At 69.5% G+C, this 43,735-nt stretch carries 42 protein-coding genes and 1 tRNA gene (1 of these 43 cut by a window edge); 16 read left to right on the forward strand and 27 right to left on the reverse strand.

The window, feature by feature from the left end; translation table 11 throughout:
• From pgm to ABZV44_RS24950, 3 genes are all read left to right on the forward strand, one after another.
• On the forward strand, positions 1 to 1,170 hold the 3' portion of the coding sequence (gene pgm, locus ABZV44_RS24940) for a phosphoglucomutase (alpha-D-glucose-1,6-bisphosphate-dependent) (RefSeq protein WP_354840684.1). It extends 471 nt beyond the left edge of the window; only the last 1,170 of its 1,641 coding nucleotides appear in the window; the start codon falls outside the window, past its left edge; its stop codon occupies positions 1,168 to 1,170.
• Between the two features lie 77 nt (positions 1,171 to 1,247).
• Positions 1,248 to 2,474, forward strand: a complete 1,227-nt coding sequence (locus ABZV44_RS24945; protein ID WP_354840687.1) for an MFS transporter — start codon at positions 1,248 to 1,250, stop codon at positions 2,472 to 2,474.
• Positions 2,475 to 2,546: 72 nt separating this feature from the next.
• Positions 2,547 to 3,284 (forward strand): thioredoxin domain-containing protein, encoded by a 738-nt coding sequence (locus ABZV44_RS24950; protein WP_354840690.1) that lies wholly within the window; start codon positions 2,547 to 2,549, stop codon positions 3,282 to 3,284.
• Positions 3,285 to 3,300: 16 nt separating this feature from the next.
• On the opposite strand, the gene ABZV44_RS24955 is transcribed toward ABZV44_RS24950, so the two are convergent.
• Both ABZV44_RS24955 and ABZV44_RS24960 read right to left on the reverse strand, forming a co-directional pair.
• Positions 3,301 to 3,621, reverse strand: coding sequence for a hypothetical protein (locus ABZV44_RS24955; RefSeq protein ID WP_354840693.1), 321 nt, complete (start codon positions 3,619 to 3,621; stop codon positions 3,301 to 3,303).
• A gap of 190 nt (positions 3,622 to 3,811) precedes the next feature.
• Positions 3,812 to 5,404 carry a DUF222 domain-containing protein gene (locus ABZV44_RS24960; protein ID WP_354840696.1) on the reverse strand — a complete coding sequence of 531 codons (1,593 nt, stop codon included), beginning with the start codon at positions 5,402 to 5,404 and terminating at the stop codon, positions 3,812 to 3,814.
• Positions 5,405 to 5,533: 129 nt separating this feature from the next.
• On the opposite strand from ABZV44_RS24960, the gene ABZV44_RS24965 reads away from it, so the two are divergent.
• Positions 5,534 to 5,606, forward strand: a tRNA-Ala gene (locus ABZV44_RS24965).
• 95 nt (positions 5,607 to 5,701) lie between these two features.
• On the opposite strand, the gene ABZV44_RS24970 is transcribed toward ABZV44_RS24965, so the two are convergent.
• The gene (locus ABZV44_RS24970) at positions 5,702 to 6,157 is read right to left on the reverse strand and encodes a nitroreductase/quinone reductase family protein (RefSeq protein WP_354840699.1); all 456 of its coding nucleotides are present in this window, start codon (positions 6,155 to 6,157) and stop codon (positions 5,702 to 5,704) included.
• 73 nt (positions 6,158 to 6,230) lie between these two features.
• Positions 6,231 to 9,524 carry a BTAD domain-containing putative transcriptional regulator gene (locus ABZV44_RS24975; RefSeq protein ID WP_354840702.1) on the reverse strand — a complete coding sequence of 1,098 codons (3,294 nt, stop codon included), beginning with the start codon at positions 9,522 to 9,524 and terminating at the stop codon, positions 6,231 to 6,233.
• Between the two features lie 127 nt (positions 9,525 to 9,651).
• On the opposite strand from ABZV44_RS24975, the gene ABZV44_RS24980 reads away from it, so the two are divergent.
• Complete coding sequence (locus ABZV44_RS24980) at positions 9,652 to 10,329, forward strand: hemerythrin domain-containing protein (RefSeq protein WP_354840705.1); 678 nt, start codon at positions 9,652 to 9,654, stop codon at positions 10,327 to 10,329.
• A gap of 92 nt (positions 10,330 to 10,421) precedes the next feature.
• Here the strand turns inward: ABZV44_RS24980 and ABZV44_RS24985 are convergent, their stop codons facing one another.
• The 20 genes from ABZV44_RS24985 to ABZV44_RS25080 form a co-directional block, all read right to left on the reverse strand.
• Positions 10,422 to 12,602, reverse strand: a complete 2,181-nt coding sequence (locus ABZV44_RS24985) for an MMPL family transporter (RefSeq protein ID WP_354840707.1) — start codon at positions 12,600 to 12,602, stop codon at positions 10,422 to 10,424.
• A 5-nt stretch (positions 12,603 to 12,607) separates the two neighbouring features.
• The gene (locus tag ABZV44_RS24990) at positions 12,608 to 13,540 is read right to left on the reverse strand and encodes an SDR family NAD(P)-dependent oxidoreductase (protein ID WP_354840710.1); all 933 of its coding nucleotides are present in this window, start codon (positions 13,538 to 13,540) and stop codon (positions 12,608 to 12,610) included.
• The gene (locus ABZV44_RS24995) at positions 13,537 to 14,040 is read right to left on the reverse strand and encodes a DUF2505 domain-containing protein (RefSeq protein ID WP_354840713.1); all 504 of its coding nucleotides are present in this window, start codon (positions 14,038 to 14,040) and stop codon (positions 13,537 to 13,539) included. The genes ABZV44_RS24990 and ABZV44_RS24995 overlap by 4 nt, the downstream gene beginning before the upstream one ends.
• Before the next feature lie 2 nt (positions 14,041 to 14,042).
• Complete coding sequence (locus tag ABZV44_RS25000; protein ID WP_354840716.1) at positions 14,043 to 15,851, reverse strand: BTAD domain-containing putative transcriptional regulator; 1,809 nt, start codon at positions 15,849 to 15,851, stop codon at positions 14,043 to 14,045.
• Positions 15,852 to 15,917: 66 nt separating this feature from the next.
• Positions 15,918 to 16,352 carry a DUF1772 domain-containing protein gene (locus ABZV44_RS25005; RefSeq protein ID WP_354840718.1) on the reverse strand — a complete coding sequence of 145 codons (435 nt, stop codon included), beginning with the start codon at positions 16,350 to 16,352 and terminating at the stop codon, positions 15,918 to 15,920.
• Positions 16,353 to 16,545: 193 nt separating this feature from the next.
• A complete protein-coding gene (locus ABZV44_RS25010) occupies positions 16,546 to 16,953 on the reverse strand; it encodes a hypothetical protein (RefSeq protein ID WP_354840720.1) in 408 nt (135 codons plus the stop codon).
• On the reverse strand, positions 16,943 to 17,908 hold the full coding sequence (locus ABZV44_RS25015; RefSeq protein ID WP_354840722.1) for an NADP-dependent oxidoreductase: 966 nt from the start codon (positions 17,906 to 17,908) through the stop codon (positions 16,943 to 16,945). The genes ABZV44_RS25010 and ABZV44_RS25015 overlap by 11 nt, the downstream gene beginning before the upstream one ends.
• Positions 17,905 to 18,612: a bifunctional 2-polyprenyl-6-hydroxyphenol methylase/3-demethylubiquinol 3-O-methyltransferase UbiG gene (gene ubiG / locus ABZV44_RS25020; protein ID WP_354840724.1), complete on the reverse strand. Its 708-nt coding sequence runs from the start codon at positions 18,610 to 18,612 to the stop codon at positions 17,905 to 17,907. Before ubiG ends, ABZV44_RS25015 begins: the two co-directional genes overlap by 4 nt.
• A gap of 1 nt (position 18,613) precedes the next feature.
• Entirely contained in the window at positions 18,614 to 19,837 is a 1,224-nt protein-coding gene (locus ABZV44_RS25025; RefSeq protein WP_354840727.1) for an FAD-dependent monooxygenase, read from the reverse strand.
• Positions 19,834 to 20,373: an ester cyclase gene (locus ABZV44_RS25030; protein WP_354840730.1), complete on the reverse strand. Its 540-nt coding sequence runs from the start codon at positions 20,371 to 20,373 to the stop codon at positions 19,834 to 19,836. The genes ABZV44_RS25025 and ABZV44_RS25030 overlap by 4 nt, the downstream gene beginning before the upstream one ends.
• Positions 20,360 to 21,490, reverse strand: a complete 1,131-nt coding sequence (locus ABZV44_RS25035) for a 3-oxoacyl-[acyl-carrier-protein] synthase III C-terminal domain-containing protein (RefSeq protein WP_354840733.1) — start codon at positions 21,488 to 21,490, stop codon at positions 20,360 to 20,362. Before ABZV44_RS25035 ends, ABZV44_RS25030 begins: the two co-directional genes overlap by 14 nt.
• Before the next feature lie 13 nt (positions 21,491 to 21,503).
• The gene (locus ABZV44_RS25040; RefSeq protein WP_354840736.1) at positions 21,504 to 23,906 is read right to left on the reverse strand and encodes a beta-ketoacyl-[acyl-carrier-protein] synthase family protein; all 2,403 of its coding nucleotides are present in this window, start codon (positions 23,904 to 23,906) and stop codon (positions 21,504 to 21,506) included.
• 18 nt (positions 23,907 to 23,924) lie between these two features.
• Positions 23,925 to 25,199 (reverse strand): beta-ketoacyl-[acyl-carrier-protein] synthase family protein, encoded by a 1,275-nt coding sequence (locus ABZV44_RS25045; protein WP_354840739.1) that lies wholly within the window; start codon positions 25,197 to 25,199, stop codon positions 23,925 to 23,927.
• On the reverse strand, positions 25,196 to 25,714 hold the full coding sequence (locus ABZV44_RS25050) for a hypothetical protein (RefSeq protein WP_354840742.1): 519 nt from the start codon (positions 25,712 to 25,714) through the stop codon (positions 25,196 to 25,198). The genes ABZV44_RS25045 and ABZV44_RS25050 overlap by 4 nt, the downstream gene beginning before the upstream one ends.
• Complete coding sequence (locus ABZV44_RS25055; protein WP_354840745.1) at positions 25,711 to 27,015, reverse strand: beta-ketoacyl-[acyl-carrier-protein] synthase family protein; 1,305 nt, start codon at positions 27,013 to 27,015, stop codon at positions 25,711 to 25,713. Before ABZV44_RS25055 ends, ABZV44_RS25050 begins: the two co-directional genes overlap by 4 nt.
• Positions 27,015 to 27,464, reverse strand: coding sequence for a hypothetical protein (locus ABZV44_RS25060; RefSeq protein ID WP_354840748.1), 450 nt, complete (start codon positions 27,462 to 27,464; stop codon positions 27,015 to 27,017). The genes ABZV44_RS25055 and ABZV44_RS25060 overlap by 1 nt, the downstream gene beginning before the upstream one ends.
• A 21-nt stretch (positions 27,465 to 27,485) precedes the next feature.
• Positions 27,486 to 28,265 carry a 3-oxoacyl-ACP reductase family protein gene (locus tag ABZV44_RS25065; RefSeq protein WP_354840751.1) on the reverse strand — a complete coding sequence of 260 codons (780 nt, stop codon included), beginning with the start codon at positions 28,263 to 28,265 and terminating at the stop codon, positions 27,486 to 27,488.
• Positions 28,265 to 28,690, reverse strand: a complete 426-nt coding sequence (locus ABZV44_RS25070; RefSeq protein WP_354840754.1) for an acyl carrier protein — start codon at positions 28,688 to 28,690, stop codon at positions 28,265 to 28,267. The genes ABZV44_RS25065 and ABZV44_RS25070 overlap by 1 nt, the downstream gene beginning before the upstream one ends.
• Before the next feature lie 88 nt (positions 28,691 to 28,778).
• Positions 28,779 to 29,711, reverse strand: a complete 933-nt coding sequence (fabD, locus tag ABZV44_RS25075; protein WP_354840756.1) for an ACP S-malonyltransferase — start codon at positions 29,709 to 29,711, stop codon at positions 28,779 to 28,781.
• Positions 29,712 to 29,953: 242 nt separating this feature from the next.
• Positions 29,954 to 30,550 carry a helix-turn-helix domain-containing protein gene (locus ABZV44_RS25080; protein ID WP_354840759.1) on the reverse strand — a complete coding sequence of 199 codons (597 nt, stop codon included), beginning with the start codon at positions 30,548 to 30,550 and terminating at the stop codon, positions 29,954 to 29,956.
• Between the two features lie 400 nt (positions 30,551 to 30,950).
• On the opposite strand from ABZV44_RS25080, the gene ABZV44_RS25085 reads away from it, so the two are divergent.
• Complete coding sequence (locus ABZV44_RS25085) at positions 30,951 to 31,676, forward strand: bacterial transcriptional activator domain-containing protein (protein WP_354840762.1); 726 nt, start codon at positions 30,951 to 30,953, stop codon at positions 31,674 to 31,676.
• Positions 31,677 to 31,683: 7 nt separating this feature from the next.
• Here ABZV44_RS25085 and ABZV44_RS25090 read toward each other — a convergent pair whose 3' ends face one another.
• Positions 31,684 to 32,484: an IclR family transcriptional regulator gene (locus ABZV44_RS25090; RefSeq protein WP_354840765.1), complete on the reverse strand. Its 801-nt coding sequence runs from the start codon at positions 32,482 to 32,484 to the stop codon at positions 31,684 to 31,686.
• A gap of 142 nt (positions 32,485 to 32,626) precedes the next feature.
• Between ABZV44_RS25090 and ABZV44_RS25095 the strand changes: the two genes are divergently transcribed.
• The 5 genes from ABZV44_RS25095 (at position 32,627) to ABZV44_RS25115 (ending at position 38,252) form a co-directional block, all read left to right on the forward strand.
• Positions 32,627 to 33,448, forward strand: a complete 822-nt coding sequence (locus ABZV44_RS25095) for a fumarylacetoacetate hydrolase family protein (RefSeq protein WP_354840767.1) — start codon at positions 32,627 to 32,629, stop codon at positions 33,446 to 33,448.
• Between the two features lie 5 nt (positions 33,449 to 33,453).
• A complete protein-coding gene (locus ABZV44_RS25100; RefSeq protein ID WP_354840769.1) occupies positions 33,454 to 34,437 on the forward strand; it encodes an acetaldehyde dehydrogenase (acetylating) in 984 nt (327 codons plus the stop codon).
• Positions 34,434 to 35,459 carry a 4-hydroxy-2-oxovalerate aldolase gene (gene dmpG / locus ABZV44_RS25105; RefSeq protein WP_354840772.1) on the forward strand — a complete coding sequence of 342 codons (1,026 nt, stop codon included), beginning with the start codon at positions 34,434 to 34,436 and terminating at the stop codon, positions 35,457 to 35,459. Before ABZV44_RS25100 ends, dmpG begins: the two co-directional genes overlap by 4 nt.
• 158 nt (positions 35,460 to 35,617) lie before the next feature.
• A complete protein-coding gene (locus ABZV44_RS25110; RefSeq protein WP_354840774.1) occupies positions 35,618 to 36,235 on the forward strand; it encodes a TetR family transcriptional regulator in 618 nt (205 codons plus the stop codon).
• A 259-nt stretch (positions 36,236 to 36,494) separates the two neighbouring features.
• Positions 36,495 to 38,252, forward strand: a complete 1,758-nt coding sequence (locus tag ABZV44_RS25115) for a CocE/NonD family hydrolase (RefSeq protein WP_354840776.1) — start codon at positions 36,495 to 36,497, stop codon at positions 38,250 to 38,252.
• 201 nt (positions 38,253 to 38,453) lie between these two features.
• Here ABZV44_RS25115 and ABZV44_RS25120 read toward each other — a convergent pair whose 3' ends face one another.
• A complete protein-coding gene (locus tag ABZV44_RS25120) occupies positions 38,454 to 38,849 on the reverse strand; it encodes a YciI family protein (protein ID WP_354840779.1) in 396 nt (131 codons plus the stop codon).
• 192 nt (positions 38,850 to 39,041) lie between these two features.
• Between ABZV44_RS25120 and ABZV44_RS25125 the strand changes: the two genes are divergently transcribed.
• Genes ABZV44_RS25125 through ABZV44_RS25135 form a run of 3 tightly spaced genes read left to right on the forward strand, consistent with a single transcriptional unit; the run spans position 39,042 to position 41,379 of the window.
• On the forward strand, positions 39,042 to 39,584 hold the full coding sequence (locus ABZV44_RS25125) for a VOC family protein (protein ID WP_354840782.1): 543 nt from the start codon (positions 39,042 to 39,044) through the stop codon (positions 39,582 to 39,584).
• 38 nt (positions 39,585 to 39,622) lie between these two features.
• Positions 39,623 to 40,537: a VOC family protein gene (locus ABZV44_RS25130; protein WP_354840785.1), complete on the forward strand. Its 915-nt coding sequence runs from the start codon at positions 39,623 to 39,625 to the stop codon at positions 40,535 to 40,537.
• Entirely contained in the window at positions 40,534 to 41,379 is an 846-nt protein-coding gene (locus ABZV44_RS25135) for an alpha/beta hydrolase (RefSeq protein WP_354840788.1), read from the forward strand. Before ABZV44_RS25130 ends, ABZV44_RS25135 begins: the two co-directional genes overlap by 4 nt.
• Before the next feature lie 49 nt (positions 41,380 to 41,428).
• Here the strand turns inward: ABZV44_RS25135 and ABZV44_RS25140 are convergent, their stop codons facing one another.
• Positions 41,429 to 42,172 carry a GntR family transcriptional regulator gene (locus tag ABZV44_RS25140; protein WP_354840791.1) on the reverse strand — a complete coding sequence of 248 codons (744 nt, stop codon included), beginning with the start codon at positions 42,170 to 42,172 and terminating at the stop codon, positions 41,429 to 41,431.
• 100 nt (positions 42,173 to 42,272) lie between these two features.
• Here ABZV44_RS25140 and ABZV44_RS25145 point away from each other — a divergent pair, with 100 nt between their 5' ends.
• Together ABZV44_RS25145 and ABZV44_RS25150 are read left to right on the forward strand one after the other, a co-directional pair.
• Positions 42,273 to 43,175, forward strand: a complete 903-nt coding sequence (locus ABZV44_RS25145; protein WP_354840794.1) for an NAD(P)-dependent oxidoreductase — start codon at positions 42,273 to 42,275, stop codon at positions 43,173 to 43,175.
• Complete coding sequence (locus tag ABZV44_RS25150; protein ID WP_354840797.1) at positions 43,172 to 43,651, forward strand: SRPBCC family protein; 480 nt, start codon at positions 43,172 to 43,174, stop codon at positions 43,649 to 43,651. Before ABZV44_RS25145 ends, ABZV44_RS25150 begins: the two co-directional genes overlap by 4 nt.
• The last annotated feature ends 84 nt before the right edge of the window (positions 43,652 to 43,735 follow it).

The raw sequence follows: 43,735 nt of genomic DNA on the forward strand, positions 1-43,735 counted from the left end.
AACCCGCCGCACGGCGGTCCCGCCGACACCATCGCCACCGATGCCATTGCCGCGCGCGCCAACGAGCTGCTGCGCACCGGGCTCGCCGACGTCAAGCGCACCTCGCTGGCGCAGGCGCTGGCCACCAACGTGGAGCGCTACGACTACCTGGACCGCTACATCTCGGACCTACCCAATGTGCTGAACCTGGACGCCATTCGGGGCGCCGGGATTCGGCTGGGCGCGGATCCCATGGGCGGAGCCTCGGTGGACTACTGGGAGGAGATCGGGCAGCGGTACGACCTCGAGCTCGAGGTGGTGAATCCGTTCGTCGATCCGACCTGGCGGTTCATGACGCTGGACTCCGACGGGCGGATCCGGATGGATCCCTCGTCGCGGTACGCCATGGCGTCGCTGGTGGCGATTCGCGACGATTACGACATTTCCACCGGCAACGACGCGGACGCGGATCGGCACGGGATCGTGACTCCCGATGCGGGACTGATGAATCCGAATCACTACCTGGCGGTGGCGATCGAGTACATGATCGCCAATCGGATGGGGTGGGACGCGCTCACCAAGATCGGCAAGACGGTGGTGACGTCCTCGATGATCGACCGGGTGGTCGGCGTGCTCGGCCGCGACGTCTACGAGGTGCCGGTCGGGTTCAAGTGGTTCGTGCCCGGATTGTTCAGCGGCAGCCTGGCTTTCGGCGGCGAGGAATCCGCGGGCGCGTCGTTCCTGCGCATGGACGGCACCGTGTGGACCACCGACAAGGACGGGATTCTGCTCGCGCTGCTGGCCGCGGAGATCACCGCCGTCACCGGGCAGAGTCCGTCCACCCGCTACACCGAACTCGAAAAACGCTACGGCTCACCCGCCTACGCCCGCGTGGACGCCACCGCCACCCCGGAACAGAAGACCCGCCTGGCGGCGTTGACGCCCGACATGATCACCGCGACCGAAATCGCCGGCGAACCCATCACCGGCATCCAGACCCGCGCCCGTGGCAATGGCGCGGCCCTCGGCGGCGTCAAGGTCACCACCGAGAACGCCTGGTTCGCCGCCCGCCCGTCGGGCACCGAGGACAAATACAAGATCTACGCCGAATCCTTCCAGGGGCCGGAGCACCTCGCGCAGGTCCAGGCCGCGGCCGAGGAGATCGTCGGACACGCCCTCACGGGTGAATAGCGCGGCCTTCGGTCAGGTGTGGCGAATGAATGGATTGGTGTGTGCGCCGGGCGGATCCGGGTGGGCGGTGTGTCGTGGTGAGTGAGGTCGAGGGGCCGGTCGGTGGGCGGCATCGGCTGCCGGTGGAGATCTGGGTACTGGTGGGGTCGGCGTTCACGATCGCCATCGGGTTCGGGTTGGTGGCGCCGGCGTTGCCGCAGTTCGCGCGGAGTTTCGATGTGGGGGTGGCCGCGGCCTCGTTCATCGTGAGCGCGTTCGCGTTGATGCGGTTGATCTTCGCGCCGCTGGCGGGTCGGTTGTTGCAGAAGCTGGGGGAGCGGCCGGTCTATCTGACCGGGCTGCTGATCGTGGCGGTGTCGACCGGTGCGTGTGCGCTGGCCCAGAGTTATTGGCAGCTGCTGGTATTGCGGTCGCTGGGTGGGATCGGGTCGACGATGTTCACGGTGTCCTCGCTGGGGCTGGTCATCCGGATGTCCCCGCCCGCCGAACGGGGGCGGGTGTCGGGGGTGTACTCGACGAGCTTCCTGATCGGCTCGATCAGCGGGCCGCTGGTCGGCGGTGCGCTGTCCTTCCTCGGCCTGCGCGCCCCGTTCCTCATCTACTGCGTGGCGCTGCTGATCGCCAGCCTCATCGTCTATGTGGCGCTGCGGGATTCCCCGCTGGCCCTGCCGGAGAAATCGAACGGTGCGCCCGTGATGACCTTCCGCGCGGGGCTGGCCCGGCCCGCCTACCGGGCCGCGCTGTGGGCCAACTTCGGCAATGGCGCAGCCGTTTTCGGTGTGCGCATGGCGCTGGTGCCGCTCATCGTGGTGGAGGTGCTGAAGCAGGACGCCGCCCTCGCAGGCGTGGCCCTGACCGCCTTCGCCCTCGGCAATGCCTCGGTGCTGTTCCTGTCCGGGCGGTGGTCGGACACGGTGGGCCGCAAGCCCTTCCTCATCGCAGGAACCCTGGTCTGCGCGGCCGGCACCGCGGGCATCGGCCTCGCCCCCACCCTCGTCTGGCTCCTGGTCGCCTCCTGCGTGGCGGGCATCGGCTCCGGCATGTTCACCCCCGCCCTGCAAGCGGCGGTCGCCGACATCATCGGACCCGGCACCCGGGGCGGCCCGGTCCTCGCGGGCTACCAGATGTCCGCCGACCTGGGCACCTTCCTGGGCCCCTACGCGATCGGCATGCTCGCCGACCGCGTCTCCTACGGCGTGGCCCTCGGTGTGACCGGCGCTCTGCTGGCCTCGGCGTCGGCGGTCTGGCTGCTGGTACCGGAAACCCTCCGCCGGAGAGAACCCGCCGCAGCCACCGCCGCCTAGCGGGCCGGCCGCAGATTTTGGTGGGGCGGGGTGGGTGTTGCTCGGGTGGGGGCGTCGGGCAGAGTGTTGCGGGTGAGCAAACCGACTTCGAAGCACACACCGCGGCCGGTCTCGAGCAAGACCACCTACGCGCTGGCCGGGCTGGCCGTTGTCGTGGTCGTGGCGATCGTGGCGGCCCTCTACCTGTGGAATCGCGGCGGCGGGGACGAGGTGCGCAACGACGGGTACGGTCCGGTGCACGATCCTGCGGTGTCGGTGGCGCTGGATTCCGACGGAGCCATTGTGCTGGGCAAGCCCAATGCGAAAACCATTGACATCTATGAGGATCCGCTGTGCCCGGCGTGTGGTCAGCTGGAGAAGATCTACGGGCAGGAGATCGCCCAGCAGGTCGACCTCGGCAAGGTCGCGGTGCGGTACCGCCTGGTGAACTTCCTCGACCCGCGATCGGGCAGCAAGGACTACTCCACCCGCGCGGTGGCCGCCAACGAGTGCGTCGCCCAGGCCGGTGACGGTCCGGTCTACTCGAAGTTCCACGCACTGCTGTTCACCACCAAGCAACCCGCCGAGGGCGGTTCCGACCACGACAACAAGGAACTGGCCGCCATCGCCAAGGAGGCGGGCGCGGGTGACGATGTCGCCAAGTGCATCACCTCCGGCGATCGCGCCGACACCGGCCGCGCCCACGCCGAAGCCGCGCTGAAGGCCCTCAACGACGCCCTCAACAATCGCGCCGCCACCCCGTCGGTCTTCATCGACGGCAAGAAGGTCGACGTGAACAACAAGAACTGGGTCCTCGACGCCGCGAAATAGGCTGGGCGGTAAGGCTTCAGGCGTCGAGGACGGGCCGGCGCAGGCGACCTGTGTAGGTGGCTGCCCGGCCCAGCGCGTCCTCGGCGGCATCGAGTTCGATGAGGGCCTCGTCGAACACCTCGGCGGCGCCGGCGACGCAGTAGGCCGGGGTGGTGAGGGCGCCGGTGCCCGGCGTATCGAGCAGCAGGCCGGAGTCGGGGAGATCGCGGTAGGCGGCGGTCAGGTCCGCCAGGTCCGCGCGAAGGGTCTGCAGCCGATCCCGCAGCAGCTGCCGCCGCTGTTCCAGCAGCAGTGGGTCCCGCAGGTCGGCTTCCGGGCTCGGTTCGTGGTCGCTCATGCGACCAGCATGCCGTGGTGGGCCAGAACATGCGGTGGTGCACAGGAATTCGGATGTTCTCGTGCATCACCGCATGCCGGGCGGAATGGGTGGGGTGCGGCCCTCGGGGGAACGGAGAAGTGAGCCGCACCCCGGGGAGGGAGCCGGGCTGGGGGCTCGGCTCCTTGGTCGGGGGAAGGGATCTTGCGGGTCAGCGCGATGCGGCGCGGGTGGGGGTTTCGGGGATGTCGTTGTCCGGGGTGGCGCGGGACAGCTGGGGGTGGATGAGGATGTGGGACTCCATCGGGTAGGCCAGGTCCTGGGTGAAAGGTGCTCCAGCCGTTGCGGTTTCGAGGGGGTCGGGAACGACGCGCAGGGGGTGTGGCCTCGCGGGTGCGTCGATATCGGTGTGGGGGAACAGGTAGCGCGCACCTTCGCGAACGGTTTCGTGCGACTCGCCACTGGGGTCGATCCAGCGCATGCGATCGGTGTCCGAGAGATAGACGCGCCAGGGGTGTTTTCCCCTGTCGGCCAGTAACTTCAGCCGATGGTGATGGGTGCACAGGACGGCGCGGTAGGCGGGATTCGGGCCCGTGGCGCCGCGGGAGGGGTGCGGCTCGAACTGGACCAGCGTGGTCTCCGCCGCGGGCATGGTGCAGCCGGGGAAGCGGCACAGGCCATCGACGGCGCGGACCTCGCGGGGTGGCGCGCTCGAAAAAGCGCGCACCGCCACGGGTTTCGACTCCAGAGTGGTCATGGCGCGTTCCCACGGAGCCGGCCGGACCGGGATGGTCCGTGACTCCGGCCTGCGCGAGGTGCGAGGACCCGGCGCGTCGGCCGGCGCGGGGCGCTGGGTGGCCGCTCCGTCCGTCGCGTTCGTCTCCTGGGCGGCCTCGTTCGGGAAGTACTCAGGAATCACCTGGAAACGTGCGTGTTCGGCAAGGGTGCGGGCGAGGGCGCCGTCGATGGGGCCGTAGCCGGCGAGGAAGGCCGGATCGTCGCGCAGGCCGAGCAGGGTTTCGGCGGAGACCCCGACCTGGATGAGCGGGCGGCGGGGTGTGGTGGGGGCATCGGCCTTGGGGCAGTCGAGTCCCCGGCCGCAGCCGCAGCGCAGGCGGCCGGAGCCGTCGGCGAGCGCGACCAGCGCGTCGGTGCGGCGCTGGGACATGGTGCGGGGATCGGCCTCGCAGACCTGGAGGCTCATTTCGCGTAGCCGCATGGCGAGCGCCTGGGCTCCGGCGGCGGGCAGCAGGCCGTCGAATACGGCCATGCCGTCCTGGACCGCGCGAATGCGGACGTCGCGATCCTGCTCGCGCTCCTCGCGGCGGCGGGTCTCACCCTCGGGGTTCAGGCGGGTGACCCAGCGCTGGGCGGTCTGGCGTAATCGGGCCGGATCCGAGCGCAGTGCCGCCTCGATCAGCTTGGGCTCCAGCACTTCTCGCACCTCGTGCGGCAGGCCGCGCAGACTGTCCGCGATCACCTGCACTCGCGGCAGGTCGATCCGCCCGGCCGCGAAGGCGTGCTTGGTCTGCGGTAGGGAATCCAGCGCCAACCCGATATCGATGAGGGCCGCCGCCACCGCCTCCGATACGTGCACCGCCACGGCGATCTCCGCCGCGGCGAACTCCCCGGCGCGCACCCCGCCCGCCCCCGGCGCGGCATTCCCGGCCCGATGCCGGCGATACACCTCCCGCACCGCTGTGATTTCCGCCGCCTGTGCGAACGCCGCCGCCCCGTGTGCCCGCCGCAGCGCGTCGATCAGCTCTTCCTCGCCCATCGCCTCCACCTCTCGGCTATCGAACATGCGTTCGAGACTACATCGAGAAGATCGCTGCCGCCAGCCTCTGTACAGGCGATTTGGTTTGTTCGACACCGGTCGTGTAACTTCGTTCAAGCAGGCAGGGCAACGCCCCGCCGGCAGAGAAGTGAACACGGGGCTATGGCGCAGCTGGTAGCGCACCACACTGGCAGTGTGGGGGTCAGGGGTTCGAGTCCCCTTAGCTCCACAGAACAACGAAGCCGCAGGTCATCGACCTGCGGCTTCGTTGCTTTTCTTTGCGATGCGCCAGTCCGCAGGGCCGGGCTCCTGCGGCGACGTCGTTCACTCGCGTGGGGAGAGCAGGACCAAGGGGATCTGTCGGGCGGTTCGCTTCTGGTAGGTCTGGTACCCCGGGTACGCCGCGACGACTTCTGGCCACCGCCGGTCGCGTTCCTGCGGGGTGAGCACGCGGGCGGTCATCGGTTGCCTCACGCCGTGCTGGAACGACACCTCGACCGCGGGATCGGCGCACAGGTTGTGGAACCAGTCCGGGGAGATGTCGTCTCCGCCCCGCGAAGCGACGATCAGATAGCTGTCGTCCGCCACGACGGGAACGGTGAGAATCACGGTGCGCGGCAACCTTGTTCGCCGTCCGGTGGTGGTGAGAGCCAGGGTGGGCATCTTCTTGAATCGGGTGCCGGCGCGGCCGCCGCTGAGGTCGAGCAGTTTGCGGTGCGCGGTGGTCACGGTCTTCAGGTACAGATCGGTGGCCGCGCGGAAGCGGCGGGTATGTGGCACGGGGTACTCCTCGGTCGGTCGGGATCGTCGGAAGTGATGGTCCGGGTCCGGCTTGTGAGCGACCAGTGAAGCGTCAGTGCTCGAGGCGTCCGGCCGCAGCCGTTATCCAAGTCGTGTTGCCACAGCGTAGGGCGACGCGGAGCGCGGCCCGGTAATGCTCGGTGGCGAGTCCGGCATCCCCGTGCCGGGCCGCCAGGTCACCGAGGACGGTGTCGACCGGACCGACCGAGTAGGAACCGGTGTCCGCGCCACCGAGCCGGTCGCGGAAGGGGAGCAGATCGCGGTAGAGCGTGGCGGCCTCGTCGGCCGTGCCCAGCGTCGCGACCGCCATGCCGCGCAGTGAGAGGAACAGCGATCGGAACAGATTGTCGCGGATCGGCCGGGCCCGCCGCCGGACCCGGGCCGCTTCCATCCGGTCGCCGGCCGCGAGCAGGGCCAGCACCAGAAAATCCACCATGGCGTCGACGCTCGCGGGGACGGCGCTGTCGGCGAACTCTCTGATCATCTCGACCAGTTCGCCGGCGCGGCCCTGGTGCAGCCGCACCACGAACAGCGCCATGCCCAGGATTCCGCCCGCGTTGAGAATGCCCGCGCGGGTGAGCAATTCGTTGGCTCGCAGATAGTGCTGCTCGGCCGTGTCGGGGTCACCGGTCGCGAGGGCCACCAGACCGCGTGCCATCGCGTTCGCCACCTGAGCCTGCCGCCACTGGTAACGGTCGGCCAGCACGGTGGCCGCCTCGAGATGCTCGCGGACGGTGGCGATATCGGCCGTGGACGCGGCGGCCTGGAGCGCGACCGTGTGCCCGAGGAGCAGGTAATCACCGCGGTCGGTGCGGCGCCCGACCTCGATCAGCTCGGCCGCGAGCGGGCCGCGGTCCGGCGAGTCGTAGAGCGAGGCCATGGCTTGCAGCGCGGGAGCGAGCAGGGCGTCGTCACCGAGTTCGCGGGCCAGGGCGTGCGCCTGAGCGGCGGCCACCGCGGCGGGTTCGCCTGCCTCGCCGCCGATCTCGTCGACCAGGGTCACCAGCAATCGGCACCGGTCGGCGGGAGTGAGGCCGGGGAAACGCAGCGCGTCCTCTATCCAACCGACGACCCGGTGTTCGACCACACCCCACTGCCGATTCATCCACGGGGTGGGTGTCTCCCAGGCGGTGAACGCCCGTACCAGCAGATCGGCCCGGCCGGCCTCCTCGGCCAGCGCCGCGGCCCGATGCCGAGCGCTTCGAGCGGCGAGCCCAGCTCCACCGGCGAGATGGCTGCGACCCGCCCGGCACAGCATGGCGACCCGTTCCTCGACGGTATCGGCGCCCGCGTGGCGCTCGAGCGCCGCGGCCGCGCGTTCGTACCCGGCCGCGGCGACGTCGTGGGCGTAGCGCCGCTCGGCCTGTTCGGCCGCCGCCACGGCGTAGTCGGCGGCCCGTCGTGCCGTCTCCGGGCTCACCGACTCGCCGTAGTGGTGGGCCAGGGCCGCGAGATCGCCCGGATCGATCTCCTCGAGCGCGGCGGCGACCCGCCGATGCCATCGGTCGCGGCGGATCCGGGACAGATCGCCGAGCAGCGTCTGACGCACCAGCATGTGTGTGAAACGCGCTCGGCCGCTGGCGGGTTCGTCCAGAAGCCCGGCCAGCACCCCGGCTTCCACCGCGTCCAGCACCTCGTCCTCGGATACCTCGGCCGCGTGCATCAGCACCGCGACATCGAACTCCCGGCCGATCACCGCGGCCAGGCGCAGCAGCGCCACCCCGGTCTCGGGAAGCCGGGAGAACCTGCGGCGCAACACATCTCGCACGCCCGCCGGAACCTCCGCCGCGGCGACCAGCTCGCCCTCGCTCTGCAGCAGGCGTGCGACCTCGACGAGATAGAACGGATTTCCACCGGTGCGCTCGTGCAGGGTCGCGACCACGGCGGACGCCGGTGTGCTGCCGGTCAGCGCGGTGATCAGGCGACCACTGTCTTCGACGCCGAGGCCGCGCAGGTGAACCCGGGCGCGGACGGAGGTGGCCAGGGCGGCGAGCGTGTCGGCCAACGCCGGCGGTACCTCGTCCGGACGGTAGCCGATCACGACGAGCCCGGGCACCTGGGTCGCCACCGCGGTGAGCAGGGCCGCTGTCTCGGTGTCACCTCGGTGTACGTCATCGAGCAGGATCACCAGCGGAGCGTCGGCGGCGACGGCGGTGAGGTAGCCGCACACCGCCCGATGCAGCAGGAAGCGGCCGTGGGCGTGGCCGGAGTCCGGTGCGCCGGCACCATCGGTGAGCAGCGGCGCCAGGGCGGGCGCGAAGTCTCCGGGATCGTGCTCACGGGCCAGGGCACGCAGGATCTCGACCCATGGCCAAGCCGACGGAGCGGCGTCGTCCTCCGGGCAGCGGCCGATCACCACCCGGTGCCCCGACGCGCGCGAGGCAGCGTCGAAGTGCCGCAGCAGAGTCGACTTCCCGCTGCCCGCTTCGCCCGCCACGGTCGCCGACCGCGGGCCGGCACCGGCGGCCGCTTCGCGCAGCGCGGCGAGTTCCGCGCTGCGGCCGAACAATTCGGGACCCGGTCCGGCCGGTGGGGCGCTTCCGGTCGCGATGGCCGCAGAAGGTGGCTCCTGGAGTGGAATCACCGGCTCGCACAGCGGGATTCGTTGCGCGAGAATGTCCGACTCCAGCCGCGTCAAAGCCGGACCCGGATCGATGCCGAGTTCGGTCGCGAGAACACTGCGGGCCTGCCGCAGGGCGCTCAGCGCGTCGGCCTGGCGGCCCGCCCGATATCGAGCCAGCGCTGTCAGCCGCCACGCCTCCTCACGGAGCGGGTGTTCCCTGCTCAACACCTCGGCCTCGGCCGCGGCGAGCGCAGGCTCGCCCAGCTCGAGCAGGGCGGCCGCGAGTTTCTCGCGTGCGCCCAGTCGCAATTCGTCCAGCCGCGCCGCTTCCGCGGTCGCCCACGGCTCGGCCGCGAAGGCGGCGTACGCGGGACCCTGCCAGCGAGCGAGCGCGCGTTCCAGCGTTTGCCGTCGATCGCGCGGATTGTCTTGCCGCCCGACATCTTCCAGTTCGGCGACGAAGCGCCACGCGTCCACGTCCTCGGCGGCGAGACGCACCGCGTAGCCCGGGGTCCGGCTGATCAGAACGGTGGCGGGCGTGCGCGGCGCCCGCTGCGGCTCCAGCAACCGCCGCAGGTTGGAGACGTAGGCCTGCAAGGCGCCGAGCGCCCGCGGCGGCGGTTCACCTCGCCACAGGTCATCGATCAGGCGATCGATCGGCACCACCTCACCCCGCGCGACCAGCAGACGCGCCAGCACGCCGCGTTGCCGCGGGCCGCCGAGATCGAGTTCGCCACGCCCGTCCGCCGCGGTCAGCGCGCCCAGTACCCGAATCCGAACCATGACGGGCCAAGTCTAGGACGGGCTCGAACGCAGTGTCTTGCAAGTGGGCTGAGCAATGTCTTGCTAGTGGGCTGCAAGCCGCGGGCCGCACAGTCGCCTCGGTACCCGACGACAACAGGAGCGCAGCATGAGCACCACCGGCATCGCACCCGCCCGCCCCGACACCTACGACATGATCGTCGTGCACAACGCCTTCCGCAGGCACTTCAGCGCTCTACCCGGCCTGGTCGCGGCGGTGCCGTCCGGAGACGTCGAGCGCGCCCGCCGCCTGATGGCCTTCCTCGACGAACTCGGCACCGGCCTGCACCACCACCACACCGGCGAGGATGAGCTCCTGTGGCCGATCCTGCTCGAGCGCGCCCCCGTCGATTCCGCGCTGGTGCTGCGTATGGAGGAACAGCACGAGCGGATCTCCGAACTCACCGAATGCGCCCACCGTGAGGGGGCCGAGTTCGCCACCGCCGCAGACTCATCGGTTCGGGATCGCCTCGCAGCCACGCTACGGGCGCTTTCCGATGCCCTCGGCGAGCACATGACCGAGGAGGAGCGGCACGTCCTGCCCGTGGTCGAGAACGTCATGACCGCGCGCGAGTGGCAGGCTCTCGGCGAACGTGGCCGCGAGCACCTGCCCAAGGACCGCCAGTTGATCTTCCTCGGCTTCATCCTGCAGGGCGTCTCCGACACCGATCGCCGGAAACTCCTCGCCGAGTTGCCGCTCCCCGCCCGGCTCGCCTGGCGTCTGCTAGGCCGCCCTACCTTCGCCAAGGAATACCGCGAGATCTACCACGCTGATCCCGAGTGGTGACCGCTGACGACAATCGCAGTCCCTGCTGCCCGGTAGCCTCCCCGCCGGGTGGGGCCCGGCGACAACGCCAGGCCCCACGCGTTTTGTGGGTATTACGCTCCGACGGTGGCCGGTTCCCGATGCCGTCGGCCGGGAGCCCACCAGTTGAGGCGGCGCATGGTCTGCATGAGGGCCGGGACCAGGATGGTGCGGATGATCGTCGCGTCGACCAGCACGGCCAGGGTGAGTCCCAGACCGAAGAGCTGGACGAAGGACACTCCGGAGAACACCATGCCGACGAAGGCGATGGCCAGCAGGGCCGCGGCGGCCGTGAATATCCGTGCGGTGCGGGCGATTCCGACGGCGACGGCGCGACCGGTTGCGCCGGAGGCGAGATACTCCTCGCGAATGCGTGACAGCAGGAACACCTCGTAGTCCATGGATACGCCGAAGGCCAGGCAGAACATCAGGATCGGCATGGTCGGGACCAGATAGCCGGTCGAGGTGAATCCCAGTACGCCCGAGAGGTGTCCGTCCTGGAAGATCCAGACCATCGCGCCGAAGGTGGCCGCCAGCGACAACACCGTCAGCACCAGTGCCTTGATCGGCAGCACCACGCTGCGGGTGAACATCAGCAGCACCAGGAACATCGACACCGCGATAATGCTCAGCGCCAGGGGAACTCGCCGGGCCAGGGTGGACACCGAGTCGGCATTGCGGGCGGCCGGTCCGCCGAAGAGCACCCGGCCCGGGGCGGGGACCGCGCGCAGGCGGTCGAGTTGAGTGGTCGCCGCCGTGGAATAGGGGTCGAGGCGGGTGCCGATCCGCAGATACGTGCCCGCGTCCCCGGCGAGTGCGGATTGTGGTCCGGCCACCTGGAATCCGCCTGCGTAGGCCCCGGCGCTGGACAGCACCGACGTGACATCGGGAATCTGGGACAGCGTCTTCGCGTAGTCGCCGACCGCCGCGGTGTCGCCGTGATCATCGGGCAGGATCGCCAGGATGCCCGCGGTCAGGTTCTCGGAGAAGCCGGACCGGGAGGCGTCGCCGACATCACGGCTGGAGCCGGCGGCGAGCACCCGATCGTCGGCCCAGCCGAAACGCACGGTGAGGAACGGCGATCCGAGCAGCAGCAGGACCGCCACCACGGTGGTGATCCACAGCACGGGACGGCGCATCACACCCATGGCGAAGCGGTACCAGCGGTCGTCTTCGACGGGAACCGGTACGGGTTCGGGACGTCCGAGCCGGCGGCGCAGGAACCGCCGCACATCCCAGGCGTCGACCCGGGAACCCATGAGCGCCAGGGCCGCCGGGAGCACCAGCAGCGTGGTGAACACCGCCGCCGCCAGCACGGCCAGCCCCGCGTAGGCGAACGAGCGCAGGAAGTACAGCGGGAACACCAGCAGCGCGGACAGCGACAGGGCCACGGTCAGACCGGAGTACAACACGGTGCGCCCGGCCGTGCGCACCGTGCGAACCACGGCCTCGGCGGTGTCCGCGCCCGCCGCGATCTCCTCCCGGAACCGGCTCACCATGAACAGGCTGGAGTCGAGCGCCACCGCGAACCCGAGCGCGGTGGTCATGTTCAGCGCGAAGATGGAGACATGCCCGACGGCGGCCAGCCCGCGCAGGACCGCCAGCGCCGCGCCGATGGTCACCACACCCACCAGCAGCGGCAGCATCGAGGCGATCAGGCTGCCGAACACCAGCACCAGGGCGATACCGGCCAGCGGGACGGCAATCGACTCGATGAGCACCAGATCGAGGGTCACCTGGCGGCTCATCTGGGCGAGCGCGACCGCTTCACCGCCCGCCCGGATCTCGACCCCGTCGCGGGTGCCGTTGTACTTCTCGGCGATGGCGTCGGCCACCTTGGGCGCGGCGGTGTCATCGCCGCGCGCGAAGGCCACGATGACGGCGCTGTGCTGATCCTTGCTGCGCAAGGCCGGCCGCATCTCGGTCGCGACGTTCCAATACGACTGCACGCCTTGCAGATCCGAATCGGCGCGCAGTTCATCGGTGAGCTGCCGTCCCACCGTGGTGGCGGCCGGGCCGTCGATGCCGTCGAGCGCGGTGAGCAGCAGCACGACGTTCGGTGCGGCCCCCGGGAAATGCTGTTCGAGATACTGGTCCACCCAGGTGGATTCGGAGTCGGGCGCTTGAAAGCCACCGGACTGCAGGTGCATCGGCGCGGACCAGCCGACGGCGTAGCAGAGCACGGCGGCCAGCCCCGCCATCGCCAGCACGGCCCGCGCGCGGCGCTGGGCGAAGAGCGCGATGCGAGTCAGCATGGGGCTCACCGCCGTTCGGCGGGCGGCACGTGGCGCGCGGCCCGGACCAGGTCCTCGGAGACCCGCCAGAGTTCGGTGGCTCGCTCCTCGTCGTAGGACTCCGGTGCGCTGGGCACCTCCGCCGCCCCCGTGAAGTATTTACCGGTGGTGCCGGCGAGTTCGGGTGCGGTGACCAGCCGGGCGAGGTCCGCCGCCGACCGGGTGACGGTGCGGGCGATGGGCATGACCCTGATGAGAACCGGCGCGAGGAAACGGAATCCGATGCGCGCCACGGTCGGGTAGCCGCGCGACAGCCCGGTCTGCGGCATCAGCCCCGGATCGAAGGCATTGGCCGTGATACCCCGGTCGTGCCAACGCCGCGCGAGCTCATGGGTGAAGTAGACATTGGCGAGTTTGCTGGTGGCATAACGGATTCGGCCGTCCACCCCGGAGTCTCGCTGGTCGTCGGGGTCGGCCAGCTCCCGGGGGTGACGCCATTGCGGCGCGGGGAAGCCCATGGACTTGCGCGGCCCCTGATGCACATCGCTGGACACCACGACGACCCGCGCGCCCGGCGCGAGTAGATCGGCGCACCCGGTGACGAGCGCGAAATGCCCGAGGTGATTGACCGCGAAGGTGAGTTCATAGCCGTCCTCTGAGGTCCGCACGCGGTCCACGATCTGCAGGCCGGCATTGCACACCACCGCGCCCAGCCGCGGATTCTTCCGGCGGCGCAGTTCCGCCACGGCCGCGTCGACCGAGTCGAGCGAGGCCAGCTCCAGTTCGACCAGTTCGATCCCGGCATCGGGCGCGTGCGCGCGGATCCGCTGAACCGCCGCCTCGGCCCGCTGCGGGTCGCGGCAGCCGAGGATCAGCGGAATACCCTCGGCGGCCAGGCATTTCGCGGTCTCCAGACCGAGGCCCGAGGTCGCCCCGGTGATCAGCACAGGGTCGTTCATTCCGCGTTCTCCAGCCACTTCATCGTGAATTCGTCGATGGCGGCGGCGGTGCTCGCGAAGGTCTTGCTCATATCGGCCTCGATCAGCCTGCCGATCAGGGGAACTCGCGCCTCGATCGAGCCCGACATGGTGAACTCGCACCCGATCTCCGTGCGGCGCACCACCAGATCGGCGGTGAGCGAGATGGTCATGCCTTCCACCTGACCCCGCATCCGTCCCCGCGCCACGCCGTCCTCGGGTTCGTTCCACGACTCGCTGTAGCGGTAGCGCACCCCGTGGGGCCGGAAGGTCGCGGCCGGCCCGGGCAGCGCCGAGGCCGGGATGACGGTGTTCACGGTGACCATCGCCAGGCCGCCCGCGGCATCGAAGGCGGCCAATTCCGCGTCGGGCCCGTCGATTTCGCGAATGCGCTGCTCCCAATAGTCGCGGGAGCCGAGGACACGATGGAACAGGGAGTCCGGGTACGGGTAGGGGGTGGTGTGTTGCACGGAACGCGACATGATCAGTCTCCGAGGGTCTTGGCGTAGATGCGGTGGATGTCGAGCATTCGGTAGCGGGTGCGGTCGGCATCGTCGCGTCCGACCTCGGACAGCAGGTAGGCGTCGACGAGACGGTCCAGGACGTCCTCCACTTGATCGACGCGCAGATCGGCCAATGCCGGTGCGGTGAACTCGGTTCCGGCCGGTATCCGGCGACCGAGCTCCCGGAACAATCCGGCGGCGGTGGGGTCGAGCCGGTCGAAGGTGAGATCGAGACTCGCGCGCATGTCCAGCGCCTGATACGACACCACTTCGAGACGGCGCTGTTCATCGCTGATCCGGGCGAGCATGTGGGCGAAGGTCCAATGGGGCCGCGTCGTCATGCGGCAGGCGACGGCGCGCAGGGCCAGCGGAATGCCGGAGCAGTGGTCGGCGACCGTTCCGGCGTCCTCCCATTCGGGCAGCACGCGGGCGCGCCCGACGGTGGCGACCAGCATCTGCAGCCCCTGGGTGCGGGACAGTTCGTTCAGGACGAAGGTGCGAACGGTGGTGAGCCCCAGGGCGAATCGGCTGGTGATCAGGGCGGTGCCGACGCCGCCCGGGGGCAGCAGCGGGATGACCTGGGATTCGGTGGCGGCATTGTCCAGAATGACGAGCACCCGCCGATGCGCCAGCCGCGCCCGGTACAGATTGACCCGCTCGGCCAGGGACTTCGGCATGGCGTTGGCCGGTATGCCCAGCGCCGTGAGCAGCCGACCGAGCACCGTCTCCGGGGTGGTGCACGGCCCCTCGGCGAGGTCGGCGTAGAGCAGTCCTTCGGGAAAGCGGTCGCGCAGGCAGTCCGCCGCCTGCAGGACCAGCGCCGTTTTGCCGACCCCCGCGCCGCCGGTCACCAGCACCGGCCGCGGTGCGGGATCGTCGGTCAGCATGCCGGTGAGCGTCGCCAATTCGGTGTCCCGGCCGCTGAATCCGAGCGGAGCCAGCGGCAGCGTATCGGGCGCGACGGCCAGGCCGTGCGGCCGGAGCCCACCGGATTCGGCGCGGACGGTGAGCGGCGGGTAGGCCGGTGCGTCCAGCTCGGGCAGGTCGCCGCGCAGGATACGGCTGTGCAGATCCCGCATCCCCGGACTCGGGTCCGCGCCCAGTTCGTCGGCGATGAGCCGGCGCGCCAGCTCGTACTGCCGCAGCGCCTGCGCGGTCTCGCCATTGAGGAAGTAGGCGCGAATCAGCCGCTCCTGCAACCCCTCCACCAGCGGATCCTCGAGCAACGTGGTGTGCAGCCGGTTGATGACCAGCGAATGATTGCCGCGCCTGATCTCCGCGTCGGCCCAGTCCGCGGTCACCTCGTGCTTGAGCCGGTGCAGGGATTCGCTGAGCCGCCGGGCCCATTCGCTGTCCAGACCCGTCATGGCACTGCCGTTCCACAGGTTCAACCCCGCCGACAGCCGCTCGACCCGATCGGGATCGTCGATGTCGGTGGCCCGGGCCCGGTCGACCAGATCCATGAAGTGCCACAGGTCGACCGATTCCGGCGGGGTGGAGAGCATGTAGCCGCCGGGGCCGCGGTGCACCTGGACCGGGTCCGCGCCGGTGCCGGAGGTGGCCTCGGTGAGCAGACCGCGCAGCCGGGCGACGTAGGTGTAGACGGCATCGCGCGCGGCGGCCGGCGGGGAGTCGCCCCAGACCCGGTCGATCAGGGTGTCGATCGACAGCGGCCGGCCCGAATCCACCAGCAGCGCGGCCATCAGGCTGCACTGCCGGGGCGGACCCAGGTCCACGATCTTGCCGTGCACGTGCAGCTGCACGGGCCCCAGGAGTTTGAACTGAATCATTGCCACGCCTTCGTTTCCCGCCGTATCGCGCGACTGCGCGCGCGGGTTGTGATGCGGCGCACTCGATTACACCGAGAGCGCCGCGAGAAATAGTGCGACCAGGGCGATTCCCTGCAGGATCACGCGGATCACGATGACGCCGTCCCAGGTGCGCTGCAGGTCCCGGACGTCGACCGGCACCCGGTCGGCCAGCACCGCGGCGGTGAGTTCCTTGTTGACCGGCGCGCTGACCCGCGCGTAGATGCCGAGCCAGATGGCCAGGGCCACCACGGCCGCCGCCGCGAGAATGCCCGCGGCCGCCTTCCCGTCCAGGAAGGCGGCCCCGGTGGCCACGACCGCCGCGACCACGCCGACGGCGCCGGGAATCGGCATGCGCTTGTCGGCGACCTCGTGAATGCGTCCGGTGGCGGCGGTCAGCGCGCGGTCGTCGATGCGAGCCAGCGCCGTGCGCAGCACCAGGGCGCAGAAAAAATCCGTCCCGTAGACCACAGCCGTCGTCATGATTGAAATTCCGATGGCGGACAGTAAGAAATAATTCATGGGAAGAATCCTCGGCGTAGTTATCGTCGCAAGGTGTCGTGGATAGTATGTTGCACCTTGCGGCACAACAGGTTTCACCGAACTGTGATTGTCACGATGTCCAGTTCCCACCCGGTCCGGGCTGTGATCCGATATAAGCGGAGTTGGTCAGGTATTACTCGCGCAAGGCCGCGGCCACCATAATTCCGCCCGCTAATCCGGCCGCGGTGAGCAACTCCCAGGTGTCCGGAGGCCCGGTGAGGCCGAGGCGGGCGCGCTTGTTGAGCGTCACGGTCGCATCCACCAGTTCGAGCGCGACGCCCAGGACGAACCAGTGCCGCACCGGATGTCCGCGCCGCAGCGACCAGAGGGTGCCGAGCCCGATCACCACGTCCCGGGTGCCGAACGCGCGGGTCGGCAGCGAGGACGCGTCCTCGTCGTACTCACCGGACCAGGACTTCGCGACGGCCGCGGGCGCGGTGAGCATGCCGGTGCCGATGGCGATGCGGGCCAGTGCCTGGGACCACGCCGCTTGCCGCACCATCGCCTGGGTGCGGCGGGCGAGCATCGAATTACCGTTCATCGTAAGGTCTTTCCTCCGCACAGGCGGCCACGTCCACGGCGACCACCACCTTTCCGCGGGCATGCCCGCCCTGACTGAGCAAGTGCGCCTGCGCGGCATCGGGCAGCGGGTAGACCGCGCCGACCGGCACCCGGAACACGCCCTTGCCGGCGAGTGCGGCCACCACCGGCAGATCCCCGGTGTCGGGTCGGGTGAACACGTACGCGCCGCCGAGTTCACGGGCCTTGGGATCGACCACCGAGGCGAACCGGCCGTGCGGCGCGAGCAGCGGCAGCACCGTGCGCTGAATGCGCTTGCCGACCGCGTCGAGCAGCACATCGACCCCGGCCGGCGCCAGCGCTCGTACCGAATCAGCCAGTCCCACAGCGTAGTTCACCGGCTCCGCGCCCAGTTCACGCAGGAAGGCGTGATTGCGGTCGCTGGCCGTGCCGATCACGCGCGCGCCCAGGTGCACCGCCAGCTGCACCGCGACACTGCCGACGCCGCCCGCCGCGCCGTGCACCAGCACCGTCTCGCCGCGTCGCACATCCAGCACCCGTACCAGTGCCTGGTAGGAGGTGAGCGCGGCCAGCGGCATGGCGGCGGCCTCGGCCCAGCCCAGATTCGGCGGCTTGAGCGCGAGCGCTCGCACCGGGGCCGGCATGACCTCGGCGAAGGCGCCCCGGCTCAGATAGTCCTCGCGGACACAGCCGACGACCTCGTCGCCCACGGCGAATTCGGTGACGCCGATGCCGATTTCGCGTACCACCCCGGATACGTCGGCACCGGGGACGATGGGGAACACGGTGTCGGCGAAGGGATCCAGATAGCCCTCGCGCGCCTTCCAGTCGATCGGGTTGACCGAGGCCGCCTTGACGTCGAGCAGCACCCCGTCGAGTGCCATCTTGGGCACCGGCAGTTCGCCGTATTCGAGGACCGACGCGTCGCCGTAGCGCCGGTAGAAGACCGCCTTCACGATCGCACCGCCGCGCCGATGTAGGTGGAGGACAGGTCCGGGGTGGTGAACATGAGCAGGTTGCCGTCGCGCCGCTTGCCGAGAATGGTCAGCCCGCGCTGCTTCGCCAGCGGTGTCAGGCCCGCCGCGTCGAGGTGGCGGCGCAGCTCCGCGGGCTTGATGAACTGGTGGTGATGGTGGGTGCCGCGGGCCACCATGCCGGTGAGGTGCTCGGGGATCCAGATCATGACGATCCGGGCCATGAGCGTGCGATTGATGGTGTCGTAGCAGAAGATTCCGCCGGGGCGCAGCACGCGGGCGATCTCACGGACCGCTAGCGCCGGGTCGTCGACGTGCTCGAGCACGTCCACGCAGGTGACGACGTCGAAGGCGGCGTCGGGGTACGGCAGCTTCTCGGCCCGCCCGACCGCGTACTCGATGGCCTTGCCGGTGGCCTCGGCGTGCGCGCGGGCGGCGGCGACCAGGCGGGCGGACGGGTCCATCCCACTGACCACGGCCCCGCGCCCGGCGAGGAACTCGGTGGTGAAGCCACCGCCGCAGCCGACGTCGAGAACCTTCTTGCCCGACCAGTCCTTCACGAATCGGTCGAAGTACTCGAAGCGCGGGCGCTGGAAGGAGGTGAGCCCTTTCATGGCGGAATCGTCGTCCCACCAGGATTCGGCGAAGTCGCCGAAGAAGTCGCTCTCCGTTTGGGATTGCTTCATGTCATGCTCCGTCTGTCTGAAAACTTCTGTCCGGCAGGGGTTTCGCTGGCGTGCGCCAGCGGGTGGCGTAGGCGATCTGGTCGCGCTCGGCGATCCGGAACACCAGCCGCGGCCACACCGCGCGCATGCCGAGTTCCCGCAGCCGAATGAGCAGGGGGTTCTCCAGCGCGCCCAGCCGGCCGATGCGATGGGCGACCTGCTGCAGACCGGCCGTGCGGGCGCGGCGCTGTTTCTCATAGCGGCGCAACGCGTTCACGGGATCGGTGGTATCCAACTCCTCGGCGAGCACCAGCGCGTCCTCGAGCGCCTGGCACGCGCCCTGGCCGATATTGAAGGTGATCGGGTGGGCGGCGTCGCCGAGCAGGCTGACCCGGCCGGACCCCCAGCGCCGGTCCGGCGGCCGATCCAGGACATCGCTGCGGATGATGGCCTCCGGCGGGGTGGCTTCCAGGATGTCCGCGATCGGCGGCATCCAGCCGCGATGGCGCGCGAGCAGCATCGCCCGGACGTCGCCCGTATCGCGGCCGCCGGGTGCGCCGTTGGCGACGCTCATCCAGTGCACGACACCGGGTGCGACGTCGTAGAAGGTGAAGCGGGTACCGGGACCGAACAGCGCGTAGAAGGTGCCCGGCGGGATCTTCTCGTGTCGCAGTTCGGCTTTGCCGCGCCAGGCGATGTAGCCGGTGTAGCGCGGCGGGCGCTCGCCGACCAGTCCGGGGCGCACCGCGCCATTGATGCCGTCCGCGCCGATGAGGACGTCGCCGTGCACCCGCTCACCGTCGGACAGTTCCACGGTGACGCCCGCGTCGTCCTGCTCGAAGCCGGCAACTCCGGCGCCCGTGCGGATCTCGGTGCCGGCCGGATACGCCGACACCGCCGCGCTGAGCACCCGATGCAGCACCGAGCGTTCGACCGCGATGGTCGGAGCGCCGTACCGGTCGACGAAGTCGCCGACCGGCCACGCGCCGAAAAGGTCACCGCGCCAGGTGCCGAAGTGGGTGATGTGCTGGATCGGCGCGGTTTCCAGCACCTCGTCGAGTACGCCCAGCCGTTGCAGTGCGATGGTGCCATTGGTCCAGATGTGCAGTCCGGCACCGCCATCGCGCAGTTCGGTGGCCCGCTCGAACACCCGCACGCGAATGCCGCGCTCCCGCAGGGCGAGTGCGGCGGCCAGGCCGCCGATGCCGCCGCCGGAGATGAGGACGGTGAGTGGTCGGGCCGTCACGGCTGTTCCGTCGCGGTCAGCGCGGTGGCGGCCGCCGCCAGATCCGCGAGATCCGTCCCGCCGCCGCGGCGCCGGCCCTTGCGGGCCAATGCGCCGGACATCAGCCAGCCCAGGCCCAGCGCCTCCAGCATGGAGGACTCGACGCCGATGCCCCAACGCTCGGCGATCAGTCCGTTCGACAGCCGCCACACCACGACACCGCGGAATTCGATCCGTTCCCCGGTGGGGTCCATGCCCAGGAACTCACCGGTGAAGGTGCCGCGCCAGGTGTTGTGGATGACCACATAGTCGGCGTGCGCGCTGAGCGCTTCGATGGTGACGTGCAGGTCCGGAAAGCCCTGGCGCAGACCGGCGATGGTGTACTTGACGCCCTCGGTGCCTTCCGGCGCGCCGGGCAGGGGCTGGTGATCGACCATGTCCGGCGCGTAGATCTCGTCGACCACGGAGAAGTCGCCCGCGTTGACGAACTCGTCGAACACGCGCCGGATGATGCGCGCATTGTCCTCGGGGGTGAAAACCGGCTCAGGCGTGGACATTCGCGGTCTCCTCACCGGGCGCGGGCGCTTCCCAGCGCAGCGACAGGCCGGCGTACAGGTAGCGGCTGGCCTCGACGGCCAGCAGCAGCACCCGGTCGCCCGGCCGGACGCGGCCCTGTACCCAGCCCTCGTCGAGGGCCAGCGGCACGGCGGCCGAGCCGGTCGCGCCGACGGTGGCGAGGTTCTCCACGATGTTCTTGGCCAGCACCGCCTGGTCCTCGGGAGAGACTCCGGCGGCATCGAATTCGGCGGTGAAGTAGTCGGCATTGCCCTCGGGCAGCACGCAGGCGTCGATCTCGGCCACCGTGAGCCCGGTGCGGGTCAGCATGTCGCGCATGCCCGCCACGAAGACCTTCGGTCCGAAGGTGGCGGTCCCGGAGACATCGAGCTTCATCTCCACCAGGCGCTTGCGTTTGGCCTGATCGGCCACGGGCTCGTGGGTGCCGCCGCCCACGATCTGCATGCCGGGCTTGCGGTCACCGCCCAAACAGGCGGTAGCGAACTGGAATTCGCCGTCCGGGTCGGCGCTGCCCGGTTCTCCGGCGCGCAGCACGACCGCCCCGGCCCCGTCGCCGAAGGAGTTGATGACGAGCCGGTCACGCATACGCACCGACTCCGGGTCCATGCCCAGGTACATCGGGGCCAGCAGCGGGGAGATCGCCTCCGCGCCGATCACCACGGCGGTGCGGTAGGTGCCGTCCGCGAGCATGCGCCGTGCGTAGTCCAGTCCCTGCACGAAACCCGTACAGGCGGCCCGGAATTCGATGGAGGCGCAGTGCGCCAGGCCCAATTGCTCCTGGACGTAGGTGACCACCGCCGGCAGCTGGTATTCGGGGCTGGCCGAGGACACCACCAGCAGGTCCACCTCCGCCGGATCGATGTCCGCGCGGGCGAGGGCGCGTTGTGCGGCGGTGGCGGCCATGGTGTTGGTGCCGGTGCCGTGCTTGCCGGTGGCGGGATCGATCATCCAATGCCGTTGGCGTACTTGGATATTGTCGAGCACCTCGGCGGGCAGGGCGCCGCACAGGCGCTCCAGGGTGGCATTGTCGATCGGGTCGCCGGGCAGGAACGAGCCCGTGGCCAGGATCGAGACGTGACGTGGATCGGGATTCGGCATGTGGTGTCTCCGTTCACGAGTGGATGACCGCGGCGGGATGCCGCAGCACGAAACTGGTGTGGGTGCCGCCCAGCGAGGAGCTGTTGACCAGCACCGGGCCGTGGTCGCCGCGCTGCCAGGCGGTGATGGCCAGCGCGGCGGCCAGTTGCGCGCCCGCGCCGATGGGATCGCCCAGGACCCGCTTCGGCTCGGGCCGGGCGCAATTCGCGCTGAGACCGAGCCGGTCGATGGCACGCCGCTCCGGGCCGTCCACCACGGGCAGGCCCGCCGCGGCGGTCCAGACGGCGGCGAGGTCGGCGGGGGATACCCCGGCCGCGGCCAGGGCGTCGCGCATGGCCCGTTCCATCCCGCCGCCGCGCGGATCCCACCGGGCGATGCCCAGGGCATCGGAGGTGGTCGCGTACCCGGCGAGCACCGCGATCGGGGTGGCGCCCCGCTGCCGCGCCACCGAGGCCCGCTCCAGCAGCAGGGTGACGCTGCCCTCGGCGAGCCGGAAGCCCCGGCCGTGGCGGCCGGTGAAAAGCCCCGCGCCCCGGTACGCGTCGAGGGCGTAGGGGGACAGCTCGTCCGCGCCGGTGCACAGCACGGCGTCCGCGTGTCCGGCGCGCAGCAGGTCGAACGCGGTTCCGAGGGCGGCGGCCCCGGCGGCGTGGCCCGAGGTCAGGGTGGAGGTCGGGCCCTTGGCCCCCAAGGCCATGGCCACCTGTCCGGCGGCGGCATTGAAGACGGTGTTGGGGAAGATGGCGGGGCTGCCCTGGGTGGGTCCGCCGAGCACGGTCGGTTCGAAGAATCGGGAAATGCTGCTCATCGGCCCGATGCCGGTGCCGACGACCACGCCCACGCCCTCGTGGGCGGTGAGTCCGGCCGCGGCGAGCGCCTGCTGACTGGTCGCGACCGCCAGCTGCCCGAGGCGGTCCATGCGCCGGCGGGCCTTGGCCGGTATATCGGCACCCGGGTCGGTGCCGACGCGGGCGAGCCGTAATCCCTGGTACGGCTCCGTCGTCACGGTGTCACCGGTCCAGGCGTCCCAGAGCTGATCGGCATCGGATGCCCCGCCGATCAGCACGCCGATCCCGGTGACGACGACCTCGTCGGCGGCGACGGGGTCGAGATCGGTGCGGGCGGTACCGGGCCGTCCATACACGACGCAGGCATTCGCTCCGGCGAATGCGAAGTTGTTCGACGCCGCGACCCGCATGGGCAGCGCCCGCGCCTCGGGTGCGGGATCCAGGCCGCAGGCCGGGTCGGTCTCGGCGAAACCGGCTGTCGGCGGGACCATTTCATCGCGCAATCCGAGGATGGTCACGATGGCCTCGACCGCCCCGGCCGCACCCAGCAGATGGCCGATCATGGACTTGGTGCTGCTGAGCACCACCGTCGACGCGGCCTCGCCCAGTGCGGCCCGCACCGCATTGCTCTCCGCCGCATCATTTTTCGGGGTTCCGGTGCCGTGGCCGTTGATGTAGGGCACGTCCTCGGGCGCCAGACCGGCGGTGTCGATGGCCGCGCGAATCGCCCGGGCCGCGCCCGCGCCCTGCGGATGCGGGGCCGTGGCGTGATAGCCGTCGGCCGACATGCCGTAGCCGAGCACCTCGGCGATGATCGGCGCACCGGCCGCCAGCGCCACCTCGGCGGCCGCCAGCACCATCATGCCCGCGCCCGCGCCGAGCGAAAGCCCGTCGCGATCACGGGAATACGGCCGGGCCGGGCGCGTGGACAGCGATTCGACGCTGGTGAATCCGTAGTAGGCCATCTCGGTGAGCGCGTCGCTGCCGCCCACCAGCATGGCGTCGGCCCGGCCCGCGCGGATCTGTTCGACCGCGTGCGCCAGCGCGTGAGCGCTGGACGCGCACGCGGTATTCACCGACAGCACAGGACCTTTCAGCCCGAACGCCGCGCTGAGCGCCTCCGCGCAGAACTGCGGCGGCACCAGCAGCAGATGCCGGTCGTCACCGAGACCGAGCCCGTCCGCGTCGACGGACCGGCCGGCGGCGACCGCGCGGCGCACCGCCTTCTCGGCACTGCGGATTCCGCTGTTGCAACTGCCGAACGCCACCCCCCACCGGTGCGCGGGCAGGGCGTCCGGACGTGGTGGCGCGCCGTCCTCGAGCACACCCAGACCCGCGCCCGCCATGGCCTCCTCGGCCGCGATGAGCGCGTAGTCGACGGCGGGTTCGGGGTCGGTGAGACCCAGCGGCGTGAGGTAGTCGTATTTGGGGCGCGGCGGGTCGAGGATCTCGCCGCCGATGGCTCCGGCGAGTCCCGGCACCGCGAGCTCGCGCAGCGGCCGGATGGCCACCTCGCCGCCGCGCACCCGCTGCCACAGTTCCTCCGCGCCGACGCCGTGCGCGGTGATCGCGCCGAGCGAGGTGATCACGATGCGCCGGTGCGGCGCGGGATGAGGGGTTTCGTGCATGGCCGAAGTTCCTGTCGGTCAGTTCGATGCGGTGAGGGTGAGCGCCACGGCCTGGCCCTCCAGGCCGCGGGCCAGGGCCAGCGCGACCCGCGGATTCGCCTGGCGCGCGGCGCCGGACACGATGTCGAGATCGCAGCCGGGCGCGGGTGTTTCGTGGTTGCCGGTGGCGGGCACGACGCCGGAGGCCAGGGCCAGTCCCGCGAGTGCGGCATTGAGCGCACCGGCTCCGCCCACCAAGTGACCGGTCTGTGGTTTGACGCTGGTCACCGCGGCCCGGTGGGCTTCGGGACCGAGGGCGGTGCGCAGGGCGCGCACCTCACTGGCATCGCCGAGCGCGGTGGCGCAGCCGTGGGAGAACACGGCGTCCGCCGCCGGCGCTCCGGCGTCGGACAGGGCCGTCGAGATGGCGCGGGCCAGTCCCCGTCCGTCCCGATCGGAGGCGGGTACGCGCACACAGTCGTTGCCCATGCCGTAGCCCGCGAGCTCGGCATAACAGCGCGCGCCGCGTCGCAGCGCCCGATCACGCTCCTCGAGGATCAGGATCGCCGCGCCGTCACCGATGACCGAACCGCTGTGCTCCTTATCGAAGGGGCGAAAAGCCTTGCCGCCCAAGTCGTTGCGCGGCGAGAGCACCCCGAGCCCGTCCAGCTTGGCCATGGCCCACCAGTTGGTGGCGTCGTCGTACCCGCCCGCCACCGCGATATCGGCCTCGCCCCGGCGGATCGCCCGCATGGCCCGCCCGATCGCGGTCGCCCCGGAATCCGCCGCGCCCGCGTAGAAGGCGTTGGGTCCGCGCAGGCCGAACAGCGAGGAGATGTGGTAGGTCCCGCCGTTCTGCAAACCTTCCACGTACGCCAGCGGCGGCACGATCGAGCGGGCCAGATCCCCGAGCCGCCGCATGTCCGGTCCGCCGTCCGCGCCGCGGATGGCCTCCATATCGGCGATCGAGTCGTCGCGCTGGCAGATGTCCTTGTTCCCACCGAGATACAGGCCGGTGCGGTGGCCGAGGTCGCGTTTCTCGAGTCCCGCGTCCCGCAGCGCGAGGGTGGCCGCCGCGACGCCGTACTGGTCGCCGCGGGTGGAGGTGCGCATGGAGCGCAGCGACAGGAACCGGCCGGGATCGAAGTCGGGGATCTCCGCGCCGAGCCGGGTGCGCAGCGGCGACGGATCGTAGGCGCGCAGGGGGCCGATGGCGGTGCGCCCGGCCACGATCGCCGACCAGGTGTCGTCCGCACCCTCGCCGAGCGCCGTGACCAGACCGATCCCGGTGATCACGACGCGCCGCGCGTTCACGACTTCGCCTCGGCGGTACGCCCATTCGCTTCCACGGTGCTCCCGTTCGCTGACGCGGTGCTCCCATTCGCTTCCGCGACGGGTCCGCGGACCAGGCGCAGGGTGCGGACGGCCGCGACGGTGGCCTCGCCCACGCGGGCGGTGGCCTTCCACCGGGATTCGGCGGGATCCGATCCGGCACCGGCCGTTTCGACGGTGATGCGCACCTGGTCGCCGGGCGTCACGAAGCGCCGGAAGCGCAGCCCCTCGGCGGCCCGCAGCCGCAGCAGCGGATCCCCGGCCGCGAGCACGGCCAGCGCGATCATGCTCTCGGTCAGCAGCACACCGGGCAGGATGGGCCGGCGCGGGAAATGGGTGTCGAAGAACGGCAGGGTGCCGGTCACATTCAGCAGGGCCTCGGCGCGAATTCCGGGACTCACCTCCAGGATTCGATCGAATCCCGGGGTGCCGATACCCGCGGCCGGGACGTCGGCGGGCGCCGGGAGTGCGGTGGGCACGGTGTAGGACGCGGTCATGGCAGCTCCTGGGGTGTGCCCACCACGAGGCAGGTATTGGAACCGCCGAACGCGAGGGCATTGATCATGGCCGCGCGCACCGGCATGGAGCGCGCGCGATGGGGGACGTAGTCGAGATCCAGTGCCCGGTCCGGGGTGTCGAGATTCAGGGTGGGCGGCACCACCGAATCCCGGAGCGCGCCCAGCGCCGCCAGCAGATTGAGCGCCGCCGCGGCGGCGGTGAGATGCCCGGTCATGGATTTGGGGGAGGACACCACCAGCCGGTGCGCGTCGTCGCCGAAGACCTTCTTGATCGCCCGGGTCTCGGAGACGTCGTTGCCCGGCGTGCTGGTGCCGTGCGCGGCGATGTAGTCGATATCGGCTGTGCCCAAGCCGGATTCGCCGAGCGCGGACTCCATGGCCTCGATCGCGCCCGAGCCGTCCGGTGGCGAGTCGGTGATGCGCCAGGCGTTCATGGTGGACCCGTACCCGAGCAATTCGCCCAGGATCGGCGCACCGCGATCCAGCGCGGACTCGAGATCTTCCAGGACGAAGGCCACGGCGCCCTCGCCGATGACGAACCCGCTGCGGTCGGCGTCGAAGGGCCGGGACGCTTTGGCGGGATTGTCGTTGTACCGGTCGGTCATCGCGCCCAGCAGACCGAATCCGAGAATGTCGGCCCAGGTGGTGAGCGAGTCGTAGCCGCCCGCCACCATCATGCGGGCATCGCCCTCCTGGATCAGCCGGAACGCCTCGCCGAGGGCGTGCCCGGAGCCGGCGCAGGCGGTGTGGATGCCCACCATGGGCCCGGTCGCGCCGATCAGCCGCACCATGGCATTGAGCGCCAGGTTCTGATTCCCGGTCAGGGTCGCCGACGGCGCGGGCCGCACGAAGGCGTCGGGTTGCCCGGTGCGAGAACGCAATTCGGATACCTTCAGCACCAGGTTCAGATCCGGGCGGCCCACGCTCGCGCCCATGGCGACACCGCGATCCGACGGTGCGTAGGGGGTCTCGGTGAGCGGGTCCAGGCCCGCCGACCGCAGGGCCTCGCCGGTCGCGGCGAGCCCGAACAACCCCGGCCGCGACACCCAGCGCCGGTCGGCGGCTGCCGGGACGGCGGTGGCCGGATCGAAGGCGTCGGGCACCAGCCCGGCGATCCGGACCGGGAAGGTGGTGCAGTCGAAAGTGGTCAATGTTCCGATGGCATTGCGGCCCTCGATCATTCCGGCCCAGGTGGTCGGCGCGTCGATGCCCAGGGGGGTGACCGCTCCCACACCCGTCACGGCCACCCGCCGCAGTCCCGCCGCGTTAGTGGCACACATCAGACCAGCTCCTCGCCGAGCAGCTGGCGCGCCATCCGTTCGGTGTCGACCGGATCGTCGAGCCGATCGGCCTCGATGAGGGCGCACATAATGTTGCGGGCGAACAGGATTCGCTCGCCGTCCACCTCGATCCAGCCGTCCACCACCGCCGCCTCCGGCGTCGCGTGCACCACCTGTGCGGTCATGCGCAGCACGTCACCGGGCACCGCGTCGCGGTACACGGTCACCTCACCCACGGTGAGCAGCGCGGCCCGGCGGGTGTGCGCCGAACTCAGCAGCACCAGCCAGGCGCCGGCCTGGCACAGCGCCTCCAGCGCCAGGCCGAAGGGCAGTACCGGGCCGGCGGCGGAGGGCTGCCAGACGTTCTCGTAGACCGAGGTGAGTTTGCGAGCGGTGATGTGCTGCAACGGTTCCCAGGACTCGATGCGGTCGATGAGATGAAATCGCATGGCAGTCACTCCTTTTCCGATTCAGCGGGAGACCAGGCGGCCATTGCTGAGCTGCACCGCCAGTCCGCCGTCCACGCGCAGCAACTCGCCGGTCACGTAGTCGGCGGCCGGACCGGCCAGGTAGGCCACCGCCTCGGCGACCTGCTGGACGGTCCCGTAGCGGCGCATGGGGACATGGGTGCGCCCGCGCCCGCCGTCGCGCTGCAGCAGGTCACCGATCAGATCGGTCGGGATCACCCCGCCCAGAACGGCATTCACGCGGACCCCGAACCGGGCCATCTCCACCGCGCAGGCCAGCGTGAAGGCGTTCATCGCGCCCTTCGAGGTGGAGTAGTTGGACTGCCCGGTGAGCCCCTTCTCGCCCATGATCGACGACACGTTCACGATCGAGCCCTCGCCCTGGGCCATGAGGTGCCCGGCCGCGGCATGGGTGCAGTTGAACGCGCCACCCAGGTTCACCCGGATGACCTCCCACCACACCTCGGGATCCATGTCGTGCAGCAGGCCGTCGCGGGTGATGCCCGCGTTGTTGACCAGAATGTGCAAGCCGCCCAACTGTTCTCGCGTCTGCTCCACCAGATCGCGGGCCGCGCCGCCGTCGGCGACATCGGCCCCGATGGCGACCGCGCGCCCACCGGAGCGCTCGATCTCGGCGACCACCTCGAGGGCCTCGTCCTTGTGGGAGCGGTAGTTGACGGCCACGGCCGCGCCGCGACCGGCCAGGGTCAGGGCCACGGCCCGCCCGATGCCCCGGGACGCGCCGGTGACCAGCGCGACCCGGCCGGCGAAGTCGCCGGACATCAGGCGACAGCCTCGGCGTCGGCCGGACCGGCGGCGGCGCGCTGGGCGACCAGGTCCACCAGATTCCGCACGGTGACCAGGCCGAGCACCTGCTCACCGCGCAGCGGGCCGTTCAGCTTGGTCCGATCGAACTGCGGCAGCACCTTTTCCAGATGTGCGAGGCCGATGTCGGAGACGATCTCGTTCTCGTCACCGAACTCGTCGTCGGGGATACCACCCTGCAGCAGCTCCTGGACATCGGCGACGGCGATCTTCACGCCGGTGTCGCGGTGGATGCGGAACAGGATGTCGAGCAGGTCGATGGATTCCGCGCCGAGCTCGTCGATGAGGGTGGCGTCGAGGGTCACCTCGGACTGGTCGATGCCCAGTGCGTCGGCGATCGCGTCGATGACGGCGGGAGCGAAATCGGTGCTGGTTTCGGGCATGGTTATCTCTTCCTTCGTGGTGGGGACACCGTTGGGTCCCCTGGGGCGCGGGACGCCACAGGGGTGAGGATCGGCCGGATTCGGCGGATCAGGCGTAGGCGGCGATGGCCGCGGCGATGCGGCGCGCGTCCTGGGTGCTGCGCACGGTGGCCGCGCCCAGCATGCGGTTGGCGAGGCCGGACAGCACGCGTCCGGGGCCGATCTCGAGGTAGTCGGTGCAGCCGAGATCGGCGGCGGTGCCGATCACCTCGATCCAGCGGACGGGGGCGGTGAGCTGTCGGCGTAGTAGGTCGCGGGCGTCATTGCCACTCGAAATCTTCTGCGCGGTAACGGAACTGAGGACATCGATGGCGGGGTCGCGGAATTCGGCGCGGTGCAGGTCGGCCGCGAACCGCTCCTCCAGCGAGGCCATGAGCGAGCAATGGAACGGCGCTCCGACCCGCAGCGCGACCAACGAGCCCGCGCCTTCCTCGCGCAGTAACTCCACGGCGGCGTCCACCGCCTCCGCCGTGCCGGAGATGACCGACTGATCGGGGGCGTTGTAGTTGGCGAGTTCGACCACGCCGGCCACTCCCGCGCAGATCTCCTCGATCCGCGCCGCGGGCACCCCGGACACGGCCGTCATGGCACCCGGTATCGCCGCGGCGATTTCCGCCATCAGCTCGCCCCGGCGTCGCACCAGGGTCAGCGCGTCGGCGAGGTCCAGCACCCCGGCCGCGACCAGGGCGGTGAACTCGCCGAGGCTGTGCCCGGTCACCATGTCGGGGGAGAAGGCCTCGGCGCGCAGCACCTCGAAGATTGCGAAGGAGGTGGCCAGGATCGCGGGTTGCGCGATCTCGGTGGCCCGCAACTGTTCCGCGTCGCCCTCGGTGCACAGCTTGCCCAGGGGCAGGCCCAGCACCTCGTCGGCGCGCTCGAATACCACCCCCGCCGTGCCGGGGTGCTCCCGGATCAGGTGGGCGGCCATGCCCTCGCGCTGGGAACCCTGGCCGGGAAACATGGCGATCACACTGGCGTTCATGTTGTCTTCCGAATCCTGCTGGTAGCCATGGCTACTGCGAGACAAATCCCGAACGTCGCTGTTCTCGCCCCGAGTATGTGAATCCCGGCTCGAGCAGTCCTCGAGGAAAACCAAACACGCAGTAACTATCTGAGCGACCCTGGCCTTTCGGCCGGCCGTTGCTCGTGCGGTAACTGGACATGGCGTGACGCTAACCAGGGGCGGTTAGGACCGGGTTAGGGGTCAGCGGGCGCGATCGGGCCTCAGCCGCAGTGGCTTTCGAGATAGAGCCGCAGTACCAGCCGGCCCTGGCCGACCACCCACTCGTTGCGGGGAGCGTCCCGGTAGGCGTGTTCGATGGTCCCCTCGGCGATCGCGATCGCGACCCCGAACACCCGGGGATCGGTGTGTGCGGGCATCACCCCGGATTTCAGCAGCAGGTGGCCGAACGAGTGCGCGCAACGGCGCTGATGGACGTGGACCACGTCGCTGTCGCCGTAGGCGAAGTAGAGCGCGACGAATTCGAGATGCCGCAGGAAGTGGGTGCGATGCACGGCGGCGAACAGGTCGATCGCGTGCGGGATGCTGTCCGCGCGAAGCGTTTCGATCTCCGCCGCGACCCGCCGGTCGATCCGGTCGAGGTCGCGGTCGAGCAGCTGGCGGAACACCGCCTCCCGATTGGCGAAGAACTGGTAGAGCGTCGCGATCGGCACGGCGGCGCACTCGGCGATCGCGCGGGTCGTCACGGCGTCCACGCCGTGCTCGTCCACGAGTTCCCGTGCCGCGTCCAGGATGCGCTCGACACGTTCCCTGCTGCGCGACTGCACAGGTGCGCGTCGGAGGCGCCCCAGCTCGGACACTCGATCATGATCGCAGACGACTCGGCGCAGCCGCAAAACATGAGCGGAACATGACTTTTCGTCCGATCGGCCAGGTAGCGGCGTGAAGGAAACATTACTGTTTCGTGGGTCGTGCGAAGAAGTCCAGTGGCTGGAGTCGATTTGCGAAACATCCACTTGCGCAGGCAAGTTGGCCGTGCGAACATAGCCGCCAGCGGAAATGGGCTGCGAGATGGATTGTGGCGAAATAGATTTGAATATTTCTGCGGTTCGCCCATGACGCAAGGAGTTTTCATTGAGAGCATCTGGTGAACGGGCGATTCATGTCAAAATGATGGGCGAGTTCGCCATTTCGGACTCCGGTGCGGATTGTGTCCGGTGGCGTGCGAGCAAGGCTCGATCACTGTTCGGAGTGTTGCTCGTGAACCGCAACAGCGTCGTGGGCAAGGAGCGGCTACGAGAGTTGTTGTGGCCGGACATCGATGGGCCCAGTACGTCGTTGAAGGTGACGGTGCACGCCCTGCGCAGAACGTTGGATGCCCACTTCGGAACCGAACGGCGAGACCTGCGCATCGAGTTCCGGGATTTCGGCTACATCATGGACGTGAGTGACGATGTGATCGTCGATTGCCAGGAATTCGAGCGGTATACCGGTGCCGCACGTGATGCCGCCGCGCGCGGCCTGCGGGAGGAGGCGCTGGACCTGTATCGACGGGCCGCCGCACTCTACTCGGGCGAGTTTCTCGACGGCGAATCCGACAGCTGGGTGATCGAACACCGGCACTGGCTGCGTTCGATGATCCTGAGCGCGTTGAACACGCTGGCCGAATACGCGCTCGACGCAGGAGAACTCGCCGACGCCGCCGACGCGTGCCGCCGCACCCTCGCCATCGATACGGCGAACGAGGCGGCTTTTCGCCGACTGATGACGATCCACGCCCGGCGCGGGGAGCTGCAGCAGGCGGAACAGTGGTACGCGCTGTGTGCGCAACGTCTGCGGGAGCAGTTCGAAATCGATCCCAACCAGGACACGCGGTCGCTGCGGCATCGCCTGCTCGGCAGCGAATTCCTGGAGAGTTCCCGCCCGGTCCGTGCGGGCCGCCGGGCTCGCGACGGCGTCTCGGATCGCCTGGGCTCGATCGCCTGACCGCGGATCATCCGCCGGGGAGCGCGGTGGGCGTGCTCAACAGCCGGGCCCGCCGGGTGAGGGTGAGGCCGATACCCTCGGCGGCCGCGCGGACCGATGCCGCGTGGGCGTCCGGATGGAACCGGTGGGACGGGCCCGCCACGCTGATCGCCGCCACCACGCGGTCCGCGTCGCGGATCGGGGCGGACACGCACACCAGGCCAGGGGCCGACTCCTCGAATTCGAAGGCCACGCCGTCCGCGGCGATCCGATCGAGCTGTTTGCGCAGCGTGCCCGGCTGGACCATCGTCCGCGGAGTGTAGCGACGCAGCGGCCCTGCCAGTACCTGATCCCGGAGCGCCGCATCGGCATTGGCCAGCAACACCTTGCCGATGGCCGTGCAGTGCACCGGCATGCGGCCTCCGATCCGGGACGGAGCGCTGGCCTGCCGCCGTCCGCCGATCTTCGTCAGGTACACGACATCCGTGCCATCGAGGACGCCCAGATGCACGGTCTCGTGAATACGCGCGTTCAGCTCCTCGAGGAAGGGAATGGCCACCTCGAGCAGACTCCGCTCGACCGACGCGCGCATACCCAGCTCGAACAGATGCCCGCCGAGCCGATATCCGGCCTCGGTCCGGTCCAGCAGCCGCACCGTCACCATGTCCGACAGCACCCGGTGCAAGGTGCCCTTCGGAATGCGGGTCCGCCGCGCGAGCTCGGCGAGGCTCAACGGGGCGTCGTCGATCGAGAACGCCTCGAGTACCGCCATGGTCTTGCCCAGAACGGTCGAACCGTCCACCACTCGACCGGCAACTGCAGCTGACATCGTCGACCTCCAACCCTGCGGGCCCAGCCCACTCTATCCGGCGGGCGTTCGGCTCAGTGGAACGGAATGCTGGCGGGTGCGTCCTGCCCGCGGTGACAGTGAGATCGCTGTTCCAGCCTTCGTCACGAATCCGGAGTTTCCGATGCCACCACCTCCAAGCCTTGACCGACGCTCCGCGGACGCGGACACCGCCGCGATCGCCGCCGACATGCTCGGCGCGGCTGCCCGCTCCGGCACCCCGTGCGCGCCGGTCCGCGATCTGATCGGTGCCGACGACGTGGCCGCGGCATATGCGGTGCAGGAACTGCTGACCGCCGGGCGCATCGCGGCGGGCGCCCAGGTCGTCGGCCGCAAGATCGGCCTGACCTCCCCGGCCGTGCAGCGGCAGCTCGGCGTCGATCAACCGGATTTCGGAGTGTTGTTCGACGACATGCAGTACCGGCAGGACACGCCGGTGCCGCTGAGCCGGCTGCTGCAACCGAAGGTCGAAGCCGAAGTCGCGTTCGTGCTCGCACAGGACCTGGTGGACGGCTCGCTCGACGACGAGCAGGTTCGCAGCGCGGTCGGCTACGCGGTGGCCGCGCTCGAGATCGTCGACAGCCGCATCGCGGGCTGGGACATCACGTTCGGCGACACCGTCGCCGACAACGCCTCCAGCGGCCTGTTCGTCCTCGGCTCCGAACGCCGCACCCTCGATACCTTCGACCCCGTTTCGGTGCGGATGCGGATGGCGATCGACGGTGTCCACGTGTCGGCCGGAACCGGCGCCGCCTGCCTCGGCGACCCGCTGCACGCCCTGGCCTGGCTGGCACGGACCACCCGCGAGTTCGGTCGGCCACTGCGCGCCGGGCAGATCGTGCTCTCCGGAGCGCTGGGACCCATGGCCCCGATCCAGGGCCCCGCCACCGTCACCGCGGACATCACCGGACTCGGCTCGGTGACCGCGAACTTCGTCCAGGAGTAAGAATCATGAACGACAAACCCGCCGGGCTGAAGGTCGCGGTGATCGGGTCGGGCAACATCGGCACCGATCTCATGATCAAGGTGATCCGGCACTCGGACGTGCTGACGATGGGTGCGATGGTCGGCATCGACCCGGAATCCGACGGACTCGCCCGCGCCCGCCGGTTCGGCATCCCGACCACGGCCGACGGCGTCGAGGGCCTGCTGAAGCTGCCGAACTTCGACGAGATCGACGTGGTCTTCGACGCGACCTCCGCCAAAGCCCACGCCGCCCACGCCGCGGTGCTCGAACCGCTCGGCAAACGCCTCATCGATCTGACGCCGGCCGCGCTCGGCCCGTTCGTCGTACCGGCGGTGAACCTCGACGAACATCGCCACGCGCCCAACGTCAACATGGTCACCTGCGGCGGGCAGGCCACCATCCCGATCGTCGCCGCCATCTCCCGCGTCGCACCGGTCGCCTACGCCGAGATCGTCGCGTCCATCGCCTCGAAATCCGCGGGGCCGGGTACCCGCGCCAATATCGACGAGTTCACCGAGACCACCGCGCACGCGATCGAAACGGTCGGTGGCGCCCGGCGCGGCAAGGCCATCATCATCCTCAATCCCGCGGACCCGCCGCTGATCATGCGCGATACGGTGCTGTGCCTGATCACGGCACCCGATTCCGGTACCCACCGGGCGATTCGCGAATCGGTGGAGCAGATGGTCGCGCAGGTGGCCACCTACGTGCCCGGCTACCGCCTCAAGCAACGAGTTCAGATCAGCGCCGTCCCGCAGGATCAACCGGTGCGCACCCTGCTCGGCCCGGACACGGCGGCCGCGCCCACGCATCAGGTGTCGGTCTTCCTGGAAGTCGAAGGAGCCGCCCACTATCTCCCGGCATACGCGGGCAACCTCGACATCATGACCTCGGCGGCGGTGCGCTACGCCGAATCCATCGCCGACACGATCGCCGCCGCCCCGGCAGAACAGGAAGCGCTCCGATGACCACCCAGCTGTTCATCCAAGACGTCACACTCCGCGACGGCATGCACGCGGTGCGCCATCGCATCACGCCCGACGACGTCGGCCGGATCGTGGCCGCGCTCGACGCGGCGGGTGTCGACGGCATCGAAGTCGCCCACGGCGACGGTCTCGCCGGAGGCAGCCTGAACTACGGGCCCGGGAGCAACACCGACTGGGAATGGATCGAGGCCGCCGCCGCCAATCTCACGAACGCCCGGCTGACGACGCTGCTGCTGCCCGGCATCGGCACCATCGAAGAACTGAAGCAGGCCTACCGGCTGGGCGTCCGGTCGGTGCGCGTGGCCACCCACTGCACCGAAGCCGACGTGTCGGCCCAGCACATCGCCACCGCACGGGAACTCGGCATGGACGTCGCCGGATTCCTGATGATGTCGCACATGGCCGAACCGGCTCGCCTCGCCGAACAGGCGAAAATGATGGAAGCGTATGGGGCGCAGTGCGTTTACGTCACCGATTCCGGTGGCCGGCTGACCATGGACGGTGTCCGTGCCCGGGTTCGCGCCTACCGTCAGGCGCTCGATCCGGGCACCGAGATCGGCATTCACGCGCACGAGAACCTCTCGCTGTCGGTGGCCAATTCGGTGGTGGCGGTCGAAGAAGGCGTCACCCGGGTCGATGCCTCGCTCGCCGGACACGGTGCGGGGGCGGGCAACTGCCCGATCGAACCTTTCGTCGCGGTCGCCGATCTGGCCGGCTGGAAGCACAACTGCGATCTGTTCGCGCTGCAAGACGCCGCCGACGACCTGGTGCGGCCGCTGCAGGATCGTCCGGTGCGGGTAGACCGCGAAACCCTCACCCTCGGGTACGCCGGGGTCTACTCGTCCTTCCTGCGCCATGCCGAAGCGGCGTCGCGGCGTTACGGCATCGACGTGCGCACGATCCTGCTCGAGGTGGGACGCCGCGGACTGGTCGGCGGACAGGAGGACCTCATCGTCGACATAGCCCTGGACTTGCTCCCCGCCGCCGACAGGGCGACAGCCTGACGGAGGGGCAGCGCCTTGCCCAGGTCCTGCTGGGTGTCCGTTCCGGCTGGTGGTTGCAATTTCACGGTATGTTGAAATATGTTCGAGCAGGTGCTGAAACAGCATCCGCAGGCGATCATGCGCGCACGGAACGGGCAAAAAAAGGGGGACAGCGGGACATGGCGGCACGAGCGGGACGAGGTCCGCGTGGCGAACGTGGCGCGCAGGCGGACCGCATCCTGGCCGCGGCTCGCAAGTCCTTCGCCGAGCGGGGCTACAACGGGACCTCCTTGCGGTCGGTGGCTCAGGCCGCCGATGTCGATCCCACCCTGGTGAACTACTACTTCTCGAACAAGCCCGGACTGCTGAAAGCGGCACTGGAGCCGCCGGCCGCCTTCGGTGAGCGCATTGCCGAGGCCGCCCAGGTGCCCCTGGAGGAGCGCGGGCGAGCCTTCGTGGAGGTGGCGGTGCGCATGTGGGACGATCCGGCCACCGCGGAGGTCCTGCGCTCGATCATCCTCGCGGCAAGTCACGAGCCCTTCGCCATGGAGCGCCTCCGCTCCATCTTCTCCGCCCTCGTTCTGCAGGTCGTGTCGGCGAGCCTTCCCCGCGACGAGGCCGAGGTGCGCGCAAGTCTGGTGTCCACGCAGATCGTGGGCCTGGCGATGACGCGTTACGTCTGGGGGATCGACCGCATCGCCGACATCCCCACCGAGCAGGTCATCCGACTGATCGCGCCGACTGTGCAGCACTACCTCACGGGCGACCTGGGCGAGGACATCCCGGGGAACGCCTGACCGCGAGCGGCTGACCGGGCCGGACGTGGCCCGTCGGCACCTCGATTTCCGGCGCACACCGCCGGTCGTCAGTACCTCGATCCGTCCCCCGTCTAGTGGGGTGACCTGCGAGGACGATGCAGTGGTCCCGGTCCGCGGCCTCGAATTCCCTCGGACCTACCATATTTTCACGACGTATGGAAATTATGCTTGCCCGTGACGAGTCGGTGCGCGTACGGTGAGGACAGTTAATTTCAGTACACGTGGAAATGAAGGTGCGATGGCTCGATTCAAGACCGCTGGAGTGGAGACCGGTCAGCGTCAGCTCAACGGACCGCAGACGACCGGTCGCCGGTACCGCAACCTGTCCACCGCCGGCCACGGGACGACCCGCGAGAACAATGTGCCCGTCCCGGTCCGTGACGGCACCCAGCTCCTGGCCGACATTCGCCGGCCCGACGCGGAGGGCAGATTCCCCGCCCTCATCGCGGCGGCCCCCTACCCCCGTCAGCTCCAGGACCTGGGCGCCCCCGCGGCCATCATCGAGGCCGGCAACAGCGACTTCTGGGTGCCGCGCGGTTACGCCCATGTCATCGCCAACCTGCGCGGCACCGTCGGCTCCGGCGGCGTCTACACCTTTTTCGACGAGCAGGAGCGCAAGGATCTGTTCGACCTGGTCGAGTGGGTCGCCGCGCAACCCTGGTGCGACGGGAACGTGGGCATGATCGGCATCAGCTACTACGCCATGACCCAGTTGGAGGCGGCCACCCAGCGCCCGCCGCACCTCAGGGCCCTGTTCCCCTTCAACGTCACCGTTCAGGCCCGGGAAGCCGCGTACCACAACGGCCTGTTGAGCGCGGCCTTCTTCACCCCCTGGATCCATGCGCTGGGCGTCCTGTCCGCCCACGGCGACCGCCTCTACCGCGCGGGCCTGTCCCGTCTCCTGCGCCGGTTCCTCGCCATCCCCGCCGTCCACCGGCGGTTCAGCCGGAGCGACGCCGTCCAGGTACACCACCGCCTGGAGCAGGTCAGCCGCTTCCGCCACGCCGCCCACCCGTGGAACGACCTGCTCGAGGCAGTGGTCACCGATCACCCCACCCGCGATGCGTGGTGGGACGAGCGTGATCTGACCGGACTGCTCGCCGATGTCGACATACCCGTCTACCTCGGCGGCGAGTGGTCCAGTGTCCCCCTCCACCTGCCCGGCCTCTTCGAAGCCTGGGACGCCCTCGCCCACAACCCGCACGTGCGCATGGCCATGCTCGGGGCCTACGGCCTGCCGTGGCCATGGGAAAGCATGCACATCGAGGCTCTCGCCTGGTTCGACCACTGGCTCAAGGGGGCGGACACCGGCATTCTCGAAGGCCCTGCCATCCGCTACTGGCTGCCCGGGGCCGAAGAGTGGCGCACCGCCGACGCCTGGCCCCCGCCGGCCACCCACACCGCCCTGGCCCTCAACGCCGACGGCTCCCTTACCGCCGACGAGCGGCCGGGCGCGCTCAGTTACGCCACCGACGGTGCGGACGCGATGCCCGCACAGCTGAGTTGGACCAGCGACCCGCTTCCCGAAGACATCGAGATGGTCGGTCATCCGGAATTACGGCTCACCGCCACCAGCGGCGCGACGGACACCGCATGGATCCTGCTCCTGCAAGACGTCGGCCCGGACGGCACGGCCACCGACGTCACCCAGGGCTGGCTGCGCGCCGGCATGCGCCACGTCGACGAGGGTGCGAGTGAGACGGGCCGGCCCGTCCTCCCGGCGCGGGCGTGGATCCCCATCCGTGTGGGCGAGCCGGTCGACTACCGCATCCCGCTGGTCGCCAACGCCCGCCTGTTCCAGCGCGGGCACCGCATCCGGCTGATCCTCACCAGCGACGACACTCGCGAGGACTTCCAGCCCATGCTGCTGTTCAGCCACGCACCCGTCGGGATCGAGGGCGTCAACACGATCCACTCCAGCTCACGCCTGCTCCTTCCGATCCTGGCGGGCGGAAGCGGCGATCGGTCCGGTACGCCGAAGGAACCACCGGCGTAATGCAATGCCACATCACTGTCCACTTCCCGGGTTGGCCGCCGTTGCACTATGCGGCCGACTCCGTGGCAGCGCACGCTTTTGCGCGGGCAGTGTACGAAATGGGGCTGGCGGCAATACAAATCGATCACGATATGCGAGAAGCATTGCAGCCCATGCCTTGTCAGCGGCTCTGGCGATGAACGGGCGGTATGCCCCACTCGCTCACTGCCATTCGTATGTACCGCGACCGAGTGACAGGCGCATCGAGACGCTGCCCTCGTTGAGGCGCCACCGATGCACAACGAAGGTTCGCAGACCCGCGGTGACGAAGGGATCCGCCGACGCAATGGCGGTTGCCTCGGCCTCGTCGGCGGCGCGTAAGACCGTGACGCCCGATCCCGGGCGTATGCCGGGACCGCTGACGAGGGGGCCCGACAGGAAGACGACGTGGCGTTCCTCGAGGTCCAGCAGCCAGGCGATGTGCGCCGGGGCGAGGACGGCGATGTCCTCGGCGGTCGTCCCGTCCACGGGGGTCGAGGTCACCATCCAGTACTCCCGGCCCAGCAGCCGGGTGAGATCCGGAGCGTCGTGATCGGTAGCGGGAGGCAAGGAGTCCATCCGGGAACTGTATGCAATTTGAGCCCGGTGTCAACATCCAGAGGAGCCTTGACAGTAAAAGTGCATACACATTACGGTCGGAAATAACGATGGGAGTCGCGCTACCTGCGGACTCCTCGGCCGAGCCATTCGAGGCCCAATTCATCGACCACCACATGACCGGCCGCCCACCCATGGAAAGGAAGGTTCACCATGCCGATCGCTGAACTCGGTCATTTCGGAGTTTTCTGCAATGACCTGGAGACCAGTACGGCGTTCTACCGCGATGTCCTCGGATTGACCGTCACCGACGAGGATCTGAATCTGGGCATGCGGTTCTTCAGTGCCCGGCCGAACTTCGAGCACCACGAGTTCCAGCTCGTCGAAGGCCGGACCGTGGGGCGCGCCGACGAGGACACCAAGCTCATTCAGCAGGTCTCGTTCCGGGTCAATCATCTGACCGAGCTGCTCGAGATGCACCGCAGATTCATCGAGCACAATGTCGACTTCGACATGATCGTGACGCACGGCAATGCGTTCGGCATCTACTTCTTCGATCCCGAGGGCAACCGGTGCGAGGTGTACTGGCAGACCGGGCTCCCCGCCCGCCAGCCCTTCCTGGCGGCGATCGACCTCACCGAACCGATCGAGAAGCTGCTGGCCGACAACGCGGCGCTGGTCGCCCGGTACGGCGAGACCGGTTATCTGCAGCCCGGGCTGGTGAAGAACCTCATCCCGGACGCGATCGACTCCTGACCGCCCATGTTCGGCAAGGTCCACAGGAGAGGAAACCCATGATCACGCTGACCGACATCGCCTACGTGCGGTCGGGAGTCGCCGATCTCCGGACCGCCGTCGACTTCGCGACCCGCATCGTCGGTCTCGAGCTCGCCGGCGAGACCGAACCGGGCGTCGCACACCTGCGCGCCGACTCCCGCCACCACTGTCTCGCACTGGTCGAGGGGGCATCGGGGGTGCTGGCCTCCGGGTTCACCGTCGCCGACTCGGATGCGCTGGAGGCGGCCGAGAGCCAGCTCGAGCGGGCTGGTTTCGCCGTGCGGCGAGGGTCGAAGCACGAGGCCCGATCGCGGCGCGTGGCCGAATTCATCGGCTTCGACGACCCCTTCGGCAATCGCATCGAGCTGGTCAGTCGGCAGGAGACGATCACCCGGCCGGTCGCTTTCACTCGGCCGGCCGGCATCACGGAGTTCGGGCACCTCTGCCTCGACGCCCCGGATGTGCACGAGGCCTACCGGTTCTGGAACGGGCATTTCAACGCCCGCGTATCGGATTGGATCGGCGACGCCGCGTGCCTGATGCGGATCGATCCCGTGCACCACAAGCTCGCCGTATTCCAGGGGGAGAGCGCTGGTCTGTGCCACATGAACTTCCAGGTCGAGTCCATCGACGATGTGTTCCGTTCCTGGCACTTCCTGCAAGAGCACGACGTCCGGATCGAAATGGGTCCGGGTCGCCACCCGCAGTCGACGGCCGTTTTCCTCTACTTTCTCGGCCCCGAGGATTTCACCTACGAGTACTCGTTCGGGGTGCGTCGCATCGAGGATGACGCGGCCTGGCGACCACGCACGTTCGATCCCGACGAACCGGGTTCGATCGATATGTGGCTGGGCCCGGTCACGCGGGTCTCGACGCAGCGTCCGGCCCGGCTGACCGGAACTGATTCCACCCCACGAGGAGCTACCAAGTGACTGCCACCAGCGAACAGCTGACCGCATCGATCCGCGAGGTCGATGGGGTACCCACCGCCGTCATCGACACCGGGGAACCCCGCGGCGAGAGTGCGCAGCCGCCGCTGCTGCTGCTGCACGGATCCGGTCCGGGTGTCAGCGCCGCGGCCAACTGGCGTCCCGTGCTGCCGTCCCTGTCGCAGACCAGGCGTGTCATCGCCCCCGACCAGTTGGGCTTCGGTGGCACAGCCACCGGTGAGCCGCGAACGTGGGGTCGGCAGGCGTGGACCCGGCACGCACTCGCGCTGATGGACGAACTCGGCATCCACACCTTCGACATCATCGGCAACTCGATGGGCGGGGCCATCGCCCTTTCGCTCGCGGCCGAGCGCCCGCGAGCCGTCCGCCGCCTCGTCCTCATGGGCTCGATGGGTGTCGCGATGGCGCTACCGCAGGGGTTGGACACGGTGTGGAGTTATCGGCCGGAAATGGAGAACATGCGCGAGATCATCGGGCTGTTCGCCTACGACCGGGGGCTGATCACCGATCAGCTGGTCGAGATGCGATACGAGGCGAGTGCCACGCCCGCCGTCGCGAAATCCTGGGAAGCGATGTTTCCCGAACCCCGTCAACGCTGGGTCGATGACCTCGCGCTGTCCGGTGCCGAGTTGACCCGGGTGGCGCAGCCGACCCTGATGATCCACGGGCGGGACGATCGGGTCGTGCCGTGGAAGGAATCGTCCGGCGCCCTGCTGGACCTCCTTCCGGACGTCCGGCTGCACGTGCTGGGCAACTGCGGCCACTGGACCATGATCGAGAAGACCGCCGAGTTCCTCGGTGTCGTGGAACCGTTCCTCTCCTAGGCCTGGCCTGGCGCAGACCCGCGAAGCACGGGGTCCCGGCCGCGCACCGTCAGTCCGGAACGCCGACCATCTCCAGTGCCAGCGGCACGGCGGTCGGCCGGTAGTCGGGCGAGGTGTCACTCAATACTTTGAGGGCGGTGTGGGCCAGGTGACTGGCCATGCGGGCCTGGGCCACGGCCTTGTTTCCCGCCTCCAGCGCGGACAGGATCTGCGCGTGCTCCCGATCACCGGCTTTGTGCCAGCTGTTCGGCTCGCCACCCTGGTAGATCCGGATGTATCGGACGCACCGGTCGGCCAGCTGCCGCAACTGCTTCTGCATGGTGTCGCTGGCGCCGCAGGTGATCGTGCGATGGAACGCCGAGTGGATGACGAACCAGCGCTCGGTCTCGCCGGCCTCGGCGGCCGCTCGCATGGCCGCCAGCTGCTCGGCCGCCTGCTGCCGGGCGCCCGCGTCGAAGTCGCCCACGGTCATGGCCACGGCGAGCGACTCGAGCACGACTCGGCTGGCATAGATTTCATCGAGCTCACGAGGGTCGAGTACGGAGACGCGGGTGCGCTGGTTCGGTTCGATCTGGACCAGGCCCTCCTCCTGCAGCATCCGCAGCACCTCGCGCAACGGGGTGCGGCTGATGCCGAGCTGCTCGGCCAGTGATACCTGCGAGAGCTTCGTCCCGGGTTGCAGCGTGCCGTCGAGAATCCGCTCGCGCAGGTAGGCGTGCACATGCGGGATTGCCTGGCGTGCCTCGGGCAGCTCCACCTTCGTGATGTGAGGGACAAGCACTTTGCGACTCATGGCCCCCAGCGTAAGCGATGTGTATACATATTCCTTCTCTTTCGTGAGTCGGTCGAGTAAAGTGCATACAGTATTGAGCAGTGGCCATGCCAGTGAGGACGTGACGAATGTGAGAACCATCGGGGTGATCGGCCTGGGCAAGATGGGCCTGCCGATCGCCGAGAACCTGCTGGGCCGCGGCTTCGGTGTCGTCGGGTACCGGCGCAGCATCGAGTGTCCCGAGCTCGAGGCCGCGGGTGGCGCTGTCGCGGCGTCGCCGGCGGAACTGGCCGCCTCGTGCGAGGTCATCGTGTCGATCCTGCCGACCGCGGACGACGTCGAGCGCGTCGTCCGCGGGTCCGGGGGAACGCTGTCGGCGATGCGCCCCGGGACGGTCCACCTCGAGATGAGCACGATTCCGGTCCCGAGAAAGCTCGGACTGATGCGTCAGCTCGAGCACGCCGGGGCCACCATGCTCGACTGTCCGATCAGTGGTAGCCCCGGAATGGTCGGCCCGCGCCTGGCCACCGTCTTCGCCTCCGGATCGGCGGAGGCGATCGATCGAGTGGCCGATGTCCTGGACGCCATCTCGGGGCCCTGGGTCCGAACCGGCGACTTCGGCACCGGCACCCACCTGAAATACATCTCCTCCATGCTGGTCGCGACCCATACGGTCGCGGCGGCGGAAGCGATCGTGCTGGCCCGCCGCTACAACTTGGACCTCGACATGGTCCAGCACACCCTGGAGACGTCCATCGCGGGCTCGGCGCTGCTCGAGCGGCGCGGTCCCGTCATGGCGCACCGCTCATGGCTGCCGGCCCCCGGGCCCATCGCGACATTGCACGAGATCCTCGACCAGATCGAGGTGCACCTGCACGATCTCGGCGAGCGGCGGCCGGTGTTCGAGGCGGCCAAAGCGGTGTTCGACCAGGCCATGGCCGATGGCTGGGGTGAGCTCGATATAGCCAGCGTGCACGACCAGATCTCCACCGAAGACGCTCTCGCACAAGGAGTTACCGAATGATCTTTGTCACCCACCGCCTCCCGGTCAACGAGCCGGGCGAGCCCACCCTCGATCGGACCGCCGTGTGGCAGGGACTGGTCATGAAGGCCAACAACGCGCTGCCCTTCGTGCCGATCATGACGCACTGCGAGGTCACTGCTCGTCTCGACGACGAGACCTTCGAGCGTGAGATCGAGGCGTTCGGTGACCGCTACATCGAGCGGATCGCCCTGCAGCCTCAGCGGCGAGTGGTGTTCACGCGCCTCGCGGGTCCGGTGCTCGGCACGATCACCAATGACATCGAGGAGGACGCGGAGGGCCTGTTCCTCCGGTTCAGCTTCGCGCTCGTCCTCGAAGGCGCGCAGAGCGGTTCTCCGGAGGAGTCGGCGTATGCCGACGAGACCAGGACCCATTACGTAGCGGCCGTCGGCGCCACGCTCAACGCCATGCGTCGCGTCGCACGGGGAGAGGCGCCGGTCGCGTCGCCCGCGACCTGACGTCCCGTCGACCGACTCGTCCCCGACCGGTGGGGGCGCGGCCGGGGGGGGCGCGCCCCCCCGCCCGGGTGCGGCCGGCCGGGG

Origin of the sequence: Nocardia sp. NPDC004860 (assembly GCF_040609015.1) — a bacterium.
Lineage (GTDB): Bacteria > Actinomycetota > Actinomycetes > Mycobacteriales > Mycobacteriaceae > Nocardia.

Coding starts and splice junctions, on each gene's coding strand:
- ABZV44_RS24980 (WP_354840705.1), top strand. CDS start 9,652: ATGAGCACCACCGGCATCGCACCCGCCCGCCCCGACACCTACGACATG.
- ABZV44_RS25115 (WP_354840776.1), top strand. CDS start 36,495: ATGGCTCGATTCAAGACCGCTGGAGTGGAGACCGGTCAGCGTCAGCTC.
- ABZV44_RS25010 (WP_354840720.1), bottom strand. CDS start 16,953: ATGAACGGTAATTCGATGCTCGCCCGCCGCACCCAGGCGATGGTGCGG.
- ABZV44_RS25095 (WP_354840767.1), top strand. CDS start 32,627: ATGCCACCACCTCCAAGCCTTGACCGACGCTCCGCGGACGCGGACACC.
- ABZV44_RS25090 (WP_354840765.1), bottom strand. CDS start 32,484: ATGTCAGCTGCAGTTGCCGGTCGAGTGGTGGACGGTTCGACCGTTCTG.
- ABZV44_RS25070 (WP_354840754.1), bottom strand. CDS start 28,690: ATGCCCGAAACCAGCACCGATTTCGCTCCCGCCGTCATCGACGCGATC.
- ABZV44_RS25130 (WP_354840785.1), top strand. CDS start 39,623: ATGATCACGCTGACCGACATCGCCTACGTGCGGTCGGGAGTCGCCGAT.
- ABZV44_RS25005 (WP_354840718.1), bottom strand. CDS start 16,352: ATGACGACGGCTGTGGTCTACGGGACGGATTTTTTCTGCGCCCTGGTG.
- ABZV44_RS24990 (WP_354840710.1), bottom strand. CDS start 13,540: ATGAACGACCCTGTGCTGATCACCGGGGCGACCTCGGGCCTCGGTCTG.
- ABZV44_RS25035 (WP_354840733.1), bottom strand. CDS start 21,490: ATGCCGAATCCCGATCCACGTCACGTCTCGATCCTGGCCACGGGCTCG.
- ABZV44_RS25000 (WP_354840716.1), bottom strand. CDS start 15,851: ATGATTCAGTTCAAACTCCTGGGGCCCGTGCAGCTGCACGTGCACGGC.
- ABZV44_RS25040 (WP_354840736.1), bottom strand. CDS start 23,906: ATGCACGAAACCCCTCATCCCGCGCCGCACCGGCGCATCGTGATCACC.
- ABZV44_RS25110 (WP_354840774.1), top strand. CDS start 35,618: ATGGCGGCACGAGCGGGACGAGGTCCGCGTGGCGAACGTGGCGCGCAG.
- ABZV44_RS24995 (WP_354840713.1), bottom strand. CDS start 14,040: ATGTCGCGTTCCGTGCAACACACCACCCCCTACCCGTACCCGGACTCC.
- ABZV44_RS24960 (WP_354840696.1), bottom strand. CDS start 5,404: ATGTTCGATAGCCGAGAGGTGGAGGCGATGGGCGAGGAAGAGCTGATC.
- ABZV44_RS25060 (WP_354840748.1), bottom strand. CDS start 27,464: ATGCGATTTCATCTCATCGACCGCATCGAGTCCTGGGAACCGTTGCAG.
- ABZV44_RS25150 (WP_354840797.1), top strand. CDS start 43,172: ATGATCTTTGTCACCCACCGCCTCCCGGTCAACGAGCCGGGCGAGCCC.
- ABZV44_RS24985 (WP_354840707.1), bottom strand. CDS start 12,602: ATGCTGACTCGCATCGCGCTCTTCGCCCAGCGCCGCGCGCGGGCCGTG.
- ABZV44_RS25030 (WP_354840730.1), bottom strand. CDS start 20,373: ATGTCCACGCCTGAGCCGGTTTTCACCCCCGAGGACAATGCGCGCATC.
- ubiG (WP_354840724.1), bottom strand. CDS start 18,612: ATGAAGCAATCCCAAACGGAGAGCGACTTCTTCGGCGACTTCGCCGAA.
- ABZV44_RS25120 (WP_354840779.1), bottom strand. CDS start 38,849: ATGGACTCCTTGCCTCCCGCTACCGATCACGACGCTCCGGATCTCACC.
- dmpG (WP_354840772.1), top strand. CDS start 34,434: ATGACCACCCAGCTGTTCATCCAAGACGTCACACTCCGCGACGGCATG.
- ABZV44_RS25050 (WP_354840742.1), bottom strand. CDS start 25,714: ATGACCGCGTCCTACACCGTGCCCACCGCACTCCCGGCGCCCGCCGAC.
- ABZV44_RS25125 (WP_354840782.1), top strand. CDS start 39,042: ATGCCGATCGCTGAACTCGGTCATTTCGGAGTTTTCTGCAATGACCTG.
- ABZV44_RS24955 (WP_354840693.1), bottom strand. CDS start 3,621: ATGAGCGACCACGAACCGAGCCCGGAAGCCGACCTGCGGGACCCACTG.
- ABZV44_RS25065 (WP_354840751.1), bottom strand. CDS start 28,265: ATGTCCGGCGACTTCGCCGGCCGGGTCGCGCTGGTCACCGGCGCGTCC.
- ABZV44_RS25140 (WP_354840791.1), bottom strand. CDS start 42,172: ATGAGTCGCAAAGTGCTTGTCCCTCACATCACGAAGGTGGAGCTGCCC.
- fabD (WP_354840756.1), bottom strand. CDS start 29,711: ATGAACGCCAGTGTGATCGCCATGTTTCCCGGCCAGGGTTCCCAGCGC.
- ABZV44_RS25100 (WP_354840769.1), top strand. CDS start 33,454: ATGAACGACAAACCCGCCGGGCTGAAGGTCGCGGTGATCGGGTCGGGC.
- ABZV44_RS24975 (WP_354840702.1), bottom strand. CDS start 9,524: ATGGTTCGGATTCGGGTACTGGGCGCGCTGACCGCGGCGGACGGGCGT.
- ABZV44_RS25055 (WP_354840745.1), bottom strand. CDS start 27,015: ATGTGTGCCACTAACGCGGCGGGACTGCGGCGGGTGGCCGTGACGGGT.